Raw genomic sequence first — 57,671 nt, 5'->3', positions numbered from 1 at the left:
GCTATGGTATATATTGTGTTAATTCAAAAGAAAATATTAAACTAGATGAAATTTTGATAAGGGCGGATAGAGAAATGTATAAAGACAAAAAAAAGTTTCACTGTAATATTTAAATACAGTGGAACTTTTTAGTTTTTCAAAACTAAATTTAAATTATCTAATGAAAATAGTGAGATCTATTCAATGATAACTTTTACTCTATTATCAAAAATATGCCACCAGGTCTTACCTGTGGATAAGGGAATTTCTTTATTATCTTTATCTAAGAAAATTGTAGGAGAATTAGAATCTTTCTTTGACCAGCGCCCTTTTATATATTTACCATTACTTATAATATAACAATCGCCCTCTCCTTTAAGGCGTACATCTATATGTAGATTATCCTTTTGTAAAGTGATATCTGTTAACTGTATGATAATATTATTAACTTCGATAGGTGTTTTTTTCTCTGCATCAATAGATTTTTCTCCATCCATATACTTTGTATATTTATTATTATTAAAAACATAAGAGGTATTGTAGTATTTATTAACATTTAAATATACCTTTTCAGCATCATCCGCAGCATTCTTACCAAAATCATTACTAAAATATAAGGATTTACTTGGAGATTTAATTAGATTTTGCTCTTTTATCAGTTCTCTTAAATTAGAGGAAGTATAAAGGCTATGCTCATAGGGCCTATTTTTATCTCTCCAATAAAATTTTTCATATGAAAATTCATTTAAACTGGGAAGCTTCTCCTTTTCTATTCTGCTTTTAGCTTCTTCACTATATCCACAATGGGCGAAAGGAAGATTATTTTCAATTGCTATGTCTAAAAAATATGGTCGAGCACTTCTAACAGGACCTATTTTTGAAGAGTCATTTTTATGATAAATTGCCATAAATCGTGATATTCCGCCTTCCGCCATAGTTTCGTAAACTACATCTGCATCAATTAATCCAGAGTGAGGTCTAGAAGCTTTAGAATTTTCCACTATTACCATAAATGGAATCTTAAAATAAGTATCCTTATCTATTTCTTCCCCAGTATAGGGAGAAAAAAATTTTTCTTCTTCTTTAGGTTGTTCTTTTTTAACTTCTTCTTTTATTTCAGGCGGTTTATTGCATCCAACCAATAAAAAAATTGAAAATATTAAAATTAAAAACTTTTTCATATTAACAACTCCTATAAAAATATTATATACATTTTACCAAATAATGTATTCTTTTGGTAGTGTCAAAATAATATTTAAGCTATTTAACATAATAAAAAAATAGCAAGCTGCCAGTATATATAATATAAAGAAAGAGATAAAGAAAGAGAATAGTAAATCCATATATTATCGTAATATAGTTGATTTTAAAATTGCTAAATATTTATTGCCATAGTATAATGACACAGTGAAAACACAATATATAGTACTTAGGGGGATTGTTTTATGCTACATGTAGTAAAGAGAGACGGTAGAAGGGTTTCCTTTGACACCACAAAGATAACTAATGCAATAAAAGGGGCATCAGAAGAAATTGCATATAATTTAAAAGAAAGTGAAGTTATAGATTTAACCAAAGAAGTTATTAAGAAATTAGAAGATATAAACAACGAAGAAATATCTGTAGAAGAGATTCAAAATTTAGTAGAAAACACTTTACTTGAAAATGGATGTAAAGAAGTAGGGATTGCATATGCTAATTACAGAAAAGAAAGAAATAAAATTAGAGAAATAAAATCAGATTTAATGAGGGCAATAGAGAAGATAGGAGTAGAAACTGATAGAGATAATGCTAATGTTGGAAATAATTTTTCTTCAAAATTATTAAGAATAGCTAGTGAATCCAACAAGTGGCATAATTTATCCATAATGCCTAAGCATTTAGCAAAGTCTCATGAAAACGGAGATATATATTATCATGATTTAGATAGCTACAATTTAACAACAAATTGTTTACATATACCGACTAAAGAAGTATTATCAAAAGGATTTAACACAGGCTACGGTTATATAAGACCACCTAAAAGAATAGAATCCGCTTGTGAGTTATCTTGTATACTACTTCAATCCACACAAAATGATATGTTTGGAGGACAATCTCATCCAGACTTTGATAATGATATGGCTGCATTTGTTGAGCCAACAAGAATTGAAATAAAGAAGGAATATAAAGAAGTAGGATTAGAAGACTCAATAATAGAAAAATTAGTTGAGAGAAGGCTTAAAAAAAATATTAGTCAGGCTATGCAGGGAATTGTGTATAACCTAAATACTATGCATTCAAGAGCAGGTTCTCAGGTACCTTTCAGTTCTATTAATATAGGAATACCTCAAAGTGAGGATGCAGCGTTGATATGTGAGATATTCTTAAATCAATATGAGAAAGGATTAGGTAAGGGAGAACAACCTATTTTCCCTAATATAATTTTTAGGGTAAAAGATGGAGTGAATAAAAAGCCATCAGATCCATACTATTATTTATTTAAATTGGCATGTAAAGTGGCAAGTAAAAGAATGAATCCAACCTTTATGAATATAGATGCTGATTTTAATTTAGAGTATTATGAGAAAGGATACTTACCAGCTACCATGGGTTGTAGAACGAGGGTTCAATCCAATGTAAATGGAGAACCTACAGTAAAAGGTAGAGGCAATATCGCTCCAACAACAATTAATCTACCAAGGGTAGGTATATTGGCAAAGGGTGATTTGGATAAATTCTTTAGCTTATTAGATAGCAGGTTAGATATGGCTAAGGAGTCTTTATTACATAGATACGAAGTACTTAAAAGATTAAGAGTTAAGGATTTACCTTTTGTAGCTGGACAAGGATTGATGAAAGGTGCAGAGAATTTAACTCCAGAAGATAGTATAGAGCCTATATTAAAGCAAGGAACTTGGGCTATTGGCTTTATAGGGCTTGCTGAAACACTAACAGCACTAATAGGAAAACATCACGGTGAAAGTGAAGAAGCGAGGGAATTAGGGCTGAAAATAATACAATATATCAGAAACTTTGCAGATAAAACTACAGAAGAAACAAGTTTAAATTGGTCTTGTTATGCTACTCCTGCAGAAGGTTTAAGTGGAAAATTCATATTACAAGATCAAAAAGTGTTTGGAAAAATAAAAGGTGTTACTGATAAAGATTATTATACAAATGGATTCCATATTCCAGTTGGCCACTCTATATCAATAAAAGAGAAGATAGATATAGAAGCGCCATATCATGGAGTTTGTAACGGAGGACACATAACCTATATAGAATTAGATGACTATCCAACAGAGGATGTGATAATGGATATATTAGAATATGCTTATACACATTCTAATATAAACTACATAGGAATAAACTTTCATATAAAATACTGTAGAGATTGTGGTACATATTTAAATAATAATGAGTGTAAGTGTAGTAAATGCGGAAGTTTAAATATACAGGGTATTTCAAGAGTTACAGGATATTTAAGCTTGGATGAGAGATTCGGTGGTGGAAAAGTAGCAGAAAGAAGTGATAGAATATCACACACCAATAGAGTTAAATTCTACAGTAAAGGTGAGTAATTATGAAAGAACTTCAAGTTGCAGGTTTTCTAGATAATTCTTTAGTAAATGGCAAGGGTTTAAGATCTGTTTTGTTTTTATCTGGTTGTAATCATCATTGCCCTGGATGCCATAATCTAGATATACAGGAATTTGATTATGGAGAAAAAGTTAGTATAGAGGATATCTCTAATAGAATAAAAAGTAATACTCCATTAATAAAAGGGGTTACATTTTCTGGGGGAGAACCTTTTGAGCAAGGTAAAAACCTTAGTGAATTAGCTTATATTTTAAAAAGAGAGGGCCTTAATATTTGGTGTTATACAGGATATACTTTTGAATATATAATTGAACATTTAGATACAAATAATGGGTGGAAAGAGCTATTAGATAACATCGATATATTAATAGATGGTAGATTTGAGATGGATAAATACAGCCACCATTTAAAATATAAAGGCTCGAGCAATCAAAGAATAATTAACGTAAAGGAAAGTATATTGTCAAAACATATTCTATTGTATGAAGAAGTTTAGAATTTTAATATGCATAATTTCTCTTGTAAATTAAGAACCTATATTATTACGGTTTTTGAGGATGGTGAAATTATGCATATTTTTTCTATAAATTTTTTTGAAGGAAATAATATTAAGGGAATAAAAGGATTAGTAAAAATAAAAGTAAGGGATACTGATAAAGCAGATTTAAATGAGTTCATAAAAAAATACTTAGAAATATATAAATATGTTGGTTATGATGAAAAAATAATAGAAGTAAAGGATGAAGAGGAAGAATATACTATTTGGGCTACCTATAAAAGAGAAAATTTATGTAGGTATATAATTTATAATGTAGTAGAAAAAGATTGTAGTGTGAAGAAGGTTGGAGATAAGGTTAAAAAGCTATTTCAAGATAAATTCACCTTTAGAATTATAGACTTGGCTAAAAAAGAAGGAATTCCAGTAATTGAACTTTCAGAAGGATTATATCAGTTAGGCTATGGGTGTAAATCTGTGATTATAAGTGATGAATATCAGAGTTATGAAAATATTCCAATGGCAATTAAAAGTAAGAATAGAGATACTTTATATGAATTATTGAGATGTAATAATCTTCCTAGAGTGAAAATGAGAAAGTTATATAATTTAACAGAGGAAGATATTATGGATTTGCAATATCCAATAAATGTATGTAACTATTCCAAGGATTATAATATAGATATTAGATGTAAAAGCCATGAGGAATTAATAACTGTTGTAAATAATATAATTAATTCTTATGGATATGCACTGATTTATGATGGGGATTTAACTTATAGAGTAATTAGCTATAAAGGTAAAAATAACAGAGTATTTAAAATGAATGAAAATAGAGAGTATGAAGAAGTAGATCAATGGTGGGGGCTTAGAGAATTAATAAATAGTATATATAAGGTTTTTAAAATTGAGTTCATGTATATAGATTTATATAAAGATGAAAAAAATAACGCATTAAAAATAAGAGATTTAGGATGCGTGTTTAATATAGAAGATGAATTGATTAATATAAAGAACTCTATAATAAAGTTTTTTCTACAAAGTATAAAGAATGAAGTTAAAGGTATACCTATAATATCGATAACTGGATCCAATGGTAAAACAACTACAGCAAGGCTAATTTACAATATATTTAAAAAACTTGGATATGTAACAGGATTGGCCTCAACAGAAGGTATATTCATAGGAAATGAGAAAATTAGAGATGGAGATACCACAGGTTTTTTAAGCGCAAGAGAGATTTTAACCAATAGAAAAGTGGAAGTAGCTGTATTAGAGACAGCAAGGGGAGGAATAGGGCGAAATGGATTGGGATACGAAGGAGGAAATGTAGGGATTATAACGTCTATATCTGAAGATCATGTAGGTATGGAAGGTACAGAGGATATGGATAAATTGATTGGGACTAAATCAGTTATTATAAAGGAATTAGTAACTGGGGGAAAGGCTATATTAAAAGCTCAGCAGGAATTATCACATTTATTTTCTTGTAGGAAAGATATAGAAATATGTTTGTATGATTTAGAGAAAAATCCATTGATAGAAGAACACATAAAAAAAGGTGGAGAAGCTTTTTATGTAAGGAATGATTATATAATACATTGCAAAAATGGTGTGGAAAGTAAAATTATGAATGTAAGAAAAATTCCATTCACTTATTATGGAAAATCAAAAAGTAATATATTAAATGTGATTTCCTCATTGGCAGCAACTTATTATATATATGGAAATATTGAAAAAGTTATAGATATAATAGGCACTTTAGAGTGTGACTTATATTTGAATCCTGGAAGACAAAATATAATAAACATGAATAAATATAAGATTATTTTAGATTATGGACATAACGGGGAAGCTTTTGAAGGAGTATTTAACTTAGCTAAAGAATTTAAACCTACTAGAATAACTTCAATAATAGCTGCTCCTGGAGATAGGATGAATAAATATATAAGAGAATTAGGAGAGATATCTGCTAAATATAGTGATTATATAATAATAAGAGAGCAATTCGACCTAAGGGGTAGAGAAAAAGGAGAGTCTGCTAGATTAATAAAAGAAGGAGTTATGTCAAAAGGATTTGATATAAAGAGGTTACAGGTTATTTATAAAGAGGAAGATGCAATAATATATGCTATGGATAGAGCAATAGAAGGGGAAATTATAATATTATTTACTCAATGTTTAGATTTAATAATTAAAACTATAAATAATCATGAACAGAATAAAGTGCCTTTGCTAAGTTGAATAAATAAATTATAAACTATATAATAAATATATAATGAAAGGGAGCTAGACGGAAGACAGTATAATGTGAAAACAACTAATCCTAAGGGTGGTGAAAAAATGAGAGAACTTGAAGAAATAGAGGTTTGCAACTGTTGTGATGTTCATAACGATTGTGTTAGCTGTGTTAAGAAAAACATGTTGGATAATGAAACATTTACAAGGCTATCTGATTTGTTTAAAGTTTTAGGGGACTATACAAGAATTAAAATAATATATGCTCTCTTTAAAAAAGAATTGTGCGTTTGTGACATTGCTGAGGTATTAGGTATGAGCCAGTCTTCAATATCTCATCAACTTAGAATTCTTAAATCTGCAAGACTTGTTAAGTTTAGAAGAGAGGGAAAAACTGTATTTTATTCCCTAGATGATGAACATATAGGTGAGATTTTTAATGCTGGTTTAACTCATGTTGAACATAACTAAAATTAATTGTGAAACCTTAGTTTAAGAGAAGAAGATTCAATTAAGCTAAGGTTTATTTTTATTTATAATCCAATATTAATAATTCACCATCAAGATTTTTTAGGTTATCAGTCAGCTCAATAGAATTGCTATTTATACGTTTAGCTTTTTTTATATACTTTAAAAAGTTTTCTAATCCGTCTAATGGAAAGGATAAATCTGGAGTTTTATAATGCATAGGTATAATTACATGGCTTTTTATCAATTTGGTTATTTGAAAAGCTTCTTTTCCGTTTATGGTGTAGTTTCCTCCTACAGGTATGAACAGTACATCCGCATCTCCAATTTTTGACAGGTCTTCTTTTGATAAAAGATGCCCTAAATCCCCTAAATGACAAAGCTTATAGTTATCCATTTGGAATAAATATATTATGTTCTCTCCTCTCTTTGTACCTTGATCTTTGTCATGATAAGAAGGTATACCATTTATGGGTATATCGCATGGATTAAAAAATCCTACCTTTTCTATTATAGTAACTTTCTCAGAATTAATGTTATCTTTGTAATTGTGATCAAAGTGTTGGTGGCTAATAGTTGCAACATCTATATCACCTTTAAAAGTTTCATATCCTATAGAATCATTAAAAGGATCTGTAAGTAATCTTCTTCCTTTGGAATCCTCTATGATAAAAGAAGAATGGCCTAACCAAGTTATGTTCATTTGTCACACCCCTATAAATTATTAATTAATTAACATATTATATATATATTTATACAATTATCATAAAATATTCAGAAAAAATAATAAAAAGAAAAAAATATTGACAAGTTAAGTCATATTTGCTAAAATATTTTTAAATGAAAGTGAATTTAATATTCACCGTTCATTATATTGGTATACAAACATAGTATATAGACTTTGTATATGAAAATATAATGAAGCCGGTTTTCTTCTTAAAGGGAGAACCGGCTTTAATTTTTTTGCGGGGGTTGATTTATAATGATAACAAAAAATAGTCCAATAGGAGTGTTAGATTCAGGGGTGGGAGGACTCACTACTGTAAAAGAGCTTCAAAAGTTATTGCCAAAGGAAAATATAATATATTTTGGTGATAACAAAAATGTACCATATGGAAATAAGAGTCAAGAAGAAATCATAAGTCTTACTAGAAGAATGATTGAATTTTTAATTAGCCAAAACGTAAAAGTTATCGGGGTAGCCTGCAATACAATTTCCACTATTATAGATTTTATAAGCAATGATTATGATGTTAAGATAATAAAGGTTATTGACCCAGTGGTAGATAATATTAGAAATACATTGAAAAAAGAAAAGGTTGGATTAATAGCAACTAACTTTACAGTAAACAGTGGATATTATGATAAAATGCTAGGAGATATTAAAGTTTATGGTAAAGGTTCAGGAGAGCTTGCTGCTATAGTAGATAGCGGAAAGATAGATAGAGCAGAAGTTAAGGAAATAATAAAAACTCATATTGATAATATTTTACAAAGGGAAAGTGTAGATACAGTAATATTAGGATGTACTCATTATCCAATCGTAAAGGATATATTTGAAGAATGCTATCCAAAAATTAACTTTATTAATCCAGCTTTTCAGCAAGCAGAGGGTATAAGGAAATATTTGGAAGAAAAGGAATGGTTAAAGGAAGAAGAAGGTAAAACTTTTAACGTATATACTACAGGGGATGAAGATAAATATCAGATAATAATGGACATGCTACAATTAGAATTGCCACAAGAAATAATACAATACAATGATTGATAATTGAATTATGCGATATCGTTATATTGAAAATTCAGACTGTTAGTTTTATATTTAACAGTCTGAATTTTTTGATATAATATAATTGTTGATCTTATTTATTGAAAATGTTGTATAATCTAATTAGTGTCAATATATAAATTTAAGGAGTGGTACTGCATGAAGTATGAAAAAAATACTATATATATTACAGGAGTATCTAGGGCAAATAGTACAGATCCGATTACAATTATGTATAATGGCTTTTTTCTTGGATTAATAATTAATAGAGATAGTGGTGAGGTAATAGACATAACATGTAATGCTATTAGCAATGTGACTACTGATTTCATAAAATCTATGCTTGTGGGATACAACTTAATAAGTGATTTAGATCATATGATTAGTGAAATAAACAATAGATTTTTAGGCACAGCACAGAAAGCTTTAATTGTGGCTTTAAAAGACGTTCATAATAAATTTTTAATTGAAAAGAAAAAGAGCAAATAGGTAATATTAGGGGAATAGGTTATATTTAGGGGAAAAGGTGGGGGCTAAAATGGATATAGCTTTAGCATTTATATTAAGCTTTATAATGTTACTTCTGGGAGTATATAAGGGTATTTATATAGGATATCCTCTTACGGCAGGAATAATTTTATTTATACTTGTAGGTATGAGAAAAGGATTTAGTATTAAGCAATTATTAGCCATGGCTTATAAAGGTGGAAAAAAATCCTTTATAGTTATTGAAATTTTTATATTAATAGGTGGAATTACAGGCATATGGATGGCTGCAGGAACAGTACCTGCCATGGTTTACTATGGAATGAAATTTCTTAGGCCTAATTTGTTTATATTATCAGCGTTTTTAATAAGTTGTTTAGTATCATTTCTTATAGGAACTTCTTTTGGAACGGTCAGTACCGCAGGAATAGCTTTAATAGTGGTTGCAAGGGGCGGAGGAGTGAGCCCTGTAGTTACAGCAGGAGCTATAATAGCAGGAATTTATTTTGGAGATAGATGTTCTCCTATGTCTTCAAGTGCAAATCTAATTGCTAATTTAACGGAAACAGACCTATATATTAATATAAGGAGAATGTTTAAAACTTCTATAGTACCATTTTTTTTAGCAACAATAATCTACTTTATCTTATCATATAAATATCCCTTGAATGCTGGAGATAGCAGTATTATAAATGAGATAGGAAGTTCTTTTTATATAGGAACAATAGTGATTATTCCGGCTATTGTTATATTAATTTTATCCTTCTTTAAAATAAACGTTAAAGTGTCTATGGCAGTAAGCATAATTGTAGCTCTATTGATAAGCATTTTTGTACAAGACAATGGACTTAAAAATTCATTGAAATATATATTTTTAGGATACTCAATGGATGGAAATACTCCTTTAAAAGATATAATAAAAGGGGGAGGGGTTCTATCCATGATAAAAAGCTCTATAGTAGTTTTTATATCCTCTGCTTTTACAGGAATATTTGAAGGAACAAGTATGTTGAAATACATAGATCAATATGTAGATAAAGCTAAAACTCGAAGTGGATTATTTTTAACTTCCATATTAGCAAGTATTTTTACTGGTGCTTTTGGGTGTAGTCAAACTCTTGCAGTAATATTAACACATATGCTTGTAAAGGACACCTACGAAAAGAATGGAATTGATAAGTATGAATTAGCATCGGATTTAGAAAATACAGCCATAGTAATATCTCCATTGATACCGTGGAATATTGCGTTATTAATACCGTTGACTACCTTAGAAGTTGGGGCTTCCGCAATTGTATATTCATTTTACTTATATTTTATTCCATTAATAAATCTTATTTATTTAACCTTTAGAGACAAAAAATATAATAAATTTTTAAAATATACCGTAGATTAATATGGAATATATGTAATTTTATATTATAATGAATGTATGTGTGACAAATTTAAAAATAAATCGTATTAAAAGTTGATGTTGTAAAAAGGGGTGATTTTTTGAAAAAAAATTATAGGAGGATAATAACTGTATTTACGATGCTGTTATTTATAGCTACGGGATTTTTTAGGGGGAATTATGTTGGAGCAAGTACATCCTTTGAAAACTGGAGTACTAAAGAAAACGTAGAGGAAAATAAAGTTTGGACCATTAAGTTTAATTATGAGCTAAATAAAAGTACCATAAATGATAAAAATATTTATATAACAGATGAAGGTGGACAAACTATTCCCGTAAATGTAGTAATTTCTTCTGATAATAAGGGAATAACAGTTTCTTTAAAGAATAATGCCAAATATGAATCGGGAAAAACTTATTATTTATTTGTAAATGAAAAAGTTCAAAAAGCTTCAGGTAAACCTTTAACCAAACCAATTAAAATGCAATTCACAATAAAAAACAAAGAGGTCCCAAATAATAAGGAGTTTGCTGTGGTATTAGATGCAGGCAGTGGGGGCAGTGATACAGGGATTGTAGGGCCTAATGGAAACATGGAAAAAGATATAACATTAAGCATCGCATTGAAAGCAGGGGAAATATTAGAAAAAAGCGGAATTAAAGTTATATATACTAGAAAAGATGACAATGTAGATTGGGATAAAGACGATATGAAATCCCGTTATAGTATAGTTAATAATAAGGATTATAATTATTTTGGAGTAAGTATACATACAAATACTGCAGGCAATGTAGAAGCTACAGGTGTAGAAACATATCATTTACAAGGAGACTTGTTAGGGCAAAAACTTGCAGAAAATATCCAACAAAAAGTTGAAGGAAGTATTGATATTACAAGCAGAGGTGTTAAACCTGGAGACTTCCCAGAAAGAAATGCCGCTAATATGTCAATGGCTAAAATATTTGTAGGATTTTTAAATAATCCTGTAGAAGAGTTGAAAATTAGCACTTCTGAAATGCAACAAAAATTTGCTGAAGCAATAGCAGGTGGAATAATAAGATTTAAAGAAACAGGGGACTTAAATGGCAGCAATGGTAGCAATAATATAATAACTTCAGTAGAAGATATTATACATACTGTAACAGAAGGGGAAGAATTTATATTACCAGAGAAGGTAAAAGCTACTTCAAGTAAGGGTCAGGTTACAGATGAACCAGTTACTTGGAATAGTACTACTGTAGATACAAGTAGTGCGGGAACATATAGTTACGTTGGAACAGTAGCAGGTTATAAAGATAAGGTATATCTAACCCTGTTAGTTACTCTCAAAGGAGATAGTAGACATACAGTGGTAATAGATCCGGGTCATGGAGGATATGATCCAGGGGCAGTAGGACCTACAGGTGTTAGAGAAAAGGACGTAACATTAGCGGTAGGTATGGAAGTAGGGAATATACTTCTTAAAAATGGAGTGAAAGTTGTTTATACAAGAACCAGTGATAAAGTATCTTGGCCATCTAATGAACAAAAGGATTTACAAAAGAGAACGGAAATAGGTAATAGTGTAAAAGGAAATTATTTTGTTTCCATACATTGTAATTCTATAAAAAATAATCCTGGGGTCAATGGAACGGAAACTTATCACGATAAAGATAGCGTTGCTGGTGAAAACTTAGCTCAAAAGATTCAAAGTGAATTAATTAGTAGCTTAGGTACAGTGGATAGGAAAGTGAAAACCGCAGGATTTTATGTGTTGAAATATACGGATGCTCCAGCAGTTTTAGTTGAGTTGGAATTTTTAAGTAATCCTAATGGAGAGAAAAATTTAAAAGATCCTAAATTCCAAAAGAAGGCTGCGCAAGCTATTGCCAATGGTATATTGAAATCTTTAGGAAAATAACAAAAAAAATTGACAATAAAAATTTCTTGTAATATAATTAAGTTTAATTATATTAAATATTCATTCTAAATGTAATAAAACTGTGAAGAGGAAAAGTACTTAATTCCTATACTTTAAAGAGAGTGGTGTTCGGTGAAAATCCACAAGTTAAGTTTTAAGGAAAATCACCTTGGAGTTGAGAACCGAAGTAATAGTAAGTTTGTCCGTAATCCTGCGTTAAAGGATAGAGCATATAAGTGCTTGAAACTTATTTACCATAGGTGGTATAGCGAAAATATAACTTCGTCCTATTAGGGACGGAGTTTTTTGTTTTATAAAATAATTTGTTTATAATACATGTATTATGACAAGAATTAATCAATAGGAGGGAGTTGCAAAATGTATAAGAAGATAGACAATAGCAGAAGCTTTGTCCAAATGGAAAGAGATGTGCTAAATAATTGGCAAGATAATAAAATAGTAGAAAAGAACTTCGACCTAAATAAGGATGGAGAGTATTTTACTTTCTATGATGGACCTCCAACAGCTAATGGAAAGCCACACGTAGGTCACGTATTAACAAGAGTTATAAAAGACTTAATACCAAGATATAAAGTAATGAAAGGATATAAAGTGCTAAGAAAGGCTGGGTGGGATACCCATGGACTTCCTGTAGAACTTGAAATCGAGAAAAAGCTTGGTATTTCAGGAAAAAAAGAAATTGAGAAATATGGTGTAGAAAAATTTATAGGTGAATGCAAAGAGTCAGTATTTACTTATTCTAATATGTGGAAAGACATGTCAGAAAAATTAGCATTCTGGGTGGATATGGAGAATCCATATGTTACTTATCATAATGATTATATAGAATCAGTATGGTGGGCATTAAAGCAAATGTGGGATAAAGATTTATTATATAAGGGTCATAAAGTAATTCCTTATTGCTCAAGATGTGGAACAACATTATCTTCTCACGAAGTAGCACAGGGATATAAAGATGTAAATGAAGGAACAGCATTTGTTAAATTTAAAGTAAAGAACGAAGAAAATAAATATATACTTGCATGGACAACCACACCTTGGACATTACCAAGTAACATTGCTCTTGGAATAAATAAAAACTTTACCTATGTTGAGGTAATAAATAATGAAGAACATTTAATACTAGCAAAAGAACTTCTTAAAGTATTAGATGGTGAATATGAAATCGTAAAAGAGTTCAAAGGGGAAGAGCTTTTAGGGTTAGAATATGAACAGTTATTTAACTTCTATACTCCTGAAGAAAAAGCCTTTTATATAGTTCATGGTGATTTTGTTACACTAAGTGATGGTACAGGAGTAGTTCATTTAGCACCAGCTTATGGTGAAGATGATAGCATCGTATGCAAGAAATATGATTTACCATTTATGAATTTAGTAGATAGTGAAGGAAAGTTTATTGATTGTGTAGAGCCGTGGAAAGGTATGTTTGTAAAAAAAGCTGATCCAAAGATAATTGAGAATTTAAAAGAAAGTGGAAAGCTATATAAATCACAAAGATTTACGCATTCCTATCCTCACTGTTGGAGATGCGATACGCCATTATTATACTATCCAAAGGATAGCTGGTTTGTTAAAATGACATCTTTAAGAGATAAGCTACTGGAAAATAACAATAAAGTTAATTGGTATCCAGATAATATTAGGACAGGAAGATTTGGTAAATTCTTAGAAAATGTTATAGATTGGGGAATTTCAAGAGATAGATACTGGGGAACTCCTCTTCCAATATGGGAGTGTTCTTGTGGGCATAGAGAGTGCATAGGAAGTATTAGTGAATTAAAAGAAAAGGGAATTAATGTTCCTGAAAATATAGAACTACACAAACCATTTATAGATAAAGTAAAATTAACATGCCCTCATTGTAGCAAAGAGATGACAAGGGTGGGTGAAGTTATAGATTGTTGGTTTGATTCAGGATCTATGCCTTTTGCTCAGCATCATTATCCATTTGAAAACAAAGAAGTGTTTGAAAAAACCTTCCCAGCACAATTTATATCAGAAGCAGTAGACCAGACAAGAGGATGGTTCTATACATTAACAGCTATATCAACAGCAATATTTGATACAAATCCATTTGAAAATTGTATTGTATTAGGTCACGTGCTTGATAAAAATGGATTAAAAATGTCAAAGTCAAAAGGAAATGTTGTTGACCCATTTGAAGTATTAGATAAGGTTGGAGCAGATGCGTGTAGATGGCACTTCTATACAGCAAGTGCACCATGGTTACCAACAAGATTTTCAGTAGAGGATGTGGAGGAGACTCAAAGAAAGTTCCTAAGCACATTATGGAATGTATATTCCTTCTATGTTCTATATGCTGATATAGATAAATTTAATCCATTAGAATATACTGATTTTGTTAGCGAAAATGTAATGGATAAATGGATAATATCAAAATTGAATACTCTAATTAAAGAAGTAGAAGAACACATGGATTCTTATAGAATTACTCAGGCTTCTTTAGCTATTGAAGAGTTTGTTGATGAAGTATCCAACTGGTATGTAAGAAGAAATAGATCTAGATTCTGGAGTGAAACATTAACTGAAGATAAGATAGGAGCTTATGTTACTCTATATAGAGTACTGACTACTGTATGTTCAGTTGCAGCACCATTTGTTCCTTTCATCACTGAGGAGATATATGGTAATTTAGTAAGAGCATTAGATAGTGAAGCGCCAGAAAGCATACATTTGTGTAAATGGCCAGAATACAATGAAGACTTGATGGATAAAGAATTAGAAATAGAAATGGAAGAGGCTTATAAAATAGTTAAGCTTGGAAGAAGTGCAAGAAATACATCAAATATAAAGAACAGACAGCCATTAGCAGAAATGCTTGTAAGTTTAAAATCTCTTCCAAAATACTATGGAGATATTATAAAAGATGAGCTTAATATAAAAGATGTACTATTTGGAGCGGATTTATCTAAATATGTTAACTTTGATATAAAGCCTAACTTACCTATGTTAGGAAAGGCCTATGGCAGATATATACCTGCAATAAGAAAAGAATTAGCTTCAATGAACCAAATGGAGCTTGCTCAAAAAGTGCAGAATGGAGAAAATGTAATTATTAGTGTTGGAGAAGTTGAAATAAAACTTAATAGTGAAAATCTTCTTGTTACAATGCAAGGTCTCGAAGGATTTGCTTTTGCAGGCGAAGGAACTATAGGAGTAGTTTTAGATACTACTATTACTGAAGACTTAAGAGAAGAAGGACATTTAAGAGAAATATTAAGTAAAGTTCAAAACATGAGGAAAGACAATGGTTTCCAAGTGGCAGATAAAATTAAATTATATGTATCTGGAAATGCAATGTTAGAAGATGTGGTTCGTAAATTTGAAGATTATATTAAAAAGGAAACACTTTCTGTTGAAATTTACTACAACGAAGAAAAAGAGTATACAGATTGTAGGATTAATGGAGAAGACTTTAAGATTTATGTGGAAGTAGTAAAATAAATTTTGTAAGGGGAGTTGTTTAATAAAGACAGCTCCTTTTGCATAACATACATAATAATTAAAGGATTTTTATGAGGGTTTCAAGAATATATAAAATTGGGTAAAATATATAAAAATACCTTATTAGGAGTTGATAATATGGCAGCATCCATAAAAGACGTAGCAAAAGAAGCAGGGGTATCAATAGCAACAGTATCTAGAGTTTTAAACGACATAGATGTGGTAAACGAAGATACTAAGAAGAAAGTTTTAGTAGCGATCAAAAAACTAGGATATAGACCTAATATAGTTGCTAGAAGTTTAAAAACACAAAAGACGAGTACGGTAGGGATTATCATACCTGATATATCTAGTCAATTTTATCCGGAAATAGTTAGAGGAGCTGAAGATGTAGCTAATATATATGACTATAACATAATTCTGTGCAATACTGATTTAGATATTGAGAAAGAAATGGAATATCTAAAGGTTTTAAAAGAAAAAATGGTAGATGGTGTTCTATATATGAGTAGTTCCCTTCAAAAGGATGTTATAGAATTTATAAGAGAATTGGAGATACCTACAGTATTAGCAGAAACAATAGATGAAGAAAAGAGCTTTCCTAGCGTAACCATAGATAATTCAAAGGCAGCATATGATGCTACAACATATTTAATAGAAAAAGGAAATAAAAAAATAGCCTATATAGGGCCGAATGATGAAAATATTAATGCAGTTGCTCTAAGATATAGGGGTTATAAAAAGGCATTAATGGAAAAGAATATAGAACTTGATGAAGCTCTAATATGTTTTGCAGGGATTAAAGCTAAAGATGGATATGAAGCTATAAATAAAATTTTAAGTAATTCATCTATAGATGCGGTTTTTTGTGCTAGTGATGAAATAGCTATGGGAGTGATAAATTCACTAAGGGATAAAGATATAAATGTTCCAGATGATATTGATGTAATGGGGTTTGACAATGTCTATTCATCATCTATATTTTACCCTAAGCTTACGACGATAGCTCAGCCTATGTATGACATGGGATCTGTTGGTATGAGAATGTTGATAAAGATAATCAATAAACAACAGCTAGGAAAAGAACATTATGTATTGGATCATAAATTAATTGAAAGAAATTCATGTAAGAAATAGTAATTAAATATATAATAAAGAAAAAACACAGTATATGTACTGTGTTTTTTCATTTTAGGTGTTAGAGTTTGTCATTAATGAAAACATAATGTACAATGAAAATTTTGAAATAGAAACAAGTTAATGGTATAATTTAACATAAAAGTAATATACATATATTTTGATGTTTGTTTGGGGGTATGAATATATGGAAGCTAGAACTAATGTTAAAAATGTATTTAATTATCTGTTAAATTTAAAAAGTATTAATGAAGATATAATTAGAGATGTTAAAGGATATAACAAAATTTTTTGGGATAATCAGATTATTGAAACTGAGGGTTGTACTTTACATAAAGACAAAACTGATGATTGTTATATAGTAATAAGCAAAAAGGCTAAAAATATATATGATTATTTATTTAAACTATATATTCAATTCGAGAAAAGTAATAACAATCTTGAAATTATATATGCAAGTGATTTATTTGCATGTATTATTGATGGAAAAAAAGTTATACATCCTATATTTACTACACCTGTTGAACTAGACTTTCGACCAGAGGTGGAAAAATTTTATTTAAGATTAAATAATAGCGTAAATTTAGAACTTCAATTTTTCCAAGGATTAGAAGTAGAATTTGAATCTATAATAAACTTAGAAAAGGAATTGCAGGGAGGCAAAGAATATTTTTGCCATGATAATATAAGAAAATATTACAATGTAATATTAGATGCTGTGGAAAAAAATAATATTTGTAAAAAAGAAGAGAATATATATAGTTGCGGATGTAGGGAATTAACAATTAAGGACAAGCCCTCAATAATAAATGAGGGATTAATAATAATAAGAGAAATAAATACAAACTTATGGAAAGAAGATATAAAAAAAATAGTGCGTGAATTGGATAATGGAACATCTATACCTAAATCATTAACAGCTTTAGTAGAAGAGGATGTAGTTGAAGAAAATAATGAAGAATGGATGAATTTAAAAGAGGATATATTATTTCCATTACCATCCAATAGAGAACAAAAAGAAGTAGCTAGGGCATTGGCGGAGAATTATGGTGTGGTAGTTCAAGGGGCACCAGGTACGGGGAAAAGCCATACTATTGCCAATTTAATATGTCACTTATTAGCTCATGGTAAGAGGGTATTAGTAACTAGTGAAAGAGGGAGAGCTCTGAAAGTTCTAGAAGATAAAATTCCTGAGGAGATAAGACCTTTATGTATAAGCTTATTAGGTAGTGACTCTAGAGAATTAAAAGAACTAGAAGATTCAGTGAGAGTTATAACAGATAATATGTCTGTAAACCCAAGGATTTTATATGATGAGTTAATATCTTTAGAAAAAGATTTAAACAACTGTAGAAAAAGCATAAATGACGTAATTGAACAATTAAAGAATTTAGATAGAAGAGAAAGAGAAATAATAAGTTATTGCGGAAATGATTATACTTTAGCTGATATTGCAAAGTGGATTAAAGAAAATGAAGAAGAATATTCTTGGATTGAAGATTATATAGATATTGATATGAAATCTCCTCTATCAGAAGAAGAATTTGAAAGCTTGAAATTATGTATAAAAAAGATGGGAAATAATAATTTTCATAAATATAGCAATATTCTGCCTATAATAGACCAAATTCCATCTTACGAGGAACTTTATAAAATAATGTCAGACTATATAAAACTAAAAGAAAAATATGAAAATAATATAGAGTCCTTACAAGGATGGGGAATATATTGTAAAAAGACATTTGACTATAATAGGGCTATGAAAACTATAGATTATGCCATAAATGAAATTGTAAAAATAAATGATGCAGGCTTAGGAGAGATTCTTAAAATTTATAATAACAGTGATTTTATAAAAGATAATTTATTTAATTTGTTAATAAAATGGGAAAATAACATTAATAGAATAAAGAATATAAGAAAAGAAATAAACAATAGCAACATATCTTTACCAGAAAAGATAGATTTCATTGATTTGAAAATGCAATATGAAAAAATATATAAAGAATTAATTAAAAGAGGAAGAATATCTAAGCTGTTTTATATGATGAATAAGGAATGCAGATATATACTGGATAATTCTTTTGTAGATGGTATGCCTTTAGAAAATTTGTCTCAAGGTTTAATAATTAAGTTGTATATGGAGGAAAAGTCCATAGAAGAAAATAGTATAAGTCTTTGGAATAATACCTTTAAAATGTATAATAATTTAACAATAAATAAAGACTGTAATGAGGGCATGATCACACTAGAGAAATACATGATGAGTATAAAAACCATAGTAAATTGGAATGAAAAAGTAAGGTTAGAAATAAGTAATTCCTTAGGAGATATAAAATATCCATCAAATTTAGATTGGTACGAAGAATCTACTTTTACAAGGTTAAAAGAGCGTTTAAAGTCAATAAAAGAAATATATGAGTATAGAGAATTAGATGCAAAAATAAATTGTATAAATAACATGTTAAATAATTATGGGGAATTTAAAGAATTAATACATACAATTGAGGAATTAAATATAGACGAATTAAAAATGGCTTATGAAGAAGTTTGCAATTTGAAAAATATTAAATCCTCTATAGTTCATATGGATAATATTTCATGTAGAGTAAAGGAAACATGTCCTAAATTATATAAGAAGCTATTGAAGGGGAATATAGATAAATTAAATAATTGGAACAGGGCATGGAGATGGAGAAAATGGAACTCTGTTTTAGATAAGTTAGAAGAAATTAATAAAATTGAATTAGAAGAAAAGTTAGAAAATGAGAAAGAAAAAGAAAGACAAATTATTAAAGAAATCATATGCAAAAAGACTTGGTATAATCAAATTTCTAAAATATCAGAGAGTGAAAAAAGAAGTTTGTTTACATGGATTCAGTCAGTAAAGAGAATTGGGAAAGGTAAAGGAAAATATGTAGATGAGTATGTAAAGTCAGCTCAAAAAGAATTAAACAACTGTAAGGAAATTATCCCCGTATGGATAATGCCTTTAGATAAGGTGATAGAGAACATAGATGTGTCAAGTAATAAGTTTGATGTAATTATATTTGATGAAAGCAGTCAAAGTAATATATTTTCTTTATGTGGACTTATGAGAGCAGAGAGAGCTGTAATTGTTGGAGATGATAGACAGATAAGTCCTGAAGCGGTAGGCGTAGATCAAGGAAAGGTAAGAAAAATAATAAATACATATTTAAAAGAAATTCCACATGGAGAATGGTTTGATTTACAAACAAGCCTTTACGATACAGCTCTAAGGGTGTTTCCTGCAAGGATAGTACTTAAGGAACATTTTAGGTGTGTAGAAGAAATAGTAGAGTTTAGTAATAAGTATTGTTATTCAGGTGAAATAACGCCATTAAGATATGCCTATAAGTATGAAAGATTAGAACCTGCAATAAATGCTATAAAGATAGAAGAGGGAAGGAGAGATGAAAAAAAGGTCATAAATATTAAAGAAGGGGAGGCTATTGTAGAAAAGATATATGAACTTTGCAAAGATAGAAATTATAGAGGAATGACAATGGGGGTGATATCTCTATTAGGTGAGGAACAAGCACAGTATATTGAGGGGAGATTGAGAGAAAAAATTGGAGAAGAGGAGATGGTAAAAAGAAAAATAATATGTGGAGATGCTTATTCCTTTCAAGGAGATGAGAGAGATGTAATGTTTTTATCTATGGTTGTAGGGGAAAACATAAAGTTTGCTTCATTAACAAAAGATTCGGACATTAGAAGGTTTAATGTAGCAGCATCTAGAGCTAAAAATCAAATGTGGGTTTTTTACTCAATAGATGTACAAACTTTAAATAAGGATTGCGTTAGATACTCTCTTCTAAATTATTGTTTAAACTATAAAGATTATAAAAAGGAGAAGGATAAAGTAGAATATGTATTCTATTCTGATATTCAAAAAGAAGTATATAATAGGCTATGCAATATGGGCTTTAACCCATACCTTAATTTGAAGATAGGAGGAATTAAAGTAGACTTTATATTAGAGAATTTAAAAAATAAAGTAGCTATTATATGTAGTGATGAATGGAAGAATAGTAGATCAAACTGGAGCGAGGTGTATGAAGATAAATTTAAGTTAAAAACTTTAGGGTGGCATATTATAGAGGTAAGAAATATAGAATTCTATAGAAGACCAGAGAAGCTTATGAAGGAGGTGCACTCATCACTAGAAGTTAAAGGTATTGTTTCTCAGAAAAACTCTAAAGAGTTAAGAGTTGTTTGATAAAATATTTACATTTATAAGAGAATTTATATTTTAATTCACCACTCCGTTTTATTGTTCATAATATATATTTATGAACAATAAAACGGAGTGGTGTTTTTGTTATATGCTTTAATTCTTGCAGGTGGTAAAGGGACTAGGCTATATCCGTTGTCTAGAGATAAAAATCCAAAGCAATTTCTTGAAATAATTAATAATAAAAGCTTTTTAAGAAATACAGTGGATAGAATAAAACCTTTAGTCAGCAAGGAAAATATTTTTGTAGTTACTAATGAAAAATATCTTGATAAAGTAACTGAGGAGTTGCCGGAGATTAAAAAGGAAAATATTTTTGTTGAACCTTCAAATAAAGAAACTGCAACATGTATAGGGCTATCAGCCATAAAATTATTGAAAAAAGATAAGGATGCTATAATGGTAGTGCTTCCTTCAGATCATTATATAGAAAATGAAAAGATGTTTATGGACACTATTTCTCAGGCAGTAGAAACAGTGGAAAGAAGAAGAGGGCTTATTACAATTGGCGTTCCTCCAACAAGACCAGAAACAGGATATGGGTATATACAAGTTGGAGAAAGAATTACTGGGGACATAGCTTCCTATAGAGTAGAGAGATTTCTAGAAAAGCCTAACCTAGAAGTAGCAAAAGATTTAATTTCAAAGGGTACGTATTTATGGAATAGTGGAATGTTTGTTTGGAGAGCAGATGTATATCTTAGAGAGATGGAAAGGTATTTACCTAAAATGTATAGAAGTATGATGAATATGTATTCTAATCTCGGAACAGAAAAAGAAGAGGATGTAATTAGAGAAGAATACGATCTGATAGAAGGTATTTCTGTGGATTTTGGTATAATGCAAAAAACTCGAAAAGCTTATGTGATAAAATGTGAATTTGAATGGGACGATATAGGAACCTTTATGTCGCTTTCTAGATTTTTAAAAAATTTCCGGGGAAATAATGTAACAGGAAATGCATTTATGGAACAAAGTGACAATTGCATAGTATTTGGTGGCGAAAAATTGGTGATAGGATTTGGAGTAAAAGATTTAATTATAGTAGATGCAGGAGATGTTATTTTAGTTATGGATAAAAATAAGGATCAGGAGATAAAACATTTAGTAACAGAATTAAAGGAAGCTGAAGGACTAGATAAATATGTATGAATTAATTAAGAGTTAAAAACAGAGAATTTATTCTAGGGATTTTAGAAATTCTAAAATCCTTAGAATTATAAACAAAGTTAATTTTAGTTACATTAAGGTATATAATATCAAATAATTATTTTTATAATGTGAAATTTATATTATAAGAAAAATTAATATTGAAATATGATATAAAAACACTTATAATAGGTACAAAGCATTAAGTAAACGTTTTAGTAAAACGTTTTATCAAATGGAGGGGTAAAGATGAAAAAAATATTATCGTTAATGCTAAGTATTTTGATGTTTACCACATTAACATTAACAGGATGTGGTAGCAAAAATTCAGAAGGACAAGCTTCTAAAGATGGTTCAAAGGATAAGCCATTAAAAATAGCATTATTGCTTAATGGTAATTTAGGAGACAAGTCCTTTTTTGATTCAGCAAATGAAGGGGTAAAACAAATAAAAGAAAAATTTAATGCAGAAACAAAAGTAGTAGAAATAGGACCAGATCAGACAAAGTGGGAGCCTACATTAGCAGATGTATCCGAAGAAGATTGGGATATAATAATCGTTGGTACATGGCAGATGCAAGAATACTTACAGAAGATAGCGCCACAGTACCCAGAGAAAAAGTACATATTATTTGATTCTTCAGTAGATTATTCAAAAGGAGAATTCAAAAACGTATACTCAATAAACTACAATCAAAATGAAGGATCATTTTTAGCAGGAGCACTAGCTGCAAAAATCACTTCCTCTGATATGGAATTAGCTAACAAGGATAAATTAATAGGATTCGTTGGTGGATCTGATATACCAGTTATAAATGACTTCCTTGTTGGATACATTAGAGGTGCTCAATATGTAGATCCAGAAATTAAGGTTGCTATTTCTTATGTTGCAGACTTCTTTAACAGTGCAAAAGCTAAGGAAATGGCGTTAGCTCAATTTAACCAGAAGGTTGATGTAGTATTTCCAGTTGCTTCTCAAGCAGGATTAGGTGCATTAGATGCAGCTAAAATACAAAAGAAATATGCCATAGGTGTTGACTCAGACCAAGCTATGTTATTTAAAGATGATGAAGAAAAAGCAAACTTAATAATGAGCTCAGTTTTAAAGAGAGTTGACAATTCATTAGTAAGAGCTATAGAACTTGAAGCACAAGGAAAATTACCATGGGGTACAGCAGAATCTCTAGGAATAAAGGAAGAGGCTGTTGGATTAGCAACAAATGAATATTACAATAAAAATGTTCCAGAAGATATGAGAAAGTACATAGAAGATCTTTCAAAGAAAATAGTAGATGGAGAAATAAAGGTTGATTCAGCTATTGGAATGGATACAAAAGATCTTAACGAAATAAGAAATTCAGTAAAACCTTAACATAAACAAACTATATATGCACTGGATAACTCCAGTGCATATAGTTTAATAAGAAAAATCATGAGAGTAGAGGTGAAGGATTTGTCAGGAGAAATATTGAAAATGGAGAACATAACCAAGGTATATCCAAATGGTATGGTAGCAAACAAAAATGTAAATTTTTCTGTTAATGCTGGAGAAATACATGCACTTATGGGTGAAAACGGAGCAGGTAAGAGTACTTTAATGAAAATATTATTTGGTCTTGAAAATCCTGAAGAGGGAGATATTTATCTAAAAGGCGAAAAAATAAAAATTGATTCACCTAATACAGCAATAAAAAATGGAATAGGTATGGTTCATCAACATTTTATGCTTGTTCCTTCACTTACAGTAGCAGAAAATATGGTTTTAGGTGTAGAGCCAAGAAAAAATGGATTTATTGACTTTGAAAAAGCAATAAATATCACTGAAGAAATATCAAAGAAGTACAATCTTTTAGTTGACCCTAGGGCTAAGGTTGCAGATTTACCCGTTGGAATAAAGCAAAAGGTGGAAATACTTAAAGCGCTGCTTAGAGGAGCGGAAGTATTAATACTAGATGAGCCTACAGCTGTATTAACCCCACAAGAGACAAAGGAATTATTTGCAGAACTAGTAACATTAAAAGATAAAGGACATACTATAATTTTTATTTCTCACAAATTAAAAGAAATAAAAGAAATATGTGATAGAATAACAATTCTAAGAGGGGGAAGAAGTGTAGGAGTTTACGATGTAAAAAAAGTGTCACAAGAAGACATTTCTAAGTTAATGGTAGGTCGTGATGTAATTTTAAAGATAGAAAAGAGACCAAGCAAACCTACAGAAACAGTTTTAAAGGTAAATGGAATTAATCTTGTAGATGATACAGGAAAAGATATACTTAAAGACATAAATTTTTCTCTTAGAAAAGGAGAAATATTGGGAATAGCCGGAGTAGAAGGCAATGGCCAAAGAGAATTAATTGAATTAATCACCGGATTAAAAAAATATGATAATGGCGAAATATTGATAGATGACAATAATATTAAAAATTTAAATATAAAACAAATAAGAGAACTAGGAACATCTCATATATCTGAAGATAGAATGACTTATGGTGTTGCTGGTGAAGCAAGCATTGAAGAGAATATTATCTCAGATAGGGTTGGAAGTAAGGAATTAAACAAAGGGCATTTACTAAATATTGGGAAAATTCGTGCAATGGTTAAAGAACTTATAAGTGACTATAAAGTAAAGTGTGATGGAGCAAATCAGCCTATTAAGATGCTATCAGGAGGAAATATACAAAAGGTTGTAGTAGCAAGAGAGTTTTCATCTTCTCCAAAGCTTATTATTGCTAATCAGCCAACGAGAGGAATAGATGTAGGTGCTACAGAATTTATACATAAAAAATTAGTTGAACTAAGAGATGAAAAGACAGGTATATTGTTAGTATCTGCGGATTTAAATGAAGTCATGGAACTTAGTGACAGCCTAATGGTAATGTATGGTGGAGAAATTGTAGCGTATTTTAAAGATAGCTCTAAAGTTACAGAGGAGGAATTAGGAACATATATGCTAGGAATAAATAAACAATCTCCTGAAGAGATAAGGAGGGCTATGAATGAGTAGTAAAAAGATAGAAGCACAATTTGAAATAATAAGAACCTTTGTAGCTATTTTATTAGCGATGTCCTTAGCGTTTTTAATTATTTTAGGAATAAGCAAACAACCATTAGAGGCATTAGCTACATTCTTAACAGGACCTTTCTCGTCTCTTAGACGTTTTGGTAATATGATTGAAATGTCTATACCATTTATTTTTTCGGGATTATCTGTTTGTGTAATGTTTCAAGCAAAACAATTCAATATGATAACTGAAGGTGCCTTTTTTATAGGAGGAGTAGCAGCTTCATTTATAGCAGTTAAGGTGATGCTACCTATTGGCATCCATCCAATTGTAGCTATACTATTTGGAGGTTTGATAGGAGCTTTAACAGGATTAATACCGGGAGTATTAAAAACAAAATGGAATGCAGATGAGTTGGTTTCATCTCTAATGCTTAATTACGTTTGTTTATACATGGGTATATATGTAATTAACAATGTATTGAGAGACCCTAATGCAGGTATGATGGCTTCATATGTTTTTAATCCTACAGCGGTTTTAAACAAGATAGTTCCAGGAACAAGAATTCATTTAGGTATATTTATAGCAATTTTATTTGTAATTTTAACTTATTTATTTATGTATAGATCAAAATGGGGATATGCATTAAGAATGACTGGATTAAATAAAAACTTTGCTGAATACTCTGGCATTAATACTAAGAGAGTAATTTTATATTCACAGGTGCTAGGGGGATTTATTGCAGGTTTAGGTGGAGCCACAGAGATACTTGGAATGTACCAGAGATTTCAATGGCAAAGCTTGCCTGGATACGGTTTTGACGGAATAATAGTAGCTATTTTAGCTAGAAATAATCCTTTATTCATACCAATAGGCGCATTGTTTTTAGCATATTTAAGAGTGGGAGCAGATATAATGGCTAGAATGACCGATGTGCCAAGTGAAGTAATAGCAGTTATTCAGGCGATTATAATTATGCTTATAGCAGCAAATAGATTCTTAGCAAAATGGAAACATCAAAAAATTGTTAAGGATTCACAAGAAAAACTAGCTGTTAAGGAGGGAAAGTAAATGGAAAATCTTTTTTCAATAATATTCTCAGCAAGCTTTGGATATGCAATATTAAGAGTTACAACTCCAATACTTTTTGCTTCGTTAGCAGCTTTAATATCAAATAAGGCAGGAGTTATAAACATAGGTTTAGAGGGTATAATGCTTTCAGCCGCTTTGGCGGGTGTAGTTACCAGCGCCTTTAGTCAAAGTGCCTTAGTGGGTATTATTTGTGCAGTAATAGTGGGAATGTTAATGTCGTTACTTCTGGCATATTTTTCACTCAATCTTAAATCAGATATTATTTTAACAGGTATAGCATTAAATCTACTTGCCAGTGGAGGAACTGTCTTTCTTTTATATTTGGCAGCTAAAGATAAAGGAATTTCTATTTCTTTAAAGAGTATGGTTGCTCCAGAGATATCTATACCATTATTAAATAAAATACCTGTGTTAGGACAAGTCCTATCAGGACACAACGTATTGACTTATATATCTTTATTATCAGTAGTAATAGTAAATATCCTCTTATATAAGACTCCATTGGGGTTGAAGATAAGAGCGGTAGGAGAAAATGAAAACGCAGCAGATTCTGTTGGTATTAGTGTTAAAAAGATACAATATTTAGCTCTATTGTTAAGCGGCGTTTTTGCATCCTTAGGGGGAGCATATATGTCCATGGGTTATGTTTCTTGGTTCTCAAGAGATATGACTGCTGGAAGAGGATTTATAGCTTTAGCCGCTGAGGCTATGGGTAGGGGAACTCCTATGGGAACCTTTTTAGCTTCTCTAATATTTGGATTTGCAGATGCTTTATCTAATGTAATGCAGTCCTTAAGAGTACCAGCAGAGTTTGTTCAAATGGTGCCTTATTTAACTACTATATTGGGCTTAGTTATATATTCAGCTCAACAGGCAAATAAAACTAAAAAAATTAGGAGGAAATAATTATGCGTATACCAGTAATTATGGATTGTGATCCAGGTCATGATGATGCAATAGCTCTTTTACTAGCTTTTGCAAATAAAAAATTAGATGTAAAGGCTGTAACTATAGTGGCAGGAAATCAAACTCAAGAAAAAACTTTAAATAATGCACTAAAAGTATTAAGTTTTGCAGGGATAGATGTGCCAGTAGGAAGAGGAAGCGATAAACCTCTTATGAGAGACCTTATAATTGCGCCTGAAGTACATGGAGACAGTGGACTAGACGGTCCTGAACTTCCAGAACCAACACTAAAAGAACATGAGATACCAGCAGTGGAGCTTATAGCAAAAATAGTTAAAGAGAGTGAAGAAAAAGTTACTTTAATACCAACAGGAGCATTAACTAATATTGCTAAATTTCTTTTATGTTATCCAGAATTAAAGGGAAAGATTGAAAGAATCTCATTAATGGGAGGAGCTTGCTTCGGAGGAAATTGGACTCCAGCAGCGGAGTTTAATATACTTGTGGATCCAGAAGCCGCAGATATAGTATTTAAGTCAGGAATACCTATAACAATGTGTGGCTTAGATGTAACTCATAAGGCTCTAATATACCAGGAAGATATCGATAGAATAAGAGACTTGGGTGGAAAAGTTGCAGTCATGGTAGCAGAACTTTTAGATTTCTTCTCTAAATTTCATGGTCAAATGGGATTTGAGGGAAGTCCTTTACATGATCCATGTGCCGTAGCATGGGTAATAGATCCATCTATTATAACTACAAAGAAGTTACATGTAGCAATTGAAACAAAGGGTGAACATACTTTAGGTGCTACAGTAGTAGATTATTATGATGTTTTAAAGAAAGAAAAAAATGTGGATGTGGCATTTGATATAGATAGAGAAAGATTTGTAGATATGCTAGTGGAAGCTCTGCAACAGTATAACTAAGGAGGGAATAATATGAAGATACCGGTTATCATTGACACTGATCCTGGTGTAGATGATGCTATAGCATTATGTTTGGCCTTTTCATCAGATAAGTTAGATATAAGAGCCGTGACTTCAGTAGGTGGCAACATACCTTTGAAAAAAACTACTAAAAATGCTTTGGATTTAGTAAGCTATTTTGGTAAAAATGTAAAGATTTCAAAGGGTGCTTCAGGCCCATTACTTAGAGAGTTAGAAACAGCAGAGTGGGTACATGGCGTTTCAGGTCTTGCTTCAGTAAAATTACCTAAAGGAAACATTGAGTTATATGAAAAAAATGCATGGGATACTATATATGAGGAAGCTATTAAATTTGAGGGTAAATTAAACATTATTACCTTAGCACCTCTTACTAATATAGCCATTGCTTTAATGAAATACCCTGATTTAAAAGATAAAATAGAGAGAATAACCCTTATGGGAGGAGCTTGCTATATAGGTAATACTACCCCAGCAGCAGAATTTAATATATATGTGGATGCTGAAGCGGCAGACATAGTATTTAAATCAGGTATACCTCTTACAATGGTTGGCTTAGACGCAACTCATAAAGCTGTTGTTCTAGAAGAGGAAATAGATGAAATAATTAGTGGTGATAATAGAGTAGCAGCAGTAGTAAAAGAATTACTTCAATCCTGTTTAAAAATATGTAAATTTTATGGAACAGAAGGGGCAGTTATTCATGATGCTTTAGCAGTGGCTGCTGTTATCGATCCTACAATAATTAGCAAGAAAAAATATTATGTATCCATAGAGACCAAGGGAGAGTTAACTTATGGCAAGACAGTAGTAGACATATATGATGTTACTAAAAACAAGCCTAATGTGGAAGTTGCTCTAGGAGCCGATAGGGAAAGATTTGTAGAAATGCTCAAAGGGATGATGAGAGAGTATGCTTAAGGGTTATCATAAGTGGGATACAGTCTTAAAAGATGGCAACATAATACATAGTGAAGGTAATATGGAAGAGAAGGTACATTTATACATAAGGGATGGAAAAATAGAGAAAGTATCAAAAGAATATGAAGAAGGTGCTAAAGAAGTAATTCAATGTAAAGATCACTATATAACACCTGGATTCGTAAATTTACATTCTCATGTGCCAATGAATATACTAAAAGGGTTAGCTGAGGATGTAAATATTAATGATTGGTTCAATGTAGAAATATTTCCTTATGAAAGTAAACTTACCCCTATGGATATATATTATGGAGCATTGTTAGGAATAAGCGAAATGATAGACAATGGAGTTACAGCTTTTGCAGATCACTACTTTTTTGCAGATAAGATTTGTGATGCAGTTATAAAAAGTGGCATTAGAGGAGATATAGCACCAACAGTATTTGGATTAGCTGATAACTTTGAAGATATGCTAAATGAAGCTTCCGAGCTCATAGAAAAGAGAAGGCATGAAAGCAGTAGGCTTAACTTAAGAATGGGACCACATGCCCCTTATACTTGTCCACCTGATAAACTAAAGAGAATAGTAGAGAAGGCAGAAGAGCTTAAAATAGGATTACACATACATGTATCTGAAACAGAAGAACAGGTAATAAATAGTTTAAGTGAATATGGAAAAACTCCTTTTCAAATGCTAAATGAAGCGGGTGGATTTAATCTTCCTTTGATAATCGCTCATGGTCTATGGGTTAAGGAAGAGGATTTTAAATACATAAATAAAAATACTTTCTTTGCAATATGTCCTAAGACTTATATGAAATTAGGAATGGGAAGAGGTAATGTTTTTAGTAGATATAATGAGCTGCCATTATGCATAGGAACAGATGGAGGGGCAAGCTCAAATACACTAAGTCCTTTAGAACAGTTAAGGTTATTTGCACTGGTTGGCAAATTAGAGAATAGAGCGGAAGATTTTAAACTAAAAGATATGTGGAAAATTTTAATGAGGGGGCACAACGCATTAAGCTTTAATACTGGAGAAGTAAAAGAAGGATTTAATGCAGATTTGCTTATATGGGATTTAAATAAAAGTAATACCTACCCAAATTATAATCCACTAGCATCTATAATTTATAGCGGTGAAAGCAAAAATATAGTTCATTCAATGGTTGATGGAAAATTTATAAAAAAAGATGGAGCCATAGTTTTTAAAAATCAACTATTGTGGAAAGAGATTGAGACGACCTCTAAGAATATACTAGATAAGGGAAAAGGTACAAATAAAGTTATATATTAAGGAGGAATAATTATGAAAAAGGCTTGGGAAATGGAACATGAGTTAATGCAAAATGCTATGCCTGTAATATTAAGTGAGGAAGATCAGACTTGGAGTACGGGAGCAGAACATGCAGAAGAATATATAGAGACAATGATTAAGTTAGTTTGGAAGAGCAATGTTCCAGGATCATTTGCCCCAGAGAGGGTTATAATAGGAGCTATTCAGTCCATGGAAAATATGGGATACAGTGTAGAAGAGGCAGAAAAGTTAATTCCTCTTGGACTTAAAGCTTTAGAAGAAAATAATATAGTTGAATTGAGTAAAATAACTGCTAGAGTTTATTATGAACTGAACAATTCTAAAAAGGATATGAGCTCACCTTATTGGAAATATAAAATATATTCCACTTGGGAAGAATACAAAAATTCAGTAAAATTCTATCAGTATGATAAATACGATATATCAAGAGAAGACTTTGAAGAAAAGATATTAGCGGGATGGATAGCTCAAATATGTGCAGGAGCATTAGGGACAGCTATAGAGGGGTATACTACTGAGAACATTGAAAAGACTTTTGGAGATGTAAAATATTATGTCAGAAAGCCAAATACCTATAATGATGATATAACATATGAACTAGCATTTTTAAAAGCTTTTGATGAAAAGGGTTATGAAGTTACTTCATCAGATATAGCAGAAGAATGGGTTGGACTTATTCCGTTAGGTTGGTCAGCTGAAGATATTGCATTAAGAAATATTAAGGGGGGAATATATCCTCCTTACAGTGGTGAATTTAATAACTATTACCGTGAATGGATAGGAGCGCAAATGAGAGGTGCTATATGCGGAATGGTTGCTCCAGGAAATCCAGAAGAAGCGGCTAGACTTGCTTGGATTGATGGTGTAATTTCTCATCATAACAATGGTGTAATAGGAGAAATATTTAATGCAGTATTGGTATCTTTAGCCTTTGTTGAAAATGATGTGAAAACTATACTAAGTAAAACTATAGAAATGATACCAAAGGATTCAGAGTACTATTCAGTAATAGAGTTTGCATATAATCAATGTAAGAATAGTAATAATTGGAGAGATGCATGGAAACCTTGTGAAGAAAAGTACAAAATGTATAACTGGATTCACGCATATCCAAATGCGGCAGCAGAAGTTGTAGCTTTATATTTTGGTGGAAATGATTTTGATAAAACAATGAATATAATATCTATGGCAGGACAAGATGTTGACTGTAATGCCGCACAGATAGCTACCATATATGGTATAATGCATGGTTTAAAAGGAATAGACGAAAAGTGGTTTCAACCAATTGGTGATGATTTAATAACCTATGTTAGAACTATGGAGAAATTAAAAATAAGTGAACTATCAAAATGGACAGTGGAGGTTATTAGAAAATCCGACAAGGGAGAATGATAATGAGCATAACTATCAAAGATATAGCTAAAGAAGCTAATGTATCTATTGCTACGGTATCTAGGGTTATAAATAACAAAGAAGATGGTGTTAGCACAGAAACTAGGGAGAAGATATTGCACATAATGAAAAAACATAATTATATACCTAGTAGTATAGCGAGAGGATTAGTGACTAAAAAAACTAACATCATAGGTCTTATATTACCGGATATAAATAACCCCTTTTTCCCTGGAATAGTAAGAGGTGTGGAAGATGCAGCCAACGAATATGGGTATAATATTATTTTGTGTAATACAGATGATAATGAAGATAAAGAAAAAACCTATATTCAAATTTTAAAAGAGAAATGTGTAGATGGAATAATATATACTAGCACGCTATACAACAATGGAGAGAATATAAACTTGTTTCACCAATATAAGATACCTTTTGTATCAATGGATAGAAATATAAATATGGATAATGTTCCTTTTGTAGCCACAAATGGTGAAGTAGGAATGTTTAAGATAGTAGAATATCTCCTTGAAAATGGTCATACGGAAATAGCCTATATATCTGGTAAAAGAGAAGCAATGTCTAATTGGGGTAGGTTAAAAGGATATAGAAAGGCTCTTGAGAAATATGGGATACCTATAAGAGAAGAATTTATAAAATATGGAGATTATAAAATAACTGGTGGCATAAAATGTATGGAGGAGCTTTTGCAATGTGGTAATAAATTCACTGCAGTAGCATGTGAAAATGATCTAATGGCTATAGGAGCTTTGGAGGTTTTAAATAATAGAAAGATAGATGTTCCTAAAGAAGTTTCTGTGACTGGATATGACAATATTTTTTTTAGTAAAGCAACGTTCCCTAAGCTAACCACCGTATCTCAACCAACTTACCAAATGGGATATAAGGCCGTAGAACTACTAATGAAGATAATTAGAAAAGAAGAATTAAAAGAAAGAGAAATAATACTGAATACAGACTTAATAATAAGAGATTCTGTTTCAAGACGAGGTGATTTCATTGGAGATTTTAGTTATAGGCAGTATTAATATAGATTATGTATCGACTGTAGAGGAGCTTCCAAGAAAAGGGGAGACCCTTCATGCAAATTCCTTTGAGGATAGTGCTGGGGGTAAAGGCGCAAATCAAGCAGTAGCAGCGAGGAGACTTGGTGCAGAGGTATCTATGATAGGTGCTGTAGGAAATGATGTAATAGGGAAAAAGCTAAAAGAAAGTTTAGAAAAGGAAGGCATAGATGTTAGCTGTATAAACGCTGTAGATGTACCTACAGGTAATGCTCTAATAACCGTAGATAAAAATGGTGATAATACCATAGTAGTTTATTCCGGTGCAAACTTTCAACTAGACAATAAGTGGATTGATGATTCAGAGAAGTTAATAAAAAGAAGCGATATAGTTGTGCTACAGTTAGAAATACCAATGGAAACTGTTATGTATTCAGCTAAGTTAGGAAAAAAACATAATAAGATAGTTATTTTAAATCCAGCCCCAGCAAAGGAGTTACCAGAAGAAATTTATAACTATATAGACTACATAACTCCTAATGAAACGGAGCTTTATAAACTCACTGGTGTTGAAGATGATATAGAAGGAGCCTCAAGAAAATTATTAGACAGAGGTGCTAGAAATGTAGTAGTTACACTAGGAGAAAAGGGATGCTACTGTTTAGGAGAAGTAGGAGAATATGGAATAGATAGCTTTAAAGTTGAAGCTATAGATACTACCGCAGCAGGAGATTCTTTCAATGGAGCATTAGCTGTAGCTCTATGTGAAAACAAGAAAATAGAGGATGCTTTAAAGTTCGCTAATGCAGTAGGAGCTTTGACTACAACTAAAAAGGGTGCTCAGACTTCCTTGCCATACATGAAGGAAGTAGATAAGTTTATAAGTAAAAAATAATTTAAAACAAAGTATAGATAATAAGTATTATGATACTTAAGCTCTATACTTTGTTTTTTTATGAAAATCATTGCCAAAGATTTATTAAAATATTATTTTATAATAATATAAAATATAATTATAATATTAAGTAGATAGAAAATATTTAAATGCTTAAAATTAAGGAAAGGAAAATTTATTTTATAGAATAGGTAAATTAAATAATAATTAATTAATATAAAGGCATAATAACTCTATAATTGAAAGGGTGATAATGATGAAGTTGTCTAGGGATTTTTATAATAGAGATACTCTTATTGTTGCAGAGGAGTTATTAGGGAAGATATTAGTGGTAAATAAGGACAATAAAATATGTAAAGGTAAGATAGTTGAGGTAGAAGCTTATATGGGATTCATGGACAAAGCTGCTCATTCCTACAACAATAGAAGAACTAAAAGAACTGAGGTCATGTATGGAAAACCTGGATTTTCTTATGTATACTTTATCTATGGGCTTTATTATTGTATGAACGTAGTAACAAGGGAGGAAGGTATACCTCAAGCTGTCTTAATAAGGGCTGTTGAGCCATTAGAAGATATTGAAGTTATGAGTTTTAGAAGATTCAAAAGAGGCTATGATGAGTTAAGTAATAGGGAGAAAATAAATATAACCAATGGGCCTTCAAAGTTATGTATGGCTATGGGCATAGATAAAGACTTAAACGGTTTAGATTTACTAGAAGATGATATTTTTATAGAGGAGGGTATAAAAGAAAGTTTTGAGGTTTCTACGTCAAAGCGTATAGGGATAGACTATGCTGAGGAGGCCAAAGACTATCCTTGGAGATTTTATATTAAAGGAAATAAATATGTATCAAAAAAATAGAAAGGGTAGATTTAATATGAGAGTTTTATATTATGATTGCTTTTCGGGCATTAGTGGAGATATGAATCTAGGGGCTATGATAGACCTAGGGGTGGATGCAGATTATCTTTTAGAAGAGTTAGATAAAATGCATTTACATGGTTATCGTATAGAGGTAAAAAAAGATGAAAGAAAAGGTATAACTGGTACTAAAGTAAATGTTATTCTAGAAGATCATCATCACGATCATATTCATGGACATGTTCATGAACATAATGATGGACATCAGCATGAACATATACATAGACATGAGGAAGATGGTGGAAGTCATCATCATAGAAATTTAAAAGATATAGAGGAAATAATCTATAATAGTAAGTTAAATCCGAGAGTAAAAGAATTAAGCATGAAGATATTTGAAAAGGTAGCAGAAGCTGAGGCTAAGGTTCATGGAAAGGATTTGTATGATGTTCATTTTCATGAAGTTGGAGCTGTGGATTCTATTGTAGATATAGTTGGCGCAGCTATTTGTTATGATTATTTAAATGTAGATAAGGTTATTTCTGCTCCAATAGAATTAGGCAAAGGTTTTGTAAATTGTGCACATGGAACCTTCCCAGTACCAGCACCAGCTACCATGGAGATATTAAAAGGAATACCTGTTAAAAAAGGGACTATACCTTTTGAAGCTACAACTCCTACAGGAGCTGCAATACTAGCTACATTAGTTTCAGAATACAAAGAAGATTTAAGTTTTAATATTAATAAGATTGGATACGGCATAGGATTTAAAGATGAAGGAAATATTCCTAATGTACTTAGAGTTTTTCTAGGGGAAGTTCAATATAACCAAGATGTATATGTACTTGAATGTAACATTGACGATATGAATCCTGAGGTATATCCATATGTAATGGACAAGCTAATGAAAGCAGGAGCATTAGATGTATATTTAACTCCAACGATTATGAAAAAAGGAAGACCAGGGATTAATTTATCAATGTTATATAGCATTGAAAGTGAAGAGAAAGTAAAAAATTTAGTGTTAAAAGAAACAACCACATTAGGGTTTAGAAAATATAGAGTTCAGAGAGAGTGTCTTAATAGAAGTATAGAGCATATAGATACCCCTTACGGTGAAATTAAAGTTAAAAGTGCTTATTTAAATGGTGAAAAGGTGAAATGCAAACCAGAATATGAAGATGTAAAATCTATGGCAGAAAAAGAAGGGATATCTTTTAATAAAGTGTATAATAGTGTTTTAAAAGAATTAAACAAATAAATTTATTAATTCTGAGGTGACATTAATGGGTAAAGATAGTAAGTATGAAAATTTAATTGAATATTTGAAAGGATTAGAAAAGGTTGCTATAGCATTTTCAGGAGGAGTAGATAGCAATTTCTTGCTTAAAGTTTCTCAAGAGGCATTAGGAGACAAGGTAGTAGCTATAACGGTAAAAGCACCATATATTCCCAAAAAAGAAATAAAGGAAGTAAAGGAAATTGTTAAAATTAGTGGTGTAGAACATTATTTTTTAGAAATGCCATTAGAAGATCTTATTAAAAATAATCCTGAGGATAGATGTTATATTTGTAAAAAGGCTGTGTTTAATAAAATTATGCTTCTTGCAAAGGATAAAGGTGCTAAATATGTATTAGACGGAACTAATTTTGATGACACAAAAGAATATAGACCTGGTATGAAGGCATTGGAGGAGCTTAATATAAAAAGTCCTCTTAAAGAACTAGGTTTTAAAAAAGAAGAAATTAGGCAATACTCAAAAGAGTTAAAATTAAATACTTGGAATAAACCTTCTTATGCGTGTCTTCTATCTAGAATTCCTTATGGAAAAGAGATATCCTTTGAGGAACTTGAAAGAATTGAAAAAAGTGAAGAGTTTTTACAACAAATAGGATTTAATGGCGCTAGAGTAAGAAGCTATGGAGAAATGGCTAGAATAGAAGTGTATAAAAATCAGATAGGCGAGTTTTTTGAGGAGAAAATTTTAAACATGGTAGTCTCAAAATTAAAGCTATTAGGATACAAATATGTAACTGTTGATTTAGAGGGATATAGAAGTGGTAGTATGGATAGCAATATAAAGGATGGAAATAATAATGAATGAGAAAGAGATAAAGGAGTTATTGATCGATATAAAGGAAAATAGAATATCTTTAGAAGATGGAGTAAAAGCCTTTAAAGAACTTCCTTTTAAAGATTTAGGATTTGCTAAAATTGATAACCATAGAGAGATTAGAGTAGGCTATCCAGAAGTTATATATTGTGGGGGGAAGACTACAGAACAGGTGAAAGCCATTATAAAATTTATGATGACGAAAGAAAATAATATATTAGCTACTAGGGCAACAGAGGAAATGTTTTATGAAGTAAGGGACATTTGTAAAGAAGCTGAATATCATGAGGAAGCAAAGATTATAAGGGTAATGAAAAATAAGCCTGAAAGTCCAGATTCATACATTGCTGTGGTAGCAGCAGGAACTTCAGATATTTCTGTATGTGAAGAAGCAGCTATTACGGCAGAAACTTTTGGAAATAAGGTAGAGAGAATTTATGATGTTGGAGTGGCCGGTATACATAGATTGTTTGATAAGTTGGATATAATAAGAGGAGCTAAGGTTGTTATTGTAGTAGCAGGTATGGAAGGAGCTCTTGCAAGTGTTGTAGGTGGATTAGTAGATAAGCCAATTATAGCTGTACCTACTAGTGTGGGATATGGAGCTAATTTCAATGGTTTGGCTGCTCTTTTATCAATGCTTAATAGTTGTGCTTCAGGAGTTAGTGTTGTAAATATAGACAATGGATTTGGAGCTGGTTATAGTGCTAGTATGATTAACAAACTATAAATATATATTTAAGGGTGAAAAGTATGAACAATAAGAATCTGACCAAGTACTTAATTATCATATTAATGTTTAATATTTTTTTTGTAGCCTGTGATAATAAGGAGCCTTCTAATGGATTTAATAAAAGGTTGAGAGGAAAGGTTAATATTGTAGTACCAAAAGAGAGGGAAAATTATGTAAAGAAGTTTTCTCAGGAATTCATAAAATATTTTCCAAATGTAACTTTTAACATTAGGGTAGAAGAAGATGTTTATGATAATTTTGATGATTTCCTAAATGAAAAGGGAAAAGATAAGAGCAATATTATAATTATGGAAAATAAATATGCTCCATACATATTAAAAGAAAATCAAGATGAACTTTTTAATATATCTTCAATTCTAACTCCATATAAAGATAATTATTATAAAGAAGATATTAGAAAACTTTCTGTAAACAATGGCATTTATGGTTTACCTTTAGATAGAAAGCCTTATTATATGATATACAGGAAAGAAATATTTGAAAAAAGCAAAATAAATATTGAAGATATAAGAACCTGGCAAGATTTTATAGATAAATGTAAACTCATAAATAAAAAAAATAAGAATAATTATAAATTTATATGGGAAGAAAGTGAAAATGAGATTTATAATGTATTATTAAGCCAATTAGCTGGAAGGGGTTATTATTTAGAAGAGAGTAGTAACCTATCATCTTCCGATATTTTAAAAGTTAAAAATACTATTGAAATCTTTAAGAAGGAAGATGTTGTAACGAGGGAAAATTTAATAGATGAAATAAGAAATGGAAAATTAGCTGCCACCATAGTAGATATAAATCATATAAATCAAATTATGAAGGAAGTTCCTGAGATGAGTGGAAAGTGGGTAGTTAGTAAAGTGCCTTCCTTTGAAATAGGCGGAAATAGAGAAATATCTTTAGATGGATATAGTGCTTTTGTCCCAAAGGATACACATAATAAGGAACTAGTTTTAACTTTCATGGAGTTTATGATAGCCAATGAAAAACTTCAACAGGAATTATTGCTTAACCAAGGTATATTTCCTGCCAATATAAACGCTTATAAGTGGGAAGAATTAAATAAAACAGTAGAATATTATAATAATATTAAGTTGTGGCTTATGGCTGCAAATACAGAAAAGCTTCTCAGGGTAAAATGAGAAGCTTTTTATATATCATTGTATGTTTTATTGTAAGCATCTAAGGTTTTTCTTGCAGTTTCATTCCAAGAAAATAAAGAAGCTCTTTTTATGGCCTTTTCTTTTATTGAATTTTGAAAGCCTATGTCTCCTAAGATTTTTTCAATGTTTGTTTCTAAACATTTTTCATCATAAGGGTCAATTAAAATTCCGCCATCTTCAACTACTTCCGGTATTGATGATAGATTTGAAGATATAACGGGAGTTCCACAACTCATGGCTTCTAGAGGAGGAAGTCCAAAACCTTCATATAAAGAAGGATAAACAAATAAATCACATCCATTATAAAATAAAGGAAGATGAGATTCAGGAACAAAACCTGTAAATACAATATGATTTTTTATATTCATGGAGACACTCATATTAAGTAATGCTTCACCACTATCTTTATTAGCACCTACAATCACGAGTTCGTATTCCTCATTTAGTTTATTAAATACCTTAGAAAAGGTGTTTATAAGAGAATGGACATTCTTTCTAGGGCTGAAGCCTCCTATATATAATATAAAGGGTTTAGTAATATTATAGAATTTTTTAAGATCATATTTACACTTATCTTTATCCATAGGTTTATACTTAGAATCTGCAGCTAAAGGAGTTACAAAAATTTTTTCAGGATCAAATTTAGGAAAAAATTTAGTTATATCTTTTTTAGACCATTCGGATACAGTCAATATGGCATTGCAGTTGTCGATTAAAGCAGGCAATTCTTTTAAAAACTTATTTAGATATCCCTTTCCTACAGTTTCAGGCATTACATAAGGAATTAGGTCATGAATAGTAATAATTCTTTTACAGGTAGTATCTCTATGCAAACCAATGCCATTTTGAGGAACATGATATAAATCTATACCTTCAGTAGATATACTATTTGGAAAATAATAATCCTCAAAGAAGTTTTTATTTTTTTTAGAGGTAAGAGTTATCTTTGAATTATTTTTTTTATATTCATCATGATTTTCTCCCCACCAATATATATGGTAATAGTTATCTTTATCAATGTTTAGCAAGCATCTTAATAAATTTTCTGTATAAGTTCCAATTCCAGTTCCTTTGTAAAAGTTAATTCCTCTAGCGTCAACACCTATTTTCATTTAATTCCCTCCTTAAAAACAGGGCAGGTTATAAAAGGTTATATATTATTAATATTATATATAGTTGGAAAATGTGTCATTTAGCACATACAAAGGAAATTTTACATATAATACAATTATAAGTAATTTCGAGGAGGAGAAACCTTGAATGAAGAACAAATAAAGATGAGGATCGAAGAAGAGTATTCTATTAAACCTCGTGAAGTAGAAAAAGTAAAAAATGTTTATAAGATAATAACTGAGAAAGAGAAATATTGTCTCAAAGTAATTAAATACGAAGTAAGTCACTTTCTGTTTATATTATCTGCTATTAAACATCTTCAAAAAAATGATTTTCAGAACACACCTAAGATTATTAAAAATATAAAAGCGCAAGATTATATTAGCCTGGGGAATAAGTATGCTTATTTAACTCCATGGGTGGAGTCAAGAGCATGTAATTATGATAATCCAATGGAATTAAGACTAGCATCAAATAGACTTGCAGAGCTCCACTTAAAAAGCCAGGGGTTTAATATAACATCAGATATGAAACCTAGAGTAGGGTGGTTTAATTGGTTTGAAAATTTTTCTAATAAGAAGAGAGATATATTAGACTTTAAAAATATAATAGAGAATAAGGATGAAAAAACTTATTTTGATCTTTTATATTTAAAACATATAGAAGAAGAGATAAAAAGGATAAACAAATCACTAGAGGATTTAATGGCAAGTAAGTATTTTCTAAAAATGAAAGAAGAAATAATTAAAAAAGGTTTTTGCCACCATGATTATGCTCATCATAATGTTCTTATAGATGAGGAAGGAAGCACAAATATAATAGATTTTGATTACTGTATTCTAGATACTCATTTACATGACTTAAGTAGCTTAATTGTAAGAGTTATGAAGAATGGTAAATGGGATATATTTAATTCTATCCATATCTTAGATAGTTACAGCTCAGTGTATCCAATAAATAAAGATGATATAGATATTATGGCTGCATTTATAGAATTTCCTCAAGCCTTTTGGCAGTTAGGTATACAATATTATATTGAGAAGCAACCTTGGGAGGAAGGGGTATTTGTAAATAGACTAAATAAGGTATGTGAGGATAAAAGCTCAAGACAAGAATTTGTAGATGAATTTAAAAATATTAAGTATTAATTAATACTGGGGGTAATTTTATGATAATAGGAAATACCTTTGAGCATTACTTAATATCCAAAGGTATAGATGTAGTAGACCAAATTAATTTTGATCTAAAGAGTAAGGAAGTAACTGAAGAAATGCTACTAGAGCAGATAAAAATAATAAATGAATTTCATAAAAGCGTGAAAGGAAGTACTACTGGAGTAAAGGAAAGATTGGACAGTAGAGCGGGAAGAGTGGTAGAAAGTTTTAAGGTAAATATAAAGAAATTAAAAAGAGATATGGATAGATTTAAAGAAGAAGGAGCAAGTAATCTATTTGAAGAAATAATTCTATACAAGGGTGATGATTATATAAAAAGAGGAGAAGAAGTTATAAAGATTATATATGAAAATGAATATTATGATTTAATACTAAGAAGTATGAAAAATAAAGAGATTTGCTTAGATGACGTTGATTTTAATAATTTAGCTAAAGAATCAAAGGTGCAAGTGAAAAATATTAAAAAAAGCAGTTATAATATGGTAGAGATAGATTGTTATAATTTACTTTACAAATATAAGAAAAAGGGATTGGATGTAAATTTCAAAAAATTAGTTGAGGAATTTTGTGAATTAGAAGGATTGAAAGATAATAGTTATCAATTCATAATTGCATGTTTATCCTTCCCTTATGAAGTTACAAGACAATGTAGTAATTACAGATTAAAGAAAAAAGATCTTAGAGATGATGAATATATACTAAAATTACAGAAGGCTATTATTCAGGACTCTATGAGTTTATTATAGAGGTGATATTTATGAAAGATATGTATAAGGATATAGATTACTTAATTAAGTATGATTTAGATATAAATCTTTTTACTAAATTTAACCTAGAACCATATGATATATATCCAATAAGAAGTATATTTATAGTAAGTACTGATAAGGGAGACAAAATATTAAAAAAAATAGATTATAGTAAGGATGAATTATTATTTATCTATGAAGGGCTTAATTATATAAGAGATAAATTTGACAGAGTTATGAAATTCAATAAAACAGTAGATGGGGATATATATGCTTTATGGAATGGCGAAATGTATTGCATGATAGATATATTTGAAGGGAGGGAGTGTGATTACTCAAATCCAATTGATATATTTACTGTAGCTAAAGGATTAGGAGAATTACACTTAGCCTCATCAGGATTTAATTTGCAATTAGATAATAGAGTTAACTCTGGAAAGATGATAAATAAATTTAATAGAAGACTAAAAGAGATGGAGGTCTTTAAAACTATAGCTAATTTAAGCGAATATAATGGGGAGTTTGATAAGATCTTTTTAGAAAATATTGACCATTATATAGAGGAAATTAAAAGGAGTATTAAATTATTAGAGGCATCATCTTATTATAAATTATGTGAAGAGGGGGATAAGGTTATATTATGTCATCATGATTTAGCCTATCATAACGTAATTATAAAAAATAACGAAGCATATTTTATAGATTTTGATTATGCTATAGTGGATTTAAAGGTACATGATATATGTAATTTTATCAACAAGGTATTAAAGAGTTCCGCCTATGACATTGAAAAAGGGAAAAAAATTATAGGGGAATATACAAAGGTTAATCCCATAGATAAAAGAGAGATGACTGTATTATATGGATTACTAACTTTCCCACAAGATTTCTACAGTGTAAGCAGAGATTATTACACGAGAAGAAAAGATTGGCCAGAAGAAACGTTTATAAATAAGATTAAGAAAAAGACAGAGATTGAGGAATTTAGAATAGAATTTTTAAAAGAATTTGAAGAACTATTATAATATAAGCTGCCTTATCTAGGCTCTGGTGTTGTATTAATACAGCATCAGAACTTATCTAGGGCAGCTTATATTTTATGAATTGAGTATTTTGTTATATGCTATTAAAGTATTTTTAGCAGTATTACCCCAGTTTAATTCAGAAGCCCTAATAAGGCCTTTTAGTGATAGATCTTCTTTCAACTCATTATTAGTAAGTACATCATACATAGAGCTGCATAGCTGATCAACGTTTTTAGGATGAACTAATAGAGCAGCATCTCCTGTGACTTCAGGAATTGAAGTAGAATTAGAGGCTATTACAGGAGTACCACAGGCCATAGCTTCAACTGGAGGTAGACCAAAACCTTCGTAAAAAGAAGGATAAACAAATAACTCACATCCATTGTATAATGATGGCATGTGTTCTAATGGTATGAAACCTGGGAAGATTACTTTATTTTCAATGCCTAAGTCCTCACAGCGTTTTTTGTATATAGAATAAGATTGGCCTTGCTTGCCAGCTATAATCAACTTTAAGTCTCTTTTGTATATGTTTAAAAGTTTACTAAAGGCGTCTATAAGTCCAACTATGTTTTTTCTAGGACTAAATCCACCTACATATAATATATATTCGTCATCGATGGAATAGTGCTTTTTAATAAGTTCCTTGCTAAGCTTTTTTTCCATTGGATGATATATATTTTCACTTGCTAGATGGGTTACATATATTTTTTCTTTTGGAAAATTAAAAGCCTCCAGTATATCCAGTTTAGAGTGATTTGATACAGTAATTATTCCATCGCACATTGAAACTATTTCTGGAAGGGTTTCATTAAAAAGTTTTAAATATCTTTCGCTAGAGGTTTCGGGCATTTTGTAAGGTATTACGTCGTGAAGAGTCATTACAAAGGAGCATTTTTTATCTAAAGGCAGACCTATTCCGTTTTGAGGTACGTGGTATAAATCCATATCGTTACCCTTTAATATATTAGGGATATTTACCTCATCCCAGAAATTTTTTTTGCAGTTTTCTGTGATTTGAGCAATAGTGAAATTAGGCTTGAAATTAATATTGTTACTACAATGCTCAGGTAAGAAGACCATATAGTTATTTACGGAATCTATATTATTAATGTGATTAATTAGCTGATAAGTATAGGTGCCTATACCAGTTCCCCTATACCAATTTGCAGCTCTTCCATCTATTCCTATTTTCATTAGGCTATCCCTTTCCTAAACTAATCATAATTTATTATATTAACCATTGCAAAAAAGTGTTAATAAAATAAGAATATGACAACATATCTTCTAAAATTATCATGTAATACATATAAATTATAAGGAGGTGATTACTATGATGAGAGAGTTTGAAATAGAAAGACAATTTGATATCAAAATTGAAAACTTAAAGCCTAATAAAGGTGTGTATTTATTAAAAACAAACAGAGGACCAAAATGTTTGAAAAGAATAAACTATGGCATTCAAAAATTATTGTTTGTGTATGGAGCCAAAGAACATTTAATAGCAAATGGATTCCCAAGAGTGGATAAATATCATTTAAACATAGATGGACATCCTTATGCCATAGTAAATGAAGATATATATACTCTATCTCAGTGGATAGAAGGAAGAGAAGCAGATTTTAGGAGTAAAGAGGATTTAATAATGGCAGCGGAGAATTTAGCATATCTTCATATTTCCTCGAAGGGATATGAACCACCTGAAAATAGTAAACTGAAGTCTGACTTGGGAAGATGGCCTAATCTAATGGAAAAAAGAGTGAAATCTTTAGACAAGATGAGAGATATGTGTAGAAAGAGAAATAACAAAACAAAATTTGATATGAACTATATAAAAAGCCTTCAATTTTATAAAAATATAGGTAGAAGAGCCATAACCGTATTAAATGATTCAGAATATAACGAACTGTGTATGATAGCAGAAGAAGAAAAAAGCTTTTGCCATCATGATTATACTTATCATAACATAATAATTGATGAGAATAAGGATATTAATGCTATAGACTTCGATTATTGTAAAAGAGAAATAAGAGTGTATGATATATATTCATTTATGACTAAAGCTCTAAAGAGAGTGGACTGGGATATAGAATATGCTAATTTAATTTTAGATGCTTACAATAAAATATATCCACTTCAAGATTGTGAATATAGGGTATTATTTGCATTTTTATTATTCCCTCAGAGATTTTGGAGATTATCTAATAGATATTATTATAATGAAGTAAATTGGCCTTCCAATACATTTAGTAATAAAATGGAGGAATTAATAGCTGAACAAAATAATTATATGGCATTTATCGAAAAATTTAAAAACATGTACGATCAAAAGGAATAATCAATAAAGCATGCAATACTTTATGAGTAAAGCATGCTTTGATTTTTGCACGCAAATTTATACATTAACATATTATGTAACATAAGTTTTTATAAGTGGAGAGGATTTTATGGATATAGGAGATATAGTAGTAAGAAGATCCTATGATAGGGATATTACCTTTAAAGTAATAGATATTAAAGAAACAAGTGAGGGAAATATCTATATATTAAAGGGAATAAATTTAAGAATAATTGCGGATTCTTTAGAAGAAGATTTAGAATTAGTAGATAGAAATACTTGTAGTGATTATGAGGAAGTATTTAATAGAAAAGTAAATACTTCTATAAAAAAAATATTGCTTGATAGAACTGGCATAGATATAAGAAATCTAAATAGGTCTGTATCTATAAATGAAAAAAAAGACTTATCTTTCGGAAGACCAGGGAAAATACTACATGTTGATGGTGATGCGGAATATTTAGAAGTATGCTTAAAGGTTTATAAGCAACTGTCTTTGGATGCGATTGGGAAAATAATTAAAGAAAATGAACAGCCAAAACAAATAGTGAATATAGTAAAAGCAGTTAAACCTGATATTGTAATCATAACCGGTCATGATGGAGTACTTAAAGATACTAAAGACTTTATGGATTTAGATAACTATAAAAATTCTAGACACTTTGTAGAAGCTGTAACGGAGCTAAGAAATTATGAACCGGGATATGATAACTTAGTCATATTTGCAGGCGCTTGCCAGTCCCATTATGAAGCGATATTAGATGCAGGTGCTAATTTTGCCAGTTCTCCTAGTAGAGTACTTATACATTGCTTAGACCCTGTATTTATATGTGAAAGAATAGCCTACACAAACATAGAAAAAGTCGTAGCAATAAAAGAAGCGCTGCAAAACACTATTAGTGGAGCAAAAGGCGTTGGAGGACTTCAGACAAGAGGTAAGTATAGGGAAGGATTTCCTAAATCTAAGTATTCTTAAAAAATTGCGGAGCAATATTTATTGCTTCGCAATTTTTATTGTGGAAATAATATTATAACTTCCCAGTTATTCAAGGAAACTTGAATAATTATGAAAATTATAGGTAATAATAAACTAAGAGAAGATATTCAATATTAAACAATGTAAACCTTTAAAAATATTTATAAATTGGCAAATATAAATGTTGACAAATTATAAATTTAGATATAAAATTAAAAGTTTAGTTGACTTATTTTAAATTTTAATATATAATATAATAGGTGGAAAGAGGGTGTTTGTTGTGGAAAGAGGAAATGTATTGGCTGCTATAAGAAGAGATATAGAAAGCCATGTTGGAGAAACTGTAACTCTTAAAGCAAATGGGGGAAGAAGAAAGACCCTTGTAAACAAGGGGACAATAGAAAAAACATACCCCAGCATATTTGTTATCAGATTAGATAATGACACCCAAAGGACAGTGACATATAGTTATTCTGATGTATTAACAAAGACGGTTCAATTAGTTTATGCATAATAAAAAGCAGTACTTTACAGTACTGCTATTTCACTTTTTATGCAAATTATAATATAAACAAAAAAAGAAAGATGGTAAAAAGCCATCTTTCAACTATGGTATAAAAGGGTATTGAGAATTTATGAGAGGTTATATGGTCAACAACCAATTTTAATAATACGACAAAATAAGATATATGTCAACAATATTTATGGTGGCTCCATCCCCTGTTATAATGCTATTTAAATAATATGAAATATTATGTTCTAAAAACTTTAAATATTTATATCTATATAAGGTATAAATATTTAAAGTTTAATCATATTTCCTTCTTTTTGATTATATAAATAAATAGTAGGTTTATATAGGAGGGAAAAGAAGCATGGGTATAGAGCTTATTAGAGAGAATATAGAATGTGAACAATTACTAGGACAAAACTCAATGGATACGGTTATCAAAGCTGAATATGTAATACCAGATACTCATCCGGATATAACTAAGATATTATCTGTAGATGCTAGGCCTTTTATAATTAGCAAAGAAACCATGAAAGACAAAGTGTATTTGGAGGGACAAGTAGAATATAATGTAATTTATTTAGCGAAAGAAGAAGAAAAAATGGGTGTCCATGGCATTACTTACATTGGAAAGTTTTCAAATTATATTGAAGTGTCCGGAGCAGAACATAAAATGAATTGCCAATGTGAATGCTATGTTGAACATATGGATAGTAATATAATACATGAAAGAAAAATAGGAGTAGAAGGAGTAATAAAATTAAGAGCAGAAGTATATAAAAACTATAACTTTGATATTGTAAAAGATATAGAGGATAATTTTGATGCTCAAATGCTTAAAAATCCCATAGAAATAGACAAAATTGTTGGGAATGTAGATTCTGATATGATAGCAAAACGTAATGTTAAAATTCCAGCTGACAAACCGGAGATAGGAAACATACTTAGATGTGATGTAAAAGTACGTAAGAGAGATGCAAGAGTATTGGAAAATAGAGTGTCCATAGAAGCGTCAGTACTGATTATTCTATTATATAGAGGGAAAGATACGAGAGATATTGTGTCGATCCAAGAGGAGGTACCTATTTCTAAGGATGTTGAATTTGATGGAATTAATTCACTAATGGAGAATTATACTGAATTTAAAGTAGATTCCACACAGATGAATATTAAAGAAGATGATTTAGGTGAAAATAGGGAAATAGAAGTTGAGTCAGTAATTAAAACTGAAACAAAGATAATGCATAAAGAAGAAATGGATATGATAGAGGATATATACTCTCCTTCTGCAATTATGAATATCAAGAAAAATGATTACAATTTAAATGTAATGCATGGTCAAACTTCAACAGAATCCATAGTTAAAGGTGATATTGAAGTAGAAGGGGCAAGACCTATTGAAATAGTTATGTGTTCAGGAAGAGTTTGTATTACGGATAAGAGAATAGTGGAAGATAAAGTTATAGTAGAAGGAGTATTGAATTCAGATATTTTGTATAAAACAAGGGATGAAGATAATTATATTTCCGGTGTATCAGAGGAAATACCTTTTTCATGCTCAGTAGATATTCCAGGATGCAAAATAAACATGGATAGCATTGCTAGAGTATTTCTAGAAAATATTGAGGCAGATATTGAAGCGAGCAATATAGTTATAAAAGGTTTAGTAAAAGTTTATGTTAAAGTAAACTACGTGATGCCTAAAGAATTTTTAATTGAAATATCTCCAATAGAAGGAAAGCTTCCAGAAAAGAAGGCCAGTGTTACTATATATATAGTTCAACCTGGAGATACTTTATGGAAGATAGCGAAGAAATACTCTACTACAGTGGAGGATTTAGTAAAGATAAATAATATTGAAAATATGGATTATATAAAACCAGGTGAGAAGTTAATAATACCTGGAAGGGCTTCATTATAATTTATTTAAAGTCTGTAGCGTAAAACTACAGGCTTTTTTATTGATAAATGTATTAATAAATAAAAGAGCGTAGGTTATTCTTTTACATGTTTAATATTAAAGTGTATATTACTCGTGAAATTGGAAAAAATATAGAATACTTATGACAAAGGGGTGCTTACGCTTGGAAGATAAGTTAAACGGGAATTTAATAATAATAGGTGGTGCAGAAGATAAAAATGGAGAAAAAAGTATATTAAAGGAAGTTTGTGGCAAGATTGATAAAGATAAAGAAGAACTAGTAGTAGCCACAGTAGCATCTGGGAATCCCGAGGAGAAGGGATCGCAATACTGTAAAATCTTTGGTGATTTAGGTGTGAAAAATATCTCTGTACTCAATGTAAGAGAAAGGAAGGATGCTTTTAATATTAATAATATAGAACTAATTAAGAAAGCTTCTATAGTATTTTTTACAGGAGGAGATCAGTTAAGGATAACTAGCTTATTAGGAGGGACAGATCTTTTCAAAACAATCATGGATAGGTATAAGGCTGGATGTATATTTGTTGGTACTTCTGCTGGAGCTTCAGTTATGAGTGACACTATGATTGTTTCTGGACCTAACGATGAATCCCCCAGAAAATGCACCTTGAAAATGGCACCAGGGTTAGGACTTATTAAAGATGTTATAATAGATCAACATTTTGCTCAGAGGGGAAGAATAGGTAGATTACTGGTAGGTATTGCAGAAAACCCTCAGAGCATTGGTATAGGTATAGATGAAGATACTGCAATTGTTGTAAATAGTGAAGCGCAATTTAGAGTAATAGGTTCTGGAGCAGTATATCTTATCGATGGGAGAGATATTACTTATACAAATGTTTCTGAGCAGAATCAAGAGGAAGTATTATCTATATTTAATATAAAAATGCATGTTTTAAAAAAAGACGATAAATTTGATTTAAACAGGAGGATACCTTAAAAAATGAAAATTTTAAATCACAAGTATTATAGTGGGAGAAATATATATTGCCATAGACCGTGTATAAAGATGGAGATAGATCTAGAGGGTTTTAAGGATGTTCCTAGTAAAGATATTGATGGATTTAATGAGAAATTAATTCAATTATTGCCCATATTAAAAGAGCATAGATGTGGAATAGATGAAGAAATGGGATTTGTAAAGAGATTATATGAAGGAACTTATCTTGCCCATATATGCGAGCATATATGCATTAGTTTACAAGACATGATAGGGTTAAAGGGTGGCTATGGAAAGGCTAGGGAAATAGAGGGAGATATATATTTCATAATCTATGAAGCTGAATATGAAAAAACGGCAATTGAAATAGGAAAAATTGCTGTGATTATAATAAATTCTCTAATAAGTAATAAAGAAATTAATATAGAGGAAGCAATATATAAACTTAGAGAAGTATTAAAACTTGAGCAATTAGGTCCTAGCACTGTAGCTATTATAAGAGAAGCAAAAAATAGAAAAATTCCATATATAAGAATTGGAGAGGGGAGTATCTTTCAATTAGGATATGGAAGTACTTCTAGAATGGTAGAGGCTACTATAAGTGCAAAAACTTGTGGATTGGCTATAGACATAGCATGCGATAAGCTTTTAACAAAAGAAGTATTGTATAATCAATGTTTACCTGTAGCTGAGGGTTCGCAGGTTATAAACCCTGTCCAGATGTTAATGGAGGCAGGGAGAATTGGATATCCAGTGGTATTGAAACCTAGATTTGGGAATCAAGGTAAAGGGGTATTCGTTAATTTGAGAAACGAAAGAGAACTTATGCAAGCATATAATAGCATATTAGAGGATTATAAAGATATAATTATAGAAAAACATGTAGTTGGAAAAGACTTTAGGGTTTGTGTTGTAAACTATGAAGTGGTGGCAGTTTCGGAAAGAGTACCTCCATACGTTGTGGGAGATGGAGTTACAACTATTATAGGATTAATACACAAATTAAATGAAGACAGTAGAAGAGGGGATGACCATGAAAAACCTCTTACAAGAGTAAAGATAAATAAAGAATTAATTAATTATATTTGGAAAAATTCATATTCATTAGACTCTATTCCTAAAAAGGGAGAAAAGGTAACTTTAAGAGAAAACGCAAATCTTTCTACTGGAGGAGTTGCCATAGATTGTACGGATATTATATGTGAAGAAAATATTGAAATATGTAAAAGGATTGCCAAGACAGTGGGACTGGATATATGCGGAATAGACATTTGTTGTACGGATATATCAAAAACGATAGATGGCGCTATTATAGAGGTTAATGCAGCGCCTGGCATAAGGATGCATGAACATCCTTATGAGGGTGAAAGCAGAAATGTTGGAGGAGCTATAGTAGATATGTTATTTAAAGAAATACCTAAACAGATCCCTGTCATATCTATAACAGGTACTAATGGTAAAACTACAACTGCTCGATTAATATCATATGTTTTATCTTTAGCAGGATATAGAACTGGCTTAACTACCACTGGAGGCATATATATAAATAACCAATGCATAGATAAAGGAGATACAACAGGCTATGATAGTGCCATGACTGTGTTAACTAATAGTGAAGTAGAAGTAGCGGTTTTAGAAACAGCAAGAGGTGGAATTATACGCAAGGGTCTTGCTTATGACTTGGCGGATGTAGGCATAATAACCAATATAACTTCAGATCATTTAGGCATTGATAATATAGATACGTTAGAAGAATTAGCTTTCGTAAAATCTTTGGTAGTAGAGGCTGTAAAAGATGATGGGTATGCAATACTTAACGCAAATGATCATATAAGTATTACATTATTAAATAGGATAAAAGGCAATGTTATCCTATTTTCAAAGGATGAGAACAATTCTACTTTAATAGAACACATGAAAAATGGAGGATACGGAATATATTTATCAAATGATTTTATTTATGTAGAAAAGGATAAGAATATATCCCCTATAATAAAAGTTAAAGATATAAAGATTACTTTAGATGGAAAGCTTGAGTATAATATAGAAAACGCCATGGCAGCATGTGCTGCATTGATTAGTTTGGGAGTAGATTATTCAGTTATAAGAAAAGGTCTACAGAGCTTTTATCTTGATGAAGTACATAATCCTGGAAGATTTAATCTATATAAATTAAATGATAGTACAGTTGTTCTAGATTATGCCCATAATATTGAAGGGTATAAAGCTGTAATAGACGGAATAAAAAAGCTAGATTATAAAAGATTAATTGGCATAATAGGAGTACCTGGAGACAGAAAAGATGAAGACATAATTAAATTAGGAGAGATTGCAGGAGAAAATTTTGAGTATATATATATAAAAGAAGACAGTGACAAAAGATGTAGAAAAGAAGGAGAAGTAGCATCGTTACTAAAAAAAGGTGTTATAAAAAGTGGAATCGATGAAAGGAATATAAAAATAATTCTAGAAGAAAAACAAGCTTTAAAAAAGGCAATAGAAGAATGCAGAAAGGGAGACTTGATTATAATATTCTTTGAAAATTATGAGCCGCTACTTGAAATTGTCAAGAAAGAAATAAAGCAATCTAATAATAAATCTGGTGAAGCCTTGGCATAAGTATTTATTATTTATAAAAAAAGCTATACAATTATATGTATAGCTTTTTTATATAAGGAGGTTGATTATGAAGAGTAAATCCTACGCTAAGGTGAACTTATCCCTTGATGTGCTGGGAAAAAAGGAAAATGGGTATCACTTATTAAGTATGATAATGCAATGCATAGATCTATACGATACCATAGAAGTTAAAGAAATTAATAATGGAATAAAGGTTCATTGCGATAAAGTCAATATACCAACAGATAAAAGAAATTTAGTGTATAAGGCTGCTGATATATTTATAGAGAAATATAAAATAAATAAGGGAGTAGAAATTTATATAGGGAAAAATATTCCCGTAGAAGCTGGACTAGGAGGAGGAAGCAGTAATGCAGCTATAGTATTAAAGATGATGAGAGATATGTTCAAGCCTGAGATAAGTGATGAAGAATTAGTTATACTAGGTGAGAAACTAGGAGCTGATGTACCATTTTTTATTTATGGCGGCACAGCCCTTTGTGAAGGTATAGGTGAAATAATAACACCATTAGAGAAATTTAGTGACCATATTATGGTTTTAGTTAAACCAAACTTTGGTGTATCTACAAAGGATGTTTATGAGGATATTGATAAGATTACAATACATAATCGTCCTAATATGGATGAAATCATAAAATATATAAATGAAAATAATTTAGAGAATTTATGTAAGGATATGGTGAATGTTCTGGAATTAGTTACGCTGGAGAAGTATCCAGAATTATTAGAGATAAGAAGAGATATGAAAGACTTAGGTAGTATAGGTACATTAATGAGTGGAAGTGGTTCAACTATATTTGGTTTTTTTGAAAACCACCAATCAGCTGAAAGGTGTTATAATTTCATGAGAGATAAATATGATGAAGTTTTTATTAGTAAAACAATATAATTTTATAGCTATAGTAAAAAAATATAATTAGAAACTAGAAGGAATTTTGTGGAGCAAGATTCCTTTTTTATATTTTATAAAAAATTATATTAATAAGAGAAATTGTTTGTTTTTAACTCCAATGAATAATTAATTCTTATATGTAAAAAATAATTAAGAATTATGAAAAAGGAATTAGAGGGATAAATATTATGTATATAATAAAACTTTTTGATAAGTATTTACTTATGCTAGTTGCTTTTCAAGCTTTTGTGGCTATTTTTATAGATAGTATAAGTTTTAAAAGAGCAAATATGCTTAAAAGTGCTAAACAAATAAAATTAATAGGAATAATTATGTTTTTTGTAACATTGATGTTGTATATTATATCTAAAATTTATTATTGAAGTTGTTAGAATGAGGGGTGAATAATATGAAAGAGGTAATAAGGGACGATATATTCAAAAATTTAGATGAAAATACAGAATATCTAAAAGAATTGATGGACGGAAATTCGGATATTGTATTTAGAGAGTTCTATATAGATGAAACAAAAGCACTGCTAATGTACATAGATGGAATGGCAGACAAATTGCTTTTAAATGATTTCGTTTTAGAAACTTTAATGTGTAACTGGAAAGAGGTAAAAATCGAAGATTTAAAGGATAAGATATTGACCGTTACGGATTTAAAGGAATTAGAAAAGTTAAGTGAAGCTGTAGATGCTGTATTGTCTGGAGATACTTTGTTATTGGTTCATGGAATGGAAACCTGTTATGTAATTGCTTCGCGTTTTTCGCCTGCAAGAGGAGTATCGGAGCCTTCGCGTGAAACTGTAATAAGAGGAGGTAGGGACGGATTTACTGAAACAATGAGATTTAATACAGCCTTGGTAAGAAGAAGGATAAGGGATACGAAGTTAAAAATAGTACCTAAAATCTTAGGGGCCAGATCTAAAAGTAATGTGGTAATAATGTATATAGAAGATATAGCACAAAACCAAATAGTTGAAGATGTATTAGATAGAATAGAAAAAATTGATATTGATGCTGTATTAGATAGTGGCTATGTAGAACAATTAATTGAGGATAATAAGTGGTCTATATTTCCTCAAACTCAAAGTACTGAAAGACCAGACGTGGTAGCAGCAGCATTATATGAAGGGAGAGTAGCTATATTAGTTGATAACTCTCCTTTTGCTGTAGTAGTGCCAGCTACTCTACCAAATTTATTTCAAAGCCCGGATGATTATTATCAAAGATGGATGTATGGTTCTATATTAAGAATTATAAGATTTTTATCTTTAATTATATCAATTATATTACCTAGTATGTATGTGGCAGTAAGTTCTTTTCATCCTTCAATAATACCATCAAAATTAGCATATTTTATCGCGGCTTCTAGAGAAGGAGTTCCATTCCCTGCCTTTGTTGAGGCTATAATTATGGAGATAAGCTTAGCCCTGCTTACGGAATCAATTATTAGGTTACCCAAACCAATTGGCGCTACAATAGGAATAGTAGGGGGATTAATTATAGGGCAGGCGGCAGTTAGCGCGGGTATAGTTAGTCCAATAATGATTATAATTGTAGCTCTTACTACCATTACAAGTTTTACCACTCCAAATTATGAAATTACATCTGCTTTTAGGATAGTAAGATTTTTATTAATAATAAGTTCGGCAATTATGGGACTATATGGAATTGTATTATGTTTACTAGTAGTTTTAGCACATCTTATTAGGTTAAAAAGTTTTGGAGTTCCATATTTATCACCTTTTGTTAATATGAATAAAAAAGATTTTAAAGATATGATAATAAAATTTCCACTAAGATTCATTAAAGAGAGACCTGAATATATGAATACAAAAGATAAAATTAGACAGAAATAAAATAATATTAGAGGTGATGAATGTGAAGGATAAAAATTTTATATCAAATTATGGGCTATTTTCCACTTTAGTTGTAACTATTGTAGGAGTCAATGTATTTTCATACCCTAGTGAGCTGGCTAATATTTTAGGGGTGGAGGGGTGGATAGCGATAATTATAAGTGGAATTATTGCTATTTTGTTTATTTATATGTTAAATAGAATGATCAAGAATAACAATTACAAGCATATTTATGAGATATTTATAAATAGTTTTGGCCAAATATTTGGAAGAGTAACATCTTTATTTTTTGTTTTTTATTCAATTTATTTTGTATCTTTAGGATTAAGGATTTTTACTGAAGAAATAAAGATGTATATGTTAGAAAAGACTCCAACGGAATTTATATTTTTAATAACAATATTAGTAGGGGCTTACATTGTAAGAGGGGAAATTGATAATTTAATTAAATTTAATGAAATAAGTTTTTGGGTTATGTTTATACCTGTGATATTAATATTTGTATCTTCTATACATGATGCTGATTTTACAAACTTATTACCTATTTTTAACCAGCCAATTCCTAATTATATAAAGGGTGCTACTTTAGGTATAAATAGATATATAGGATTTGAAATATTGATTTTAATTATTCCCTTTGTAAAGGAAAAAGAGGATATCTTAAAAATCACTACAAAGGGAATAGTTTTTGTTATTTTGTTTTATATATTAATTTTTGTATTAGCTATAGGTTTTTTTGGAAAAGAACAAACAAAATTATTGTTATGGCCTACCATAACCATGATGAAATCTGTTGACATACCAGGTTATTTCATTGAAAGATGGGAAGGTATAATGATGAGTATTTGGATAATATTCTACTTTACGACTTTTGTAAATCATTATTATTTTTCTTCAGATGTATTAAGGAAAGTTATGGATTATAGAGATATAAAGTTATCTACTACTATATTAGTTCCATTTATATATTTAATTGCTTTATATCCTAAAGATATTTCTGAGGTGTATATGTTTTCTAAAACCTATATGTCAATATTCTTCGCAATAAATATAATTATAGTAATATTAGCCTTATTTATATCCTCTATGAAGGGAGGGAAGAAGCCTGACGTAATATCGGGTGAATAATATGAAAATAAAAAAAATAATCCCTTTGTTATTGATAACATTTTTATTAGTAGGTTGTTGGGATAAAGTGGAAATAGATAGAAGAAGTTTTGTAGGAACTATAGGAATAGATGCTGGAGAAGAAATAAGTAAACAAAAGGATTTTAAAAAGTTGAAACCTGATGAACCATTTAGTGATAATAATATAAAAATATTAAATATTACCTATGCGTTCCCTGATATAAGTCAATTAGGTCCAGAAAAGGGAGGAGTGGCAGTAGATAAAAGTATAAATGTGGATGCCTATTCAATGGAAGATGCATTTAGTAAAGCAACTTCTAAAAGTAGTAGGAGTATGAGCTTTTCTCATTCTAAACTCATAATATTTGGTAATAATTTTTTTTCTTATCCTGAAGTTGTAAAAGAGGTATTAGACTATTTACAGAGGCAGCCATCTGTAAATCGAGATATGTTAGTTGTTGCAGCTGAAGGGAAAGTAGAAGATTATATAAATGAAAAGGGTTTAATGGAAAAAAATATTCAATCATATATATATGGACTCATTGAAAATAGTGATAGAAATAGTAGTATAGTTCCAGTAGATTTAAATGAATTCTTGCAAAGTTTAACAAGAAATGGAGATGCAATATTACCTTATTTAACTATAGAAAAAGAAAAAGAAAAAGATGAAGTACAATTATCTGGCGTGTGTATTATTAAAAATTATGAGTTTAAAGGAATATTATCAGCAACAGAAACTGCTAATGTTAAAATGTTAAGAGGAAAGTTAAAAGGAGGAAAAAAGGTAATATATATAGATGGCCATCCTATAGACTTTGAGATAAGTGGCATGGAAAGAAAGATAAAATTAAAGAATGATAAAGAAAAATTAAGCTTTAATATTGATATAGATTTGGAAGGAGAAATAAAAGGGTATTATGTAGGAAATAAACTGTTAGGGGATAGTAATTTACAGGAGATAGAAGGGTATTTTAATAAAGGTTTAAAAGAAGAAATGGAAGCCACAGTTAAAATGATTCAAGAAAAGCACAATATTGATTTATTTGGTTTAAATAATTATGTTGAAAAATACCATCCAAAGGTTTGGGAAAGAGTAAAAGACGATTGGGAGGAGGAGTTTAAAAATCTTCCTATTACAGTAAATATAAATACCCATATAAGAAGAGTAGGAGTTAAAAAATAAAATTATAAAGTATGTATAATATACAATGTTATGGTAATAATAGGTAATAAGTTAATGGATGTTAGGGGGGTATTTATGAAAAAACTTGTTGCTATTATTACTATATTTTTTTTAGGATTTAGTATATATAATGTGTCTAATTCGTGGACAAGAACTGATGAAGACATTTATAGTAAAGTTATAAGATTTCATGTAATAGCTAATAGTGATTTACCAGAAGATCAAAATTTAAAGCTAAAAGTAAGAGATGAGGTTTTGGATTACATTTATCCTAAACTAAAGGAAAGTAAAGATATAAATCAATCAAGAAATATATTGAAGGACAATAGTGAAAATGTAAAAAAACTATCTCAAAAAGTTGTGTACGATAATGGATATAAATATAATGTGGATGTAAAATTATTAGTAGATAATTTTCCAATAAAAAGCTATGGGAATATTACTTTACCACAGGGTCAAT

The 57,671-nt window shown here is 30.3% G+C and carries 47 protein-coding genes and 1 other annotated feature (2 of these 48 cut by a window edge); of the genes, 43 read left to right on the top strand and 4 right to left on the bottom strand.

Annotated features, from left to right (window positions below; genetic code table 11):
* Positions 1-113, top strand: the 3' end of a protein-coding gene (locus RYO54_RS06090) for a sensor domain-containing diguanylate cyclase (RefSeq protein WP_315116723.1). It extends 979 nt beyond the left edge of the window; only the last 113 of its 1,092 coding nucleotides appear in the window; its start codon lies beyond the left edge, outside the window; its stop codon occupies positions 111-113.
* Positions 114-176: 63 nt separating this feature from the next.
* Here RYO54_RS06090 and RYO54_RS06085 read toward each other — a convergent pair whose 3' ends face one another.
* Entirely contained in the window at positions 177-1,160 is a 984-nt protein-coding gene (locus RYO54_RS06085) for a DUF3048 domain-containing protein (RefSeq protein WP_315116721.1), read from the bottom strand.
* Between the two features lie 264 nt (positions 1,161-1,424).
* Here RYO54_RS06085 and RYO54_RS06080 point away from each other — a divergent pair, with 264 nt between their 5' ends.
* From RYO54_RS06080 to RYO54_RS06065, 4 genes are all read left to right on the top strand, one after another.
* Complete coding sequence (locus RYO54_RS06080; RefSeq protein ID WP_315116719.1) at positions 1,425-3,542, top strand: anaerobic ribonucleoside triphosphate reductase; 2,118 nt, start codon at positions 1,425-1,427, stop codon at positions 3,540-3,542.
* 2 nt (positions 3,543-3,544) lie between these two features.
* The gene (gene nrdG / locus RYO54_RS06075) at positions 3,545-4,057 is read left to right on the top strand and encodes an anaerobic ribonucleoside-triphosphate reductase activating protein (protein ID WP_315116717.1); all 513 of its coding nucleotides are present in this window, start codon (positions 3,545-3,547) and stop codon (positions 4,055-4,057) included.
* Positions 4,058-4,129: 72 nt separating this feature from the next.
* The gene (locus RYO54_RS06070) at positions 4,130-6,301 is read left to right on the top strand and encodes a Mur ligase family protein (RefSeq protein WP_315116715.1); all 2,172 of its coding nucleotides are present in this window, start codon (positions 4,130-4,132) and stop codon (positions 6,299-6,301) included.
* Positions 6,302-6,400: 99 nt separating this feature from the next.
* On the top strand, positions 6,401-6,766 hold the full coding sequence (locus RYO54_RS06065; protein WP_315116812.1) for a metalloregulator ArsR/SmtB family transcription factor: 366 nt from the start codon (positions 6,401-6,403) through the stop codon (positions 6,764-6,766).
* A gap of 58 nt (positions 6,767-6,824) precedes the next feature.
* Here the strand turns inward: RYO54_RS06065 and RYO54_RS06060 are convergent, their stop codons facing one another.
* Positions 6,825-7,466, bottom strand: coding sequence for an MBL fold metallo-hydrolase (locus RYO54_RS06060; RefSeq protein ID WP_315116713.1), 642 nt, complete (start codon positions 7,464-7,466; stop codon positions 6,825-6,827).
* Between the two features lie 279 nt (positions 7,467-7,745).
* On the opposite strand from RYO54_RS06060, the gene murI reads away from it, so the two are divergent.
* From murI to RYO54_RS05945, 23 genes are all read left to right on the top strand, one after another.
* A complete protein-coding gene (gene murI / locus RYO54_RS06055) occupies positions 7,746-8,531 on the top strand; it encodes a glutamate racemase (protein WP_315116711.1) in 786 nt (261 codons plus the stop codon).
* A 159-nt stretch (positions 8,532-8,690) separates the two neighbouring features.
* A complete protein-coding gene (locus tag RYO54_RS06050) occupies positions 8,691-9,020 on the top strand; it encodes a DUF3870 domain-containing protein (RefSeq protein ID WP_315116709.1) in 330 nt (109 codons plus the stop codon).
* Positions 9,021-9,069: 49 nt separating this feature from the next.
* Positions 9,070-10,413, top strand: a complete 1,344-nt coding sequence (locus tag RYO54_RS06045) for a Na+/H+ antiporter NhaC family protein (protein WP_315116707.1) — start codon at positions 9,070-9,072, stop codon at positions 10,411-10,413.
* A gap of 98 nt (positions 10,414-10,511) precedes the next feature.
* On the top strand, positions 10,512-12,311 hold the full coding sequence (locus RYO54_RS06040; protein WP_315116706.1) for an N-acetylmuramoyl-L-alanine amidase: 1,800 nt from the start codon (positions 10,512-10,514) through the stop codon (positions 12,309-12,311).
* Between the two features lie 73 nt (positions 12,312-12,384).
* Positions 12,385-12,604 (top strand) — a binding site (T-box leader).
* 85 nt (positions 12,605-12,689) lie between these two features.
* Positions 12,690-15,797, top strand: coding sequence for an isoleucine--tRNA ligase (gene ileS, locus RYO54_RS06035; RefSeq protein WP_315116704.1), 3,108 nt, complete (start codon positions 12,690-12,692; stop codon positions 15,795-15,797).
* A gap of 138 nt (positions 15,798-15,935) precedes the next feature.
* Positions 15,936-16,934 carry a LacI family DNA-binding transcriptional regulator gene (locus tag RYO54_RS06030; protein ID WP_315116702.1) on the top strand — a complete coding sequence of 333 codons (999 nt, stop codon included), beginning with the start codon at positions 15,936-15,938 and terminating at the stop codon, positions 16,932-16,934.
* Between the two features lie 187 nt (positions 16,935-17,121).
* The gene (locus RYO54_RS06025; protein ID WP_315116699.1) at positions 17,122-21,177 is read left to right on the top strand and encodes an AAA domain-containing protein; all 4,056 of its coding nucleotides are present in this window, start codon (positions 17,122-17,124) and stop codon (positions 21,175-21,177) included.
* Positions 21,178-21,276: 99 nt separating this feature from the next.
* Entirely contained in the window at positions 21,277-22,344 is a 1,068-nt protein-coding gene (locus RYO54_RS06020; protein ID WP_315116698.1) for a mannose-1-phosphate guanylyltransferase, read from the top strand.
* A 246-nt stretch (positions 22,345-22,590) separates the two neighbouring features.
* Positions 22,591-23,712, top strand: coding sequence for a BMP family ABC transporter substrate-binding protein (locus RYO54_RS06015; protein WP_315116696.1), 1,122 nt, complete (start codon positions 22,591-22,593; stop codon positions 23,710-23,712).
* 72 nt (positions 23,713-23,784) lie between these two features.
* Entirely contained in the window at positions 23,785-25,347 is a 1,563-nt protein-coding gene (locus tag RYO54_RS06010) for an ABC transporter ATP-binding protein (protein ID WP_399549137.1), read from the top strand.
* Positions 25,340-26,416 carry an ABC transporter permease gene (locus tag RYO54_RS06005; protein WP_315116694.1) on the top strand — a complete coding sequence of 359 codons (1,077 nt, stop codon included), beginning with the start codon at positions 25,340-25,342 and terminating at the stop codon, positions 26,414-26,416. The genes RYO54_RS06010 and RYO54_RS06005 overlap by 8 nt, the downstream gene beginning before the upstream one ends.
* Positions 26,417-27,343: an ABC transporter permease gene (locus RYO54_RS06000; RefSeq protein ID WP_315116692.1), complete on the top strand. Its 927-nt coding sequence runs from the start codon at positions 26,417-26,419 to the stop codon at positions 27,341-27,343.
* Between the two features lie 2 nt (positions 27,344-27,345).
* Positions 27,346-28,272: a pyrimidine-specific ribonucleoside hydrolase RihA gene (gene rihA, locus RYO54_RS05995; RefSeq protein WP_315116689.1), complete on the top strand. Its 927-nt coding sequence runs from the start codon at positions 27,346-27,348 to the stop codon at positions 28,270-28,272.
* Positions 28,273-28,284: 12 nt separating this feature from the next.
* Complete coding sequence (locus tag RYO54_RS05990) at positions 28,285-29,211, top strand: nucleoside hydrolase (protein ID WP_315116687.1); 927 nt, start codon at positions 28,285-28,287, stop codon at positions 29,209-29,211.
* On the top strand, positions 29,204-30,508 hold the full coding sequence (locus RYO54_RS05985) for an amidohydrolase family protein (RefSeq protein WP_315116686.1): 1,305 nt from the start codon (positions 29,204-29,206) through the stop codon (positions 30,506-30,508). The genes RYO54_RS05990 and RYO54_RS05985 overlap by 8 nt, the downstream gene beginning before the upstream one ends.
* Before the next feature lie 12 nt (positions 30,509-30,520).
* On the top strand, positions 30,521-31,921 hold the full coding sequence (locus RYO54_RS05980; protein WP_315116684.1) for an ADP-ribosylglycohydrolase family protein: 1,401 nt from the start codon (positions 30,521-30,523) through the stop codon (positions 31,919-31,921).
* A 2-nt stretch (positions 31,922-31,923) separates the two neighbouring features.
* Positions 31,924-32,967 (top strand): LacI family DNA-binding transcriptional regulator, encoded by a 1,044-nt coding sequence (locus tag RYO54_RS05975; protein WP_315116683.1) that lies wholly within the window; start codon positions 31,924-31,926, stop codon positions 32,965-32,967.
* Positions 32,939-33,838 carry a ribokinase gene (gene rbsK, locus RYO54_RS05970; protein ID WP_399549114.1) on the top strand — a complete coding sequence of 300 codons (900 nt, stop codon included), beginning with the start codon at positions 32,939-32,941 and terminating at the stop codon, positions 33,836-33,838. The genes RYO54_RS05975 and rbsK overlap by 29 nt, the downstream gene beginning before the upstream one ends.
* 256 nt (positions 33,839-34,094) lie before the next feature.
* A complete protein-coding gene (locus tag RYO54_RS05965; RefSeq protein WP_315116680.1) occupies positions 34,095-34,703 on the top strand; it encodes a DNA-3-methyladenine glycosylase in 609 nt (202 codons plus the stop codon).
* A gap of 16 nt (positions 34,704-34,719) precedes the next feature.
* Positions 34,720-35,964 (top strand): nickel pincer cofactor biosynthesis protein LarC, encoded by a 1,245-nt coding sequence (gene larC, locus RYO54_RS05960; RefSeq protein ID WP_315116811.1) that lies wholly within the window; start codon positions 34,720-34,722, stop codon positions 35,962-35,964.
* A 25-nt stretch (positions 35,965-35,989) separates the two neighbouring features.
* Positions 35,990-36,808 (top strand): ATP-dependent sacrificial sulfur transferase LarE, encoded by an 819-nt coding sequence (gene larE, locus RYO54_RS05955; protein WP_315116678.1) that lies wholly within the window; start codon positions 35,990-35,992, stop codon positions 36,806-36,808.
* Positions 36,801-37,547, top strand: a complete 747-nt coding sequence (larB, locus tag RYO54_RS05950; RefSeq protein WP_315116810.1) for a nickel pincer cofactor biosynthesis protein LarB — start codon at positions 36,801-36,803, stop codon at positions 37,545-37,547. The genes larE and larB overlap by 8 nt, the downstream gene beginning before the upstream one ends.
* A gap of 23 nt (positions 37,548-37,570) precedes the next feature.
* Positions 37,571-38,710 (top strand): ABC transporter substrate-binding protein, encoded by a 1,140-nt coding sequence (locus tag RYO54_RS05945; RefSeq protein ID WP_315116676.1) that lies wholly within the window; start codon positions 37,571-37,573, stop codon positions 38,708-38,710.
* Between the two features lie 8 nt (positions 38,711-38,718).
* Here the strand turns inward: RYO54_RS05945 and RYO54_RS05940 are convergent, their stop codons facing one another.
* Positions 38,719-39,843 carry a glycosyltransferase family 1 protein gene (locus tag RYO54_RS05940; protein WP_315116674.1) on the bottom strand — a complete coding sequence of 375 codons (1,125 nt, stop codon included), beginning with the start codon at positions 39,841-39,843 and terminating at the stop codon, positions 38,719-38,721.
* A gap of 144 nt (positions 39,844-39,987) precedes the next feature.
* Between RYO54_RS05940 and RYO54_RS05935 the strand changes: the two genes are divergently transcribed.
* The 3 genes from RYO54_RS05935 to RYO54_RS05925 are packed head-to-tail and all read left to right on the top strand — an operon-like array spanning position 39,988 to position 42,793.
* Complete coding sequence (locus tag RYO54_RS05935; RefSeq protein WP_315116672.1) at positions 39,988-40,992, top strand: CotS family spore coat protein; 1,005 nt, start codon at positions 39,988-39,990, stop codon at positions 40,990-40,992.
* 20 nt (positions 40,993-41,012) lie between these two features.
* On the top strand, positions 41,013-41,765 hold the full coding sequence (locus RYO54_RS05930; protein WP_315116670.1) for a spore coat protein: 753 nt from the start codon (positions 41,013-41,015) through the stop codon (positions 41,763-41,765).
* Between the two features lie 11 nt (positions 41,766-41,776).
* Positions 41,777-42,793 (top strand): CotS family spore coat protein, encoded by a 1,017-nt coding sequence (locus tag RYO54_RS05925; RefSeq protein WP_315116668.1) that lies wholly within the window; start codon positions 41,777-41,779, stop codon positions 42,791-42,793.
* Positions 42,794-42,865: 72 nt separating this feature from the next.
* Here RYO54_RS05925 and RYO54_RS05920 read toward each other — a convergent pair whose 3' ends face one another.
* Positions 42,866-43,990, bottom strand: coding sequence for a glycosyltransferase family 1 protein (locus RYO54_RS05920; protein ID WP_315116667.1), 1,125 nt, complete (start codon positions 43,988-43,990; stop codon positions 42,866-42,868).
* A 136-nt stretch (positions 43,991-44,126) separates the two neighbouring features.
* Between RYO54_RS05920 and RYO54_RS05915 the strand changes: the two genes are divergently transcribed.
* From RYO54_RS05915 to spoIIR, 12 genes are all read left to right on the top strand, one after another.
* Positions 44,127-45,131: a CotS family spore coat protein gene (locus tag RYO54_RS05915; protein WP_315116665.1), complete on the top strand. Its 1,005-nt coding sequence runs from the start codon at positions 44,127-44,129 to the stop codon at positions 45,129-45,131.
* Positions 45,132-45,240: 109 nt separating this feature from the next.
* On the top strand, positions 45,241-46,107 hold the full coding sequence (gene yabG / locus RYO54_RS05910) for a sporulation peptidase YabG (protein WP_315116663.1): 867 nt from the start codon (positions 45,241-45,243) through the stop codon (positions 46,105-46,107).
* Between the two features lie 280 nt (positions 46,108-46,387).
* A complete protein-coding gene (locus RYO54_RS05905) occupies positions 46,388-46,621 on the top strand; it encodes a Veg family protein (RefSeq protein ID WP_315116661.1) in 234 nt (77 codons plus the stop codon).
* Between the two features lie 361 nt (positions 46,622-46,982).
* Positions 46,983-48,539, top strand: coding sequence for an SPOCS domain-containing protein (locus RYO54_RS05900; protein WP_315116659.1), 1,557 nt, complete (start codon positions 46,983-46,985; stop codon positions 48,537-48,539).
* 142 nt (positions 48,540-48,681) lie between these two features.
* On the top strand, positions 48,682-49,500 hold the full coding sequence (locus tag RYO54_RS05895; RefSeq protein WP_399549110.1) for a cyanophycinase: 819 nt from the start codon (positions 48,682-48,684) through the stop codon (positions 49,498-49,500).
* 3 nt (positions 49,501-49,503) lie between these two features.
* Positions 49,504-52,119, top strand: a complete 2,616-nt coding sequence (gene cphA, locus RYO54_RS05890) for a cyanophycin synthetase (protein ID WP_315116654.1) — start codon at positions 49,504-49,506, stop codon at positions 52,117-52,119.
* Positions 52,120-52,186: 67 nt separating this feature from the next.
* Positions 52,187-53,029, top strand: a complete 843-nt coding sequence (ispE, locus tag RYO54_RS05885) for a 4-(cytidine 5'-diphospho)-2-C-methyl-D-erythritol kinase (RefSeq protein ID WP_315116653.1) — start codon at positions 52,187-52,189, stop codon at positions 53,027-53,029.
* Between the two features lie 191 nt (positions 53,030-53,220).
* Positions 53,221-53,415 carry a CLC_0170 family protein gene (locus tag RYO54_RS05880; RefSeq protein WP_315116651.1) on the top strand — a complete coding sequence of 65 codons (195 nt, stop codon included), beginning with the start codon at positions 53,221-53,223 and terminating at the stop codon, positions 53,413-53,415.
* Positions 53,416-53,441: 26 nt separating this feature from the next.
* Entirely contained in the window at positions 53,442-54,899 is a 1,458-nt protein-coding gene (locus RYO54_RS05875) for a spore germination protein (RefSeq protein ID WP_315116649.1), read from the top strand.
* Between the two features lie 16 nt (positions 54,900-54,915).
* Positions 54,916-56,028, top strand: a complete 1,113-nt coding sequence (locus RYO54_RS05870; protein ID WP_315116648.1) for an endospore germination permease — start codon at positions 54,916-54,918, stop codon at positions 56,026-56,028.
* Position 56,029: 1 nt separating this feature from the next.
* Positions 56,030-57,211 (top strand): Ger(x)C family spore germination protein, encoded by a 1,182-nt coding sequence (locus RYO54_RS05865; protein WP_315116646.1) that lies wholly within the window; start codon positions 56,030-56,032, stop codon positions 57,209-57,211.
* Between the two features lie 75 nt (positions 57,212-57,286).
* Positions 57,287-57,671, top strand: partial view of a stage II sporulation protein R gene (spoIIR, locus tag RYO54_RS05860; protein WP_315116645.1) — the 5' portion only. The gene runs 212 nt beyond the window's last position; only the first 385 of its 597 coding nucleotides appear in the window; it begins with the start codon at positions 57,287-57,289; the stop codon falls past the right edge of the window.

Source organism: uncultured Clostridium sp. (genome assembly GCF_963515715.1).
Lineage (GTDB): Bacteria > Bacillota > Clostridia > Clostridiales > Clostridiaceae > Clostridium_AW.
This window is presented reverse-complemented; position numbering and strand designations above follow the sequence as displayed.

What these genes read in the sequence shown, in the direction of transcription:
- RYO54_RS06085 (WP_315116721.1), bottom strand. Translation starts at nt 1,160, where the DNA reads ATGAAAAAGTTTTTAATTTTAATATTTTCAATTTTTTTATTGGTTGGA.
- RYO54_RS06080 (WP_315116719.1), top strand. Translation starts at nt 1,425, where the DNA reads ATGCTACATGTAGTAAAGAGAGACGGTAGAAGGGTTTCCTTTGACACC.
- nrdG (WP_315116717.1), top strand. Translation starts at nt 3,545, where the DNA reads ATGAAAGAACTTCAAGTTGCAGGTTTTCTAGATAATTCTTTAGTAAAT.
- RYO54_RS06070 (WP_315116715.1), top strand. Translation starts at nt 4,130, where the DNA reads ATGCATATTTTTTCTATAAATTTTTTTGAAGGAAATAATATTAAGGGA.
- RYO54_RS06065 (WP_315116812.1), top strand. Translation starts at nt 6,401, where the DNA reads ATGAGAGAACTTGAAGAAATAGAGGTTTGCAACTGTTGTGATGTTCAT.
- RYO54_RS06060 (WP_315116713.1), bottom strand. Translation starts at nt 7,466, where the DNA reads ATGAACATAACTTGGTTAGGCCATTCTTCTTTTATCATAGAGGATTCC.
- murI (WP_315116711.1), top strand. Translation starts at nt 7,746, where the DNA reads ATGATAACAAAAAATAGTCCAATAGGAGTGTTAGATTCAGGGGTGGGA.
- RYO54_RS06050 (WP_315116709.1), top strand. Translation starts at nt 8,691, where the DNA reads ATGAAGTATGAAAAAAATACTATATATATTACAGGAGTATCTAGGGCA.
- RYO54_RS06045 (WP_315116707.1), top strand. Translation starts at nt 9,070, where the DNA reads ATGGATATAGCTTTAGCATTTATATTAAGCTTTATAATGTTACTTCTG.
- ileS (WP_315116704.1), top strand. Translation starts at nt 12,690, where the DNA reads ATGTATAAGAAGATAGACAATAGCAGAAGCTTTGTCCAAATGGAAAGA.
- RYO54_RS06030 (WP_315116702.1), top strand. Translation starts at nt 15,936, where the DNA reads ATGGCAGCATCCATAAAAGACGTAGCAAAAGAAGCAGGGGTATCAATA.
- RYO54_RS06025 (WP_315116699.1), top strand. Translation starts at nt 17,122, where the DNA reads ATGGAAGCTAGAACTAATGTTAAAAATGTATTTAATTATCTGTTAAAT.
- RYO54_RS06015 (WP_315116696.1), top strand. Translation starts at nt 22,591, where the DNA reads ATGAAAAAAATATTATCGTTAATGCTAAGTATTTTGATGTTTACCACA.
- RYO54_RS06005 (WP_315116694.1), top strand. Translation starts at nt 25,340, where the DNA reads ATGAGTAGTAAAAAGATAGAAGCACAATTTGAAATAATAAGAACCTTT.
- RYO54_RS06000 (WP_315116692.1), top strand. Translation starts at nt 26,417, where the DNA reads ATGGAAAATCTTTTTTCAATAATATTCTCAGCAAGCTTTGGATATGCA.
- rihA (WP_315116689.1), top strand. Translation starts at nt 27,346, where the DNA reads ATGCGTATACCAGTAATTATGGATTGTGATCCAGGTCATGATGATGCA.
- RYO54_RS05990 (WP_315116687.1), top strand. Translation starts at nt 28,285, where the DNA reads ATGAAGATACCGGTTATCATTGACACTGATCCTGGTGTAGATGATGCT.
- RYO54_RS05985 (WP_315116686.1), top strand. Translation starts at nt 29,204, where the DNA reads ATGCTTAAGGGTTATCATAAGTGGGATACAGTCTTAAAAGATGGCAAC.
- RYO54_RS05980 (WP_315116684.1), top strand. Translation starts at nt 30,521, where the DNA reads ATGAAAAAGGCTTGGGAAATGGAACATGAGTTAATGCAAAATGCTATG.
- RYO54_RS05975 (WP_315116683.1), top strand. Translation starts at nt 31,924, where the DNA reads ATGAGCATAACTATCAAAGATATAGCTAAAGAAGCTAATGTATCTATT.
- RYO54_RS05965 (WP_315116680.1), top strand. Translation starts at nt 34,095, where the DNA reads ATGAAGTTGTCTAGGGATTTTTATAATAGAGATACTCTTATTGTTGCA.
- larC (WP_315116811.1), top strand. Translation starts at nt 34,720, where the DNA reads ATGAGAGTTTTATATTATGATTGCTTTTCGGGCATTAGTGGAGATATG.
- larE (WP_315116678.1), top strand. Translation starts at nt 35,990, where the DNA reads ATGGGTAAAGATAGTAAGTATGAAAATTTAATTGAATATTTGAAAGGA.
- larB (WP_315116810.1), top strand. Translation starts at nt 36,801, where the DNA reads ATGAATGAGAAAGAGATAAAGGAGTTATTGATCGATATAAAGGAAAAT.
- RYO54_RS05945 (WP_315116676.1), top strand. Translation starts at nt 37,571, where the DNA reads ATGAACAATAAGAATCTGACCAAGTACTTAATTATCATATTAATGTTT.
- RYO54_RS05940 (WP_315116674.1), bottom strand. Translation starts at nt 39,843, where the DNA reads ATGAAAATAGGTGTTGACGCTAGAGGAATTAACTTTTACAAAGGAACT.
- RYO54_RS05930 (WP_315116670.1), top strand. Translation starts at nt 41,013, where the DNA reads ATGATAATAGGAAATACCTTTGAGCATTACTTAATATCCAAAGGTATA.
- RYO54_RS05925 (WP_315116668.1), top strand. Translation starts at nt 41,777, where the DNA reads ATGAAAGATATGTATAAGGATATAGATTACTTAATTAAGTATGATTTA.
- RYO54_RS05920 (WP_315116667.1), bottom strand. Translation starts at nt 43,990, where the DNA reads ATGAAAATAGGAATAGATGGAAGAGCTGCAAATTGGTATAGGGGAACT.
- RYO54_RS05915 (WP_315116665.1), top strand. Translation starts at nt 44,127, where the DNA reads ATGATGAGAGAGTTTGAAATAGAAAGACAATTTGATATCAAAATTGAA.
- yabG (WP_315116663.1), top strand. Translation starts at nt 45,241, where the DNA reads ATGGATATAGGAGATATAGTAGTAAGAAGATCCTATGATAGGGATATT.
- RYO54_RS05900 (WP_315116659.1), top strand. Translation starts at nt 46,983, where the DNA reads ATGGGTATAGAGCTTATTAGAGAGAATATAGAATGTGAACAATTACTA.
- RYO54_RS05895 (WP_399549110.1), top strand. Translation starts at nt 48,682, where the DNA reads ATGACAAAGGGGTGCTTACGCTTGGAAGATAAGTTAAACGGGAATTTA.
- cphA (WP_315116654.1), top strand. Translation starts at nt 49,504, where the DNA reads ATGAAAATTTTAAATCACAAGTATTATAGTGGGAGAAATATATATTGC.
- ispE (WP_315116653.1), top strand. Translation starts at nt 52,187, where the DNA reads ATGAAGAGTAAATCCTACGCTAAGGTGAACTTATCCCTTGATGTGCTG.
- RYO54_RS05880 (WP_315116651.1), top strand. Translation starts at nt 53,221, where the DNA reads ATGTATATAATAAAACTTTTTGATAAGTATTTACTTATGCTAGTTGCT.
- RYO54_RS05875 (WP_315116649.1), top strand. Translation starts at nt 53,442, where the DNA reads ATGAAAGAGGTAATAAGGGACGATATATTCAAAAATTTAGATGAAAAT.
- RYO54_RS05870 (WP_315116648.1), top strand. Translation starts at nt 54,916, where the DNA reads ATGAATGTGAAGGATAAAAATTTTATATCAAATTATGGGCTATTTTCC.
- RYO54_RS05865 (WP_315116646.1), top strand. Translation starts at nt 56,030, where the DNA reads ATGAAAATAAAAAAAATAATCCCTTTGTTATTGATAACATTTTTATTA.